The organism is Mucilaginibacter celer (assembly GCF_003576455.2).
Taxonomy (GTDB): domain Bacteria; phylum Bacteroidota; class Bacteroidia; order Sphingobacteriales; family Sphingobacteriaceae; genus Mucilaginibacter; species Mucilaginibacter celer.
In genome coordinates this window covers 634,385-691,377 of sequence record NZ_CP032869.1, presented here as the reverse complement: position 1 = coordinate 691,377, position 56,993 = coordinate 634,385, and the positions used below count along the sequence as shown (strand labels likewise).

Annotated in this window: 61 protein-coding genes (1 of these 61 cut by a window edge); 42 read left to right on the top strand and 19 right to left on the bottom strand. The window is 47.7% G+C overall.

Annotated elements, in window-relative coordinates:
• Positions 1-34 precede the first annotated feature (34 nt).
• The gene (locus HYN43_RS02900; RefSeq protein WP_119408024.1) at positions 35-529 is read right to left on the bottom strand and encodes a DUF302 domain-containing protein; all 495 of its coding nucleotides are present in this window, start codon (positions 527-529) and stop codon (positions 35-37) included.
• Positions 530-1,409: 880 nt separating this feature from the next.
• On the opposite strand from HYN43_RS02900, the gene HYN43_RS02890 reads away from it, so the two are divergent.
• From HYN43_RS02890 to HYN43_RS02845, 10 genes are all read left to right on the top strand, one after another.
• Positions 1,410-2,021 (top strand): TetR/AcrR family transcriptional regulator, encoded by a 612-nt coding sequence (locus HYN43_RS02890; protein ID WP_119408022.1) that lies wholly within the window; start codon positions 1,410-1,412, stop codon positions 2,019-2,021.
• Between the two features lie 255 nt (positions 2,022-2,276).
• Positions 2,277-3,152, top strand: coding sequence for an NmrA family NAD(P)-binding protein (locus HYN43_RS02885; RefSeq protein WP_119408021.1), 876 nt, complete (start codon positions 2,277-2,279; stop codon positions 3,150-3,152).
• An 83-nt stretch (positions 3,153-3,235) separates the two neighbouring features.
• Positions 3,236-3,727 (top strand): DinB family protein, encoded by a 492-nt coding sequence (locus tag HYN43_RS02880; protein ID WP_119408020.1) that lies wholly within the window; start codon positions 3,236-3,238, stop codon positions 3,725-3,727.
• 80 nt (positions 3,728-3,807) lie between these two features.
• Complete coding sequence (locus tag HYN43_RS02875; protein WP_119408019.1) at positions 3,808-4,683, top strand: NmrA family NAD(P)-binding protein; 876 nt, start codon at positions 3,808-3,810, stop codon at positions 4,681-4,683.
• A 95-nt stretch (positions 4,684-4,778) separates the two neighbouring features.
• Complete coding sequence (locus HYN43_RS02870; RefSeq protein ID WP_119408018.1) at positions 4,779-5,639, top strand: DUF6624 domain-containing protein; 861 nt, start codon at positions 4,779-4,781, stop codon at positions 5,637-5,639.
• 174 nt (positions 5,640-5,813) lie between these two features.
• Complete coding sequence (locus tag HYN43_RS02865) at positions 5,814-6,350, top strand: carboxymuconolactone decarboxylase family protein (protein WP_119408017.1); 537 nt, start codon at positions 5,814-5,816, stop codon at positions 6,348-6,350.
• Positions 6,351-6,398: 48 nt separating this feature from the next.
• A complete protein-coding gene (locus HYN43_RS02860) occupies positions 6,399-7,217 on the top strand; it encodes an alpha/beta fold hydrolase (protein WP_119408016.1) in 819 nt (272 codons plus the stop codon).
• Positions 7,218-7,434: 217 nt separating this feature from the next.
• Complete coding sequence (locus HYN43_RS02855; RefSeq protein ID WP_119408015.1) at positions 7,435-7,650, top strand: hypothetical protein; 216 nt, start codon at positions 7,435-7,437, stop codon at positions 7,648-7,650.
• A 9-nt stretch (positions 7,651-7,659) separates the two neighbouring features.
• The gene (locus HYN43_RS02850) at positions 7,660-8,331 is read left to right on the top strand and encodes a TetR/AcrR family transcriptional regulator (RefSeq protein ID WP_119408014.1); all 672 of its coding nucleotides are present in this window, start codon (positions 7,660-7,662) and stop codon (positions 8,329-8,331) included.
• A gap of 20 nt (positions 8,332-8,351) precedes the next feature.
• Entirely contained in the window at positions 8,352-9,158 is an 807-nt protein-coding gene (locus tag HYN43_RS02845) for a class I SAM-dependent methyltransferase (RefSeq protein ID WP_119408013.1), read from the top strand.
• Positions 9,159-9,218: 60 nt separating this feature from the next.
• On the opposite strand, the gene HYN43_RS02840 is transcribed toward HYN43_RS02845, so the two are convergent.
• The gene (locus HYN43_RS02840) at positions 9,219-10,100 is read right to left on the bottom strand and encodes an NmrA family NAD(P)-binding protein (protein ID WP_245447134.1); all 882 of its coding nucleotides are present in this window, start codon (positions 10,098-10,100) and stop codon (positions 9,219-9,221) included.
• 372 nt (positions 10,101-10,472) lie between these two features.
• On the opposite strand from HYN43_RS02840, the gene HYN43_RS02835 reads away from it, so the two are divergent.
• The 3 genes from HYN43_RS02835 (at position 10,473) to lpdA (ending at position 13,047) form a co-directional block, all read left to right on the top strand.
• The gene (locus HYN43_RS02835; protein ID WP_162996278.1) at positions 10,473-10,886 is read left to right on the top strand and encodes a winged helix-turn-helix transcriptional regulator; all 414 of its coding nucleotides are present in this window, start codon (positions 10,473-10,475) and stop codon (positions 10,884-10,886) included.
• A 178-nt stretch (positions 10,887-11,064) separates the two neighbouring features.
• Positions 11,065-11,502, top strand: a complete 438-nt coding sequence (locus HYN43_RS02830; protein WP_119409232.1) for a DUF983 domain-containing protein — start codon at positions 11,065-11,067, stop codon at positions 11,500-11,502.
• 138 nt (positions 11,503-11,640) lie between these two features.
• Positions 11,641-13,047 carry a dihydrolipoyl dehydrogenase gene (gene lpdA, locus HYN43_RS02825; protein WP_119408011.1) on the top strand — a complete coding sequence of 469 codons (1,407 nt, stop codon included), beginning with the start codon at positions 11,641-11,643 and terminating at the stop codon, positions 13,045-13,047.
• Positions 13,048-13,101: 54 nt separating this feature from the next.
• On the opposite strand, the gene HYN43_RS02820 is transcribed toward lpdA, so the two are convergent.
• Positions 13,102-13,542, bottom strand: a complete 441-nt coding sequence (locus HYN43_RS02820) for a winged helix-turn-helix transcriptional regulator (RefSeq protein WP_119408010.1) — start codon at positions 13,540-13,542, stop codon at positions 13,102-13,104.
• Between the two features lie 300 nt (positions 13,543-13,842).
• Here HYN43_RS02820 and HYN43_RS02815 point away from each other — a divergent pair, with 300 nt between their 5' ends.
• Positions 13,843-14,577 carry an SDR family NAD(P)-dependent oxidoreductase gene (locus HYN43_RS02815; RefSeq protein WP_119408009.1) on the top strand — a complete coding sequence of 245 codons (735 nt, stop codon included), beginning with the start codon at positions 13,843-13,845 and terminating at the stop codon, positions 14,575-14,577.
• A gap of 164 nt (positions 14,578-14,741) precedes the next feature.
• On the opposite strand, the gene HYN43_RS02810 is transcribed toward HYN43_RS02815, so the two are convergent.
• Positions 14,742-15,320: a GNAT family N-acetyltransferase gene (locus HYN43_RS02810; protein ID WP_119408008.1), complete on the bottom strand. Its 579-nt coding sequence runs from the start codon at positions 15,318-15,320 to the stop codon at positions 14,742-14,744.
• A 151-nt stretch (positions 15,321-15,471) separates the two neighbouring features.
• Here HYN43_RS02810 and HYN43_RS02805 point away from each other — a divergent pair, with 151 nt between their 5' ends.
• Entirely contained in the window at positions 15,472-16,410 is a 939-nt protein-coding gene (locus HYN43_RS02805; protein ID WP_119408007.1) for a D-2-hydroxyacid dehydrogenase family protein, read from the top strand.
• A 61-nt stretch (positions 16,411-16,471) separates the two neighbouring features.
• Here HYN43_RS02805 and HYN43_RS02800 read toward each other — a convergent pair whose 3' ends face one another.
• Positions 16,472-16,744, bottom strand: a complete 273-nt coding sequence (locus tag HYN43_RS02800; RefSeq protein ID WP_162996277.1) for a hypothetical protein — start codon at positions 16,742-16,744, stop codon at positions 16,472-16,474.
• A 174-nt stretch (positions 16,745-16,918) separates the two neighbouring features.
• On the opposite strand from HYN43_RS02800, the gene HYN43_RS02795 reads away from it, so the two are divergent.
• The 16 genes from HYN43_RS02795 to HYN43_RS02720 all read left to right on the top strand — a co-directional run bounded on the left by HYN43_RS02795 (position 16,919) and on the right by HYN43_RS02720 (position 29,976).
• Positions 16,919-17,152 carry a helix-turn-helix domain-containing protein gene (locus HYN43_RS02795; protein WP_119408005.1) on the top strand — a complete coding sequence of 78 codons (234 nt, stop codon included), beginning with the start codon at positions 16,919-16,921 and terminating at the stop codon, positions 17,150-17,152.
• 316 nt (positions 17,153-17,468) lie between these two features.
• A complete protein-coding gene (locus HYN43_RS02790) occupies positions 17,469-18,047 on the top strand; it encodes a hypothetical protein (RefSeq protein ID WP_162996276.1) in 579 nt (192 codons plus the stop codon).
• Positions 18,044-18,388 carry a DUF4134 domain-containing protein gene (locus HYN43_RS02785; protein WP_119408003.1) on the top strand — a complete coding sequence of 115 codons (345 nt, stop codon included), beginning with the start codon at positions 18,044-18,046 and terminating at the stop codon, positions 18,386-18,388. Before HYN43_RS02790 ends, HYN43_RS02785 begins: the two co-directional genes overlap by 4 nt.
• A gap of 45 nt (positions 18,389-18,433) precedes the next feature.
• Positions 18,434-18,748, top strand: a complete 315-nt coding sequence (locus tag HYN43_RS02780; protein WP_119408002.1) for a DUF4133 domain-containing protein — start codon at positions 18,434-18,436, stop codon at positions 18,746-18,748.
• A gap of 2 nt (positions 18,749-18,750) precedes the next feature.
• Positions 18,751-21,225 carry a TraG family conjugative transposon ATPase gene (locus tag HYN43_RS02775; protein WP_119408001.1) on the top strand — a complete coding sequence of 825 codons (2,475 nt, stop codon included), beginning with the start codon at positions 18,751-18,753 and terminating at the stop codon, positions 21,223-21,225.
• Positions 21,222-21,596 (top strand): hypothetical protein, encoded by a 375-nt coding sequence (locus HYN43_RS02770; RefSeq protein WP_119408000.1) that lies wholly within the window; start codon positions 21,222-21,224, stop codon positions 21,594-21,596. The genes HYN43_RS02775 and HYN43_RS02770 overlap by 4 nt, the downstream gene beginning before the upstream one ends.
• A 39-nt stretch (positions 21,597-21,635) precedes the next feature.
• Positions 21,636-22,319 (top strand): conjugal transfer protein TraI, encoded by a 684-nt coding sequence (locus HYN43_RS02765; protein ID WP_119407999.1) that lies wholly within the window; start codon positions 21,636-21,638, stop codon positions 22,317-22,319.
• A complete protein-coding gene (locus HYN43_RS02760) occupies positions 22,306-22,998 on the top strand; it encodes a hypothetical protein (protein WP_119407998.1) in 693 nt (230 codons plus the stop codon). Before HYN43_RS02765 ends, HYN43_RS02760 begins: the two co-directional genes overlap by 14 nt.
• 7 nt (positions 22,999-23,005) lie before the next feature.
• Positions 23,006-23,653, top strand: a complete 648-nt coding sequence (locus HYN43_RS02755) for a TerB family tellurite resistance protein (protein WP_245447132.1) — start codon at positions 23,006-23,008, stop codon at positions 23,651-23,653.
• Between the two features lie 10 nt (positions 23,654-23,663).
• A complete protein-coding gene (gene traJ, locus HYN43_RS02750; RefSeq protein WP_119407997.1) occupies positions 23,664-24,860 on the top strand; it encodes a conjugative transposon protein TraJ in 1,197 nt (398 codons plus the stop codon).
• A 30-nt stretch (positions 24,861-24,890) separates the two neighbouring features.
• Positions 24,891-25,511: a conjugative transposon protein TraK gene (gene traK / locus HYN43_RS02745; protein WP_119407996.1), complete on the top strand. Its 621-nt coding sequence runs from the start codon at positions 24,891-24,893 to the stop codon at positions 25,509-25,511.
• 1 nt (position 25,512) lies between these two features.
• Positions 25,513-25,851, top strand: a complete 339-nt coding sequence (locus tag HYN43_RS02740; RefSeq protein ID WP_119407995.1) for a hypothetical protein — start codon at positions 25,513-25,515, stop codon at positions 25,849-25,851.
• A gap of 5 nt (positions 25,852-25,856) precedes the next feature.
• The gene (gene traM / locus HYN43_RS02735) at positions 25,857-26,972 is read left to right on the top strand and encodes a conjugative transposon protein TraM (RefSeq protein WP_119407994.1); all 1,116 of its coding nucleotides are present in this window, start codon (positions 25,857-25,859) and stop codon (positions 26,970-26,972) included.
• A 5-nt stretch (positions 26,973-26,977) separates the two neighbouring features.
• Complete coding sequence (locus HYN43_RS02730) at positions 26,978-28,048, top strand: hypothetical protein (protein ID WP_119407993.1); 1,071 nt, start codon at positions 26,978-26,980, stop codon at positions 28,046-28,048.
• A gap of 9 nt (positions 28,049-28,057) precedes the next feature.
• Positions 28,058-29,662, top strand: coding sequence for an SUI1 family translation initiation factor (locus tag HYN43_RS02725; RefSeq protein WP_119407992.1), 1,605 nt, complete (start codon positions 28,058-28,060; stop codon positions 29,660-29,662).
• Positions 29,663-29,709: 47 nt separating this feature from the next.
• The gene (locus HYN43_RS02720) at positions 29,710-29,976 is read left to right on the top strand and encodes a GIY-YIG nuclease family protein (protein WP_162996275.1); all 267 of its coding nucleotides are present in this window, start codon (positions 29,710-29,712) and stop codon (positions 29,974-29,976) included.
• A gap of 310 nt (positions 29,977-30,286) precedes the next feature.
• Here HYN43_RS02720 and HYN43_RS02710 read toward each other — a convergent pair whose 3' ends face one another.
• Genes HYN43_RS02710 through HYN43_RS02690 form a run of 5 tightly spaced genes read right to left on the bottom strand, consistent with a single transcriptional unit; the run spans position 30,287 to position 35,460 of the window.
• Entirely contained in the window at positions 30,287-31,411 is a 1,125-nt protein-coding gene (locus HYN43_RS02710) for a hypothetical protein (protein ID WP_119407990.1), read from the bottom strand.
• The gene (locus HYN43_RS02705; protein ID WP_119407989.1) at positions 31,411-31,860 is read right to left on the bottom strand and encodes a hypothetical protein; all 450 of its coding nucleotides are present in this window, start codon (positions 31,858-31,860) and stop codon (positions 31,411-31,413) included. Before HYN43_RS02705 ends, HYN43_RS02710 begins: the two co-directional genes overlap by 1 nt.
• 7 nt (positions 31,861-31,867) lie before the next feature.
• A complete protein-coding gene (locus HYN43_RS02700) occupies positions 31,868-34,177 on the bottom strand; it encodes an argonaute/piwi family protein (protein WP_119407988.1) in 2,310 nt (769 codons plus the stop codon).
• Positions 34,178-34,180: 3 nt separating this feature from the next.
• Positions 34,181-35,119, bottom strand: coding sequence for a RecB family exonuclease (locus HYN43_RS02695; RefSeq protein ID WP_119407987.1), 939 nt, complete (start codon positions 35,117-35,119; stop codon positions 34,181-34,183).
• The gene (locus HYN43_RS02690) at positions 35,119-35,460 is read right to left on the bottom strand and encodes a helix-turn-helix domain-containing protein (protein WP_119409230.1); all 342 of its coding nucleotides are present in this window, start codon (positions 35,458-35,460) and stop codon (positions 35,119-35,121) included. Before HYN43_RS02690 ends, HYN43_RS02695 begins: the two co-directional genes overlap by 1 nt.
• A gap of 92 nt (positions 35,461-35,552) precedes the next feature.
• Here HYN43_RS02690 and HYN43_RS02685 point away from each other — a divergent pair, with 92 nt between their 5' ends.
• From HYN43_RS02685 to HYN43_RS02645, 9 genes are all read left to right on the top strand, one after another.
• Entirely contained in the window at positions 35,553-36,884 is a 1,332-nt protein-coding gene (locus HYN43_RS02685; protein WP_119407986.1) for a putative sensor domain DACNV-containing protein, read from the top strand.
• Between the two features lie 12 nt (positions 36,885-36,896).
• Complete coding sequence (locus HYN43_RS02680) at positions 36,897-37,937, top strand: HNH endonuclease domain-containing protein (RefSeq protein WP_119407985.1); 1,041 nt, start codon at positions 36,897-36,899, stop codon at positions 37,935-37,937.
• On the top strand, positions 37,937-39,601 hold the full coding sequence (locus HYN43_RS02675) for a DUF6035 family protein (protein WP_119407984.1): 1,665 nt from the start codon (positions 37,937-37,939) through the stop codon (positions 39,599-39,601). Before HYN43_RS02680 ends, HYN43_RS02675 begins: the two co-directional genes overlap by 1 nt.
• A 33-nt stretch (positions 39,602-39,634) precedes the next feature.
• On the top strand, positions 39,635-41,497 hold the full coding sequence (locus HYN43_RS02670) for an SIR2 family NAD-dependent protein deacylase (protein WP_119407983.1): 1,863 nt from the start codon (positions 39,635-39,637) through the stop codon (positions 41,495-41,497).
• Positions 41,494-42,354 carry a hypothetical protein gene (locus HYN43_RS02665; RefSeq protein WP_119407982.1) on the top strand — a complete coding sequence of 287 codons (861 nt, stop codon included), beginning with the start codon at positions 41,494-41,496 and terminating at the stop codon, positions 42,352-42,354. The genes HYN43_RS02670 and HYN43_RS02665 overlap by 4 nt, the downstream gene beginning before the upstream one ends.
• Positions 42,351-42,992 (top strand): hypothetical protein, encoded by a 642-nt coding sequence (locus HYN43_RS02660; protein ID WP_119407981.1) that lies wholly within the window; start codon positions 42,351-42,353, stop codon positions 42,990-42,992. Before HYN43_RS02665 ends, HYN43_RS02660 begins: the two co-directional genes overlap by 4 nt.
• 13 nt (positions 42,993-43,005) lie before the next feature.
• On the top strand, positions 43,006-44,022 hold the full coding sequence (locus tag HYN43_RS02655) for a hypothetical protein (protein WP_119407980.1): 1,017 nt from the start codon (positions 43,006-43,008) through the stop codon (positions 44,020-44,022).
• 177 nt (positions 44,023-44,199) lie between these two features.
• Positions 44,200-44,478 (top strand): hypothetical protein, encoded by a 279-nt coding sequence (locus HYN43_RS02650; protein WP_119407979.1) that lies wholly within the window; start codon positions 44,200-44,202, stop codon positions 44,476-44,478.
• Between the two features lie 47 nt (positions 44,479-44,525).
• Complete coding sequence (locus HYN43_RS02645; protein WP_119407978.1) at positions 44,526-45,323, top strand: abortive infection system antitoxin AbiGi family protein; 798 nt, start codon at positions 44,526-44,528, stop codon at positions 45,321-45,323.
• Between the two features lie 16 nt (positions 45,324-45,339).
• On the opposite strand, the gene HYN43_RS30125 is transcribed toward HYN43_RS02645, so the two are convergent.
• Positions 45,340-45,606, bottom strand: a complete 267-nt coding sequence (locus HYN43_RS30125) for a hypothetical protein (protein ID WP_162996274.1) — start codon at positions 45,604-45,606, stop codon at positions 45,340-45,342.
• A 232-nt stretch (positions 45,607-45,838) separates the two neighbouring features.
• On the bottom strand, positions 45,839-46,084 hold the full coding sequence (locus HYN43_RS02635) for a helix-turn-helix domain-containing protein (protein ID WP_119407976.1): 246 nt from the start codon (positions 46,082-46,084) through the stop codon (positions 45,839-45,841).
• Positions 46,085-46,301: 217 nt separating this feature from the next.
• Here HYN43_RS02635 and HYN43_RS02630 point away from each other — a divergent pair, with 217 nt between their 5' ends.
• On the top strand, positions 46,302-47,030 hold the full coding sequence (locus tag HYN43_RS02630) for an RNA polymerase sigma-70 factor (protein WP_245447130.1): 729 nt from the start codon (positions 46,302-46,304) through the stop codon (positions 47,028-47,030).
• 79 nt (positions 47,031-47,109) lie between these two features.
• Here HYN43_RS02630 and HYN43_RS02625 read toward each other — a convergent pair whose 3' ends face one another.
• From HYN43_RS02625 to HYN43_RS02600, 6 genes are all read right to left on the bottom strand, one after another.
• The gene (locus HYN43_RS02625) at positions 47,110-47,775 is read right to left on the bottom strand and encodes a hypothetical protein (RefSeq protein ID WP_119407975.1); all 666 of its coding nucleotides are present in this window, start codon (positions 47,773-47,775) and stop codon (positions 47,110-47,112) included.
• Between the two features lie 47 nt (positions 47,776-47,822).
• A complete protein-coding gene (locus HYN43_RS02620) occupies positions 47,823-48,404 on the bottom strand; it encodes a hypothetical protein (RefSeq protein WP_119407974.1) in 582 nt (193 codons plus the stop codon).
• A complete protein-coding gene (locus tag HYN43_RS02615; RefSeq protein WP_119407973.1) occupies positions 48,382-51,867 on the bottom strand; it encodes a DEAD/DEAH box helicase in 3,486 nt (1,161 codons plus the stop codon). Before HYN43_RS02615 ends, HYN43_RS02620 begins: the two co-directional genes overlap by 23 nt.
• Positions 51,868-51,934: 67 nt before the next feature.
• Positions 51,935-52,363 (bottom strand): hypothetical protein, encoded by a 429-nt coding sequence (locus HYN43_RS02610; RefSeq protein ID WP_119407972.1) that lies wholly within the window; start codon positions 52,361-52,363, stop codon positions 51,935-51,937.
• A 6-nt stretch (positions 52,364-52,369) separates the two neighbouring features.
• Positions 52,370-54,694, bottom strand: a complete 2,325-nt coding sequence (locus tag HYN43_RS02605; protein WP_119407971.1) for a GmrSD restriction endonuclease domain-containing protein — start codon at positions 54,692-54,694, stop codon at positions 52,370-52,372.
• 8 nt (positions 54,695-54,702) lie between these two features.
• Positions 54,703-56,430: a DUF262 domain-containing protein gene (locus HYN43_RS02600; protein ID WP_119407970.1), complete on the bottom strand. Its 1,728-nt coding sequence runs from the start codon at positions 56,428-56,430 to the stop codon at positions 54,703-54,705.
• A 318-nt stretch (positions 56,431-56,748) separates the two neighbouring features.
• Here HYN43_RS02600 and HYN43_RS30120 point away from each other — a divergent pair, with 318 nt between their 5' ends.
• A complete protein-coding gene (locus HYN43_RS30120) occupies positions 56,749-56,895 on the top strand; it encodes a hypothetical protein (RefSeq protein WP_162996273.1) in 147 nt (48 codons plus the stop codon).
• 44 nt (positions 56,896-56,939) lie between these two features.
• Here HYN43_RS30120 and HYN43_RS02595 read toward each other — a convergent pair whose 3' ends face one another.
• On the bottom strand, positions 56,940-56,993 hold the 3' portion of the coding sequence (locus HYN43_RS02595; protein WP_119407969.1) for a TIGR04141 family sporadically distributed protein. The gene runs 1,566 nt beyond the window's last position; only the last 54 of its 1,620 coding nucleotides appear in the window; the start codon falls outside the window, past its right edge; it ends in the stop codon at positions 56,940-56,942.

Sequence of the window (56,993 nt, the reverse complement as noted above, 5' to 3'; positions counted from 1 at the left end):
TTTGTTTATACTAAATGTTATTTAAGTGGCTGAATTAACAGAAATCGGTATTCCCCAGGTCAGCGGCCAGGATAAGGTCATACAGTTTTTTGTCCAGGGCAAGGCCTACCGCCCCTATTTCACTGCCGAATTGCCCGAAAAAAGAGGAAGGCTCATCATATTCCACGGTTACCGGCTTACCTTTTTCCTGATAGACCATGACCCTGACCGGTGCATACAGGCCGGCGGCGGGATTTGTCCTGGTCATGGACCCGGCGATCAAAGGGTTTCCGATGCCGTATACAAAGGCTTTTGTTTCTATGCCGTAAAGCTTCAAAAGCTGCCCGTGGTCCAGCCGGGAAAAGATCATTAAGCCTTCACGGCCGGCCATAGCTTCCATTTTGGCCCGTGCCCCTTTTGGATCATGGCTGATCTCCAGTAATACCGGTTCGTCGAACTTACCGGCAGCACTTTCCAGGTTGTTGACAAACTCATCAAAAGTCGACATGAGTTCAAGTACGATATGCCTGACTGAATTTACGCTTTCCATAAGAGATGATCTAAACTGTGAATGTTATTTTACTCGGATAAGTCACCATTAAAGTGCCACATCCTAAACAACTAATTCATAAACATTTAAACAACCTCTCCTTTATTTTCTTTACTTTATTTCGCATTTGAACCGTTTTTAATACTTCATATGGTAGCACGTCAGGCTTGCAGCTTAGTGATCCGAAGACGGGATCACCAATGGCTTCCTGGTATCACGCTTCGCGACAAAAATCCACCGCCGCATACACCTTTTCAGGAAGTCAGTGCTGCCTTTTTGTAATAAGGCCATACTTTTAAGAAGGTAAAAGCGGCCGACCCGGCCTGGATCAGCGCCAGGATATAAGCCCTGGTACTCAGGGCCAGCACGGTACCGGCACCCGTACCGGCAAAACAAAGCAGCAGGATCAGGCTGTAACCTGCGGCTTCCCGGCCTTTTCCGCTGAGGTACAGGCCCGCGATCCCCCGTCGCCAGGAAAAGGTTATAAAAACCCTGGTTCACAAAAAGGTTCTTCAGGGCCAGGGCCTGGGTGGCGTAATCCAGGTTGACGGGGTTATGGAGTAATTGAATGAGCGGCTGGTAAACCATAGGGTTCATCTATAACAGGGTTTCCAGAAAAAAAACATCAGGTGGACGACAATGACGAAGATCACTGAAATTTTAACGGCTGCTTTCATAACTCTGTTTTTGGATCAAAGGGTCTGTCAATTAATTCTTCTTTTTACATTAAATACCGGCTGCCCCCCTTTCGCAGCTCAAAAATGACCTTCCGGACCTCAGTGTCTGGAATAAGTCATAAATTAGCCAATCGGGAGCATATCTCGGCAAAAGTATTGCTTTTTCGAACAGTGTTCAATTATCTTTGCAAAGAAATTTACAGATGTCGATTACAGAAAGGAAAATAAAGGAAAAAGAAGAAATGCGGAAGCTGATACTGAACGGTGCCCGTAAAGTGTTTCTTGAAAACGGCTACGAATCCGCCAGCATCAGGAATATCGCGGAGGAGATCAGTTACAGCCCCAGCAGCATCTATTTTTATTTCAGGGAGAAAGGGGAGATTTTTCATGAACTGCATGAGGAGGGGTTTCGGTTGCTGCTGAATAACATGAAGGTCCTGGAACACGTCAATGACCCTTTCGAGCGCCTGAAGGCCATGGGCGGCGTCTATATAGACTTTGCCATCCATAATAAAGACTTTTATAACCTGATGTTCATCGTTGACGCCCCTTTGAAAAAGAAAGAGGAAGACGAACCCTGGAGAATGGGCGTCAAAACATTGGATTTCCTGATCCACGTGGTCAGGGAGTGTATCGCCGCAGGAAAGTTCCAAGGCCTGAATGCCGAAAACCTTTCCTTCACCATTCTGTCCGCCCTGCACGGTATGTGCGCCTTATTCTGTAAAGACAGGACGAGCACCTTTACTGACCGTACTTCCGAACAGCTGATCAGGGATGGGTACCAGACTTTCATGGCGATGATGGACAGGTTATAAAAAAATTTGACATTATTTCGAACACTGTTCTAATTTAAAACAGTGATAAATTTTAAAAACTATGAACATGCCGGGGCAGCTTCAGGCGAATCGTTCCTATGATATATCGAATGATTCCGGTTGAATTATGAGATAAAGTAAATTACAAATACAGACAAAAACACAAATAACTAACAATCAATAATTTACATACAGGCACCATCTTGGAGAACCGATTCAGGAAGTGTCGTAACAAATTAAACAAACAGAAAAATCATGAAAAACAAAGTTTTGGTTACCGGCGGAACCGGTAACACCGGCGGTCACGTCATTGAAAACTTATTAAGCCAGGGCATTCCTGTAAGGGCCCTTGTCCGCAAAATTGATGAACGTTCCGATGCACTGGCAGCCCGGGGTGTTGAAATCGTTGAGGGCGATCTGACCGACCTGGACGCCGTAACTGCTGCCTTGAAAGATATCAAAAGCGCCTTTTTTGTTTACACGATCAAGGAAGCGGGAATTCTGGACGCTACTGCCTACTTCGCGCAGGCGGCGTACGAAACCGGCGTGGAAGCGATCGTGAACCTGTCGCAGTTCGGGGCTAACCGCCATGTTAAAAGTCACGGTGCGCAAAACCACTGGATCGCCGAGCGCCTGTTCGACCGCGCCCCGGTACCGGTAACACACCTTCGTCCGACCCTGTTCGCGGAATGGTTCATGTACCAGGCCATGGTCATCAGGTCTGAAAGCAAATATTACCTCCCTTTCGGCGACGCTAAATTTGCACCGATCGCAACGGAGGATATCGCCCGTGTAGCAGCGGCTATACTTGCTGATCCTGCGCCGCATGCCGGAAAAAGTTACGACCTGTTCGGCCCCAAAATACTGAGCATGGCGGAGATCGCCGAGATATTTACCAGTGTGCTGGAAAGACCGGTGACCTATGTACCGATAGATACAGAAACCTTTATAGGTATCCTGAAGAAATTCCTGAATGCAGGGCCTTACTTTATCCAGCATGTAACCTCCCTGGGTCAGGACCTGGCTGACGGGCGCGAGGCCGGTATGAACGACCTGGTAGAGCAGCTGACCGGCCAGAAACCGCTTCAGATGGCAGACTATATTCTCAAGAACAAAGCAGCGTTCGCGTAAAACAAGTCAGCGAACTATCAGCTTTCCGGGCGGAATCATGCGCCCGGAAACAATCACCCGTATCTATAAAACTACCGGACACTATGTTACCCTATCTCAATAAGCTCGAAGAAGACCGGAAGCTGCTGCTGCAGGTAACGGAATCCCTGACGGAGGAACAGTATAATTTCATTCCCGAGGGTTTCAGTAACAACATCATCTGGAATCTCGGACACATCCTTGTGGTCAGTGAAAATATCCTGTTCAAAGACTCTGCTTTCCAGCGCCCTGTACAGGAAGTGATCCGGCAACAGTTTCAGCGGGGCTCCAGGCCTGAAACGAACATCGACGACGACGAAATATTTCTGATCCGCTATGCGCTGATGCAAACGGTCCGCTTCTATAAAAAAGCTGCAGGTATCGGGGATCAGAACGGGGAAACTAAAATCCAGCAGGGCAATTTCGTTCAGATGATCAGCGGGGAGCGGATGGAATTCCTTTTATTTCACGAGAAGATCCATTATTACAGGATCGGTAAACTGATGGAAATGGTCAAGGAAATATCATCTGCCACTCAAAATTTAAATAATCAATAAGCCGGTTTAAGGCTCAAGAAATGCCGGATATTCCGGGTCAGACCGGCCGGCGCTATACAACAACGTAAATATCAGAAATCATGGAAAAAAAAGTGCTGATCACCGGCGCAACCGGTGTAACGGGCAAACATGCCATAGCAAATCTCTTAAAAATGAACATCCCGGTGAGGGCCCTGGTCCATCGCCTGGACGAGCGTTCAGAAGCCCTGGCCGCGCAGGGGGTAGAGGTTGTCGAAGGCGATCTGTCAGATTTTAACCGTATCGGGGAGGTATTGCAGGATATCCGCGCGGCTTATTACCTCTTTCCTATCCAGGTTCCGGGAATCATCGAATCAACCGCCTACTTTGCACAGGCCGCGCTGGAAAACGGCGTTGAAGCTATCGTTAATATGTCCCAGGTGCCTGCACGCCGCACATCGGTCAGCCACGGCTCGCAGAACCATTGGGTGGCTGAACGGGTATTCGACAAATTCGGTGTACCGGTGACCCACCTGAAACCAACCTTTTTCGCGGAATGGCTGTTATATTCCATCCGTTCGATAAAAACCCAGGATGCCCTGATCTATCCGTTCGGGGACGTCGCTTACGCACCGATCACCGGCGAAGACCAGGGCCGTGTAATTGCTTCGATACTGTCCAACCCGGCTCCGCATGCAGGAAAGACCTACCCGCTGTTCGGGCTGGAGGAATTGACCCAGTACCAGATCGCGGATATGGTGTCTGAAGTGATCGGGCGCAAGATCACTTACCAACCGGTAGAAATCCCGGATTTCGAACCGATTCTGCGGACCGCTATGAGGGGTAATGATTACTTCACACAGCATATCCTTGCCGTTGCTCAGGATTGCCGTGACGGTTATTTTTCCGGTACCAATAATTATGTGGAAGAGATCACCGGCCAGAAACCGATGAGTATGATGGATTTTATCGTAAAATACAAAACCGCTTTACTATAGATCAAACAGCAGGTGATGAGGGACAGGAGCCGCATCATTAAAACGGGGCGGGGCATGGATATGCTCTGCCCCTGCTGCTTTTAAACCTTAACCCGATGAACTGTAAATTATTCATTACCGCCCTGTTAGGTATCTTGTCCGTGGTTACCGCCGGTGCACAGGTCAGACCTGCCTGCGATGCGCTGTTCCTTAAGGCAGACACCCTGATCAGCCGGAAACAATACCAGGCAGCCGCCAGGCTCTGTTTCCAGGCCTTTGACGAATCCCCGGTTTGCAGAAGCAATGCGAACCTGCTCAAAACAGCGAAGATCTGTATGCGGGCAGGGCTTCCCGACAGCATGTTCAGCTGCCTGACCCTGATCGTCACCCGTAAAGCCCATAGCGATTATGTGTACATCCTCTCCGACCCCGATTACCTGAAATTCAAACATGACGCACGCTGGATCCGGCTGAAATCCGCGCTTGACAGCTATTTGGGCGCAAACGCGAAAGAACTGGATTCGCTCCACCAGGAGCGCTTAAAAATGGATACCCGGCTGATGCTGCTGGCAAAAAAATTTGGATCCCGTTCGAAAAGATACCTGGCTTACCGGGATACCACGCATGAGCGGGACAGCGTGAATTCGATCAAGCTGCTTTCGATGATCAGGAGCTGGGGCTGGATGAGCGCCGATCAGATCGATGAGCGGGGCGTCGATTCCATGATCTACCTGTTCTGGAAATTAAGTTTCAGCGACCAGAAACGGTATTTCCCCATGATCTCCGCCGCCTTTAGGAAGGGAACATTTGACGCGAAACGATTTGCCGATATCGCTGACAGAATCGCGTTAAAAGATAAGGGCAGACAGATCTACGGTACCCAGCTGGGGACGGACAACCTGCCCTTACCTGTTGAAAACGCGGACAGCCTGAATTTCAGAAGGCGGGAGATCGGGCTGCCACCGGTCCATAAATAAACCGGCCGGGCTAGCGGCAGGACCAGCAGCCGTTTCGCTATTTCGGATTAAGCCCGCCGATTTACGAGATAACATAACGCTCCAAAAACAACACAACCGCAACATACTGTAAAACAAGCATATAAGCAATGGCATTATTCTGGCTTTCCTGTTCGCAACAAAGATCAACGCCCTATGACATCATTTGAAGTACCGGTTTACAGCGAAACGCCCGAAGCGCTGAAAGAGGTCTACGATAAATTTCAAAAAACCATCGGGTTTGTCCCGAACCTCTATGCGACCATCGGCTATTCTCCAAACGCGCTAAACGCCTATGCTGAATTCGCTGCCAGGCAAAGCAAAGGGACCTTTCATGCGAAGGACCGCGAAGCCATTTACCTGATCGTTTCTCAACTGAACGGCTGTCATTACTGCCTGGCCTCCCATACGGAATCAGCCATAGCGCACGGCTGGCCGGAAGAAGAAACACTGGAGATCAGGAAAGGAACGCATCCCGAGTTAAAATGGCAGGTTTTATACCGGGTTATAAAATCCGTGATCGAAAATAAAGGCGCGGTGGACCGCGGGCTGCTCGAAGCTTTTTCCAGCCTGGGTTACGGTAATGCCGCCCTGATGGACCTGATCTCCCTGATCATGGTCATGAGCCTGACCAACTACGTTTATCGCCTGACGCAGATTCCTATTGACTACCCGCTTGCCAAAGAGATCTGAACAGATCCGTTTTAAAAAACACCATTAATCTATCAATATTTTAAAACCATGAAAATTACAGTTAAAGACGGCACAGAGATCTACTACAAGGACTGGGGAACCGGGCAACCACTTTTTTTCCACCACGGCTGGCCCTTATCCTCGGACGACTGGGATACGCAACTGATGTTCTTTGTTGAAAAGGGCTTCCGCGTCATTGCCCACGACCGGAGGGGCCACGGCAGGTCTACCCAAACCTGGGAAGGCAACGATATGGACACCTATGCAGCCGATGTTGCCGAACTGACTTCCTTCCTCGACCTGAAAAACGCGATCCATATCGGCCATTCCACCGGCGGAGGTGAAGCGATACGGTATGCTGCAAAATACGGAAAAGACCGGGTGGCTAAGATCGTGCTGATCAGCTCGGTAACGCCATTGATGGTAGCCAGTGAAACTAACCCTGTTGGTGCCCCTATGGCGATATTCGACGACATCCGGCTGAATACCGCGACCCACCGCCAGCAATATTTCCAGGATTTCACATTCCCCTTCTTTGGCTATAACCGCGAGGGCGCAAAGATCTCCCAGGGGGTCAGGGATAACTGGTGGCGCCAGGCCATGATGGGCGGTATCAAAGCCCAGTACGATTGCATCAGTGCATTCTCTGAAACCGATTTTACCGAAGACCTGAAAAGCGTCGACCTGCCGGTACTGGTGATGCATGGTGAGGATGACCAGATCGTCCCCTTCCCTATTTCAGCTGAAAAAGTCATCAAACTACTGAAAAACGGCACGCTGATCACATATCCCGGTTTTCCGCACGGTATGCCGACCACGGAGGCAGCGACGATCAATGCCGACCTGTTAACTTTCATTAATTCGTAGTCGATACCGGAAGTCCCCGGGCCTCTTTCCGGATCTGTGAAATGCCTTGTCGCAACAGACAGGGCATTTTAATTCATCTGTTACCGGCACTGAAGCGAATTATCGTTGAAATGTCACAAAAGCAATTCAAAAATAAAACTACTCTTTTTTTAAAACTACTTTTTATTTAACTTTGGTTAATTATTAGAAACAGCGTTTCATCTGAAAAAGGACAAATATGAACAGCGAAAAAAACGAATATGTTGCTGAAAGTACAGAGAAGGAAAACATCGCGCTGTATGCAGCCGGAGCGGAAAAACACATCAGCATTGAAGCAGAAGACTGGCAGACGCAGGTAGAACGATACCAGACTGTAAAGCAGTCGGGCAGATCCGAAAAAACAGGCTGTGCACTGCCTGTTGCCGAAGCCGCGATGCTTGATTTCAGCGCTTGATCAAGTGTTATGAAAGCAACAGCCCCGATATCGACGAAGAAAAGAAGCCCGGACAGCCAGGTTAAGCAGGACGGGATGCGGAGAAAGATCTTCGAAGCGACCCTGAACATCTGCCTCCGGGAAGGCTGGGAAGCGGTGAGTATGCGCAGGATCGCACAGGTCATCGATGCAGCGGCTCCGCTGATCTACCAGTATTTTTTGAACAAAGAAGCGCTGCGGGCCGAATTAACGAAAACAGGTTTTCGCAGGTTGCTGTTCAGCATGCGTTCCGTACCGAATCCCGCTTTACCCCCGGAGCGGCAATATCTTGCCATGTGGCTGGCCTACTGGGATTTTGCCAAAGAGAACCAGCCATTATACCAGCTTATGCTGGGTGTTGCGCTTGATACCAACTCTGTTGAATCTTATCCTGAAGAAATCAACCCGGTCCTGAGATTGGTCAGCACTTTTACCGGAAACCAGCCGGCGGACCGGTATATAGACGAGGATAGCATCATCCGGAACGCGTACGCCGCCTGGGCCTTTATCCATGGCCTGGTGACACTACGCATTACCAGGAACCCACTTACTGAAAAAGAATACCTGCTGATCATCACGGAGCACATTGGCCTGATCTCCGGCACAGGCGTTTTGACGGATAATCGGGATCCGGCTACACCGGCATATCAACATATCAATTAAATTATTTAAATATTAAGCTCATGAAAGACGACGTCACCACATTCAAAGGATCGGTTCCCCAAAACTACGAGGACTACCTCGGACCGTTCCTGTTTGAAGATTTTGCAAAAGACCTGGCCGGAAGGGTAAGCGGCGAAAAAGTTCAGCAGGTACTGGAATTAGCCAGCGGAACCGGCAGGCTGACGCGGCATTTACTGGAACAATTGCCGGCCTCTGCTCAGATCACCGCGAGCGATCTCAACCCGGATATGCTGGAAATTGCCAGATCCAAAGTAAGCGGCCCCAACCTCAGCTTGCAAACGGCCGACATGCTGAATATTCCCTTTCCAGATGAGTCATTCGACCTGGTCGTCTGCCAGTTTGGGATCATGCTGGTCCCCGGCCAGGAGAAGGCTTTGCAGGAAATATACCGGGTGCTGAAAAAGGGAGGCAAACTGGTTTACAGCGTCTGGGGTGACCTGGATCAGAACGGTATCTGGAAGATAGGTGCCGAAACCATCAGATCATTCCTGGGTATCGACCCGATCAGGCAAAACCCCGGTCCGTTCTCCATGCAGCATGACGCTGAGGTATTGGACCTGATGAAAAACACCGGGTTTACGAACAACCAGGTTGACAGCGTCCGGGTAACCGGCGAGACCGGCAGCGCGGCGCTTGCGGCGAAAGGATTTATACATGGATTACCCGTTTTCATGATCATCAAACAACGCGACCCCGCGCTGCTTCCGCAGATCGAAGCAGCGCTGGCCGAAGAACTTGTCAGGGAACTCGGCGACGCGCCCCTGCGCTCTCCCTTACTTACGCTGGTGTTCGAAGGAACAAAATAAAGAAAAAGCAAACGCCGGGCAGTGCGGAACTGCCCGGCGTTAAGCCATTCCCGGGGCCTGTTACCCGAATAACCCGGGTCGCTCCGAGATAAATTCAGCAAAAGACCTGGGTTTGGTACCGGTGATCTCTTCCACGTTATTGTTCATTCCCTCAAGCCGGCCGGACCTGAACATATAGGCGATACCGATAAAATGCTGGATATTGAAAGGCCTGTTAAACGGCGAGTCGCTTTCGCTGACGATCTGCCCGAAAGCTTCAGGTTCCACTTCAATATAAGAGATCGTTCTGCCGACCTGGTCTGACAGGATTTTGGCCACCTCATACTGGGTCAGCTCCTGCGGCCCGAACAAAGGATAAATCTTACCCGCATGCGATGCCGGGTCCAGTAAAATTGCAGCAGCCACCCTTGCGATATCCTCACTGCTGATGGAGGCGTATTTCGCTTTACCGAAAGGCGTTACGATACGGCTGTTGTCCCTGATATCCTCCGCAAAATAGACCAGCCATTCCATAAAAAGGGTCGGTTGCAAATGGGTCACCGGGACACCGGACCTGTCCAGCATTCTTTCCGCGACCCAGTGGTTTTGCGCCGAATGGCTTGGCGCGTCCCGAAGCGAAGTCCGTTGCGAAACGTTGACGACCAGCTTCAGCTGTTCTTCCCTGGCCGCCTGGGCAAAATAAGCGGTCGCTTCCAAAAGCCCCGGGGCAAGAGGATACACAAAATAAGCGGTGTTCATGCCTTTTAATGCAGCGCTCACCGAATTAAAGTCATTGAGGTCGCCAACGACAATCTCCGCGCCGGAATTTTTCAAGGCATCGGAACGCTGGTCCTCCTGCCTGACCATTGCCCGGACGTTAGCGCCCGCTTTTAATAACTGGCTGACCACATGGGTCCCCGTGTCGCCTGCGGCACCGGTGACCAAAATATTGTTTTTCATCATACTGGTTTAAAATTGAACGATTGATTCCTGAAACCACCCCGTATTACCCAAGCTTCAGGCCACAACACAAAGCACTACCTGATAATCAGTTACAAAAAGGCACCAACATCCCCGATACTTTATTTCGGATTTCCACGCCCGGCACAACGAAAAATACAGCAGAAGGCCGGATCATTTTGAATCTAAAACAACAAAACAGATAAAAAGCTCAAAAAGAACACGTTGACTCTATCTCCTGATTGTAAAATATCAATAAAAACAACAATTTTTAACCCCATTAAGGACAAAACAAAGTACCTTTACTGATTGCAAATTAAAAGCAGTTCAAATAAAAAATCAGTTTTATTGATCATTGAAATAAGGAATAAAAAAATGGAAAATTACAGGTCATTTTCTCCGGTTAACCTCGCTGTCGAGGCCCTTGGAGATAAGTGGAGCCTGCTGATATTGAGAGACATGATATTTGAGGGTAAACGGTATTTCCGCGAGCTGCTCGTTTCAGAAGAAAAAATAGTTTCCAGTACACTGGCCAGCAGGCTGGCGACGCTGGAAAAAGACGGTCTCATCATGAAGCAGGCTGATCCCGCGTCAAAACAGAAAACCAGGTACAGTCTGACTCAAAAAAGCGTCGATCTGCTGCCGTTCATTGTTGAATCCATCGCATGGAGCTTAAGATACGAACCCGTGGATACCAGGCGGTACCAGCCGGCAGTCGAAATTGCGCTCGATAACGATGCCTATGAGCAGCTGCGCAGGCAACTGATCGCCGGCCATCTTGCGGGCTGAATGTCGGGCGATTCTCGTTGCACGGCCGTATATTAACGAAATATCGCGGCAAACCTCCCGGAACATAGCTATAATTACCTGTAGGACAATACGATATATTACGGCACTGATTTGGAAGGATGCGGAGCAAAGTGATGACGCCCGCATGGCTAACATTCATCACCCGATGCTTAAAACTATGAATGAAAAATTGTTAAAATTACCGGTGTGGCCGGCGTTCATTCAGGCCCGGTGCCCCAGGTGCCGCCGCGGCAGCATGTTTGCCAATGAAATGTACGGTTTTCACGGACAGCATATGAATAAGACGTGTCCGCATTGCGACCTGACCTTCGAAGTCGAACCCGGCTATTTCTATGTCTCCATGCTGCTGAGCTATGCCTTCAATGTGGCTGAAATGGTTACGCTTGCCGTAGCCATCTCCGTCCTGACAGGAAGTGAAAACCCCTGGCTTTACACGGCGGTCATTTTAACCGCAGCCATCCTGCTGTCGCCTTTTAACTTCCGTTACTCGAGGGTGGTGCTGCTTTACTGGATGACACCGGGGATCAGATACAACCCTGACCTTAGCGGTCCTGAACAAACCAGCGAAAACACGGATGAAAAAGCAGCCGGTTAAAACGGCTTGTGCGACGGAAAGTGCGATGCATAAACCTCATTAAGCCACACAGCAATTTCATCCCCCCAATCTTCAAACATGGAATTTTGTCACAGGATACCGTTCGGTATATTTTTTGAATAAACAATAAAAAAAGCTATGGAAAATCAATATGATATTATCGTGATCGGATCAGGCCCGGGCGGTTACACCGGGGCGATACGCGCGGCTCAGCTTGGCTACAAGGTGGCTATCATTGAAAAATACAGCACCTTAGGCGGAACCTGTACCAATGTGGGCTGTATCCCCGCGAAGGCGCTGCTGGACAGTACGGAACACTTTCACAAGGCCAAAGAAGAATTCGGTCTTCATGGCATCGAGCTGGACAACGGTTTACGCCTGAACTTCGGTCAGTTTATCGCACGTAAGGACGGCGTGGTGAAATCAAACACCTCCGGCTTAAATTACCTGATGAAAAAAAACAAGATCGATGTGCACACCGGGCTCGGCAGCTTTATCGATAACACCCGCCTCCGGGTGAGCAACGGAGGAACTGAGATCATACTCACCGGTAAATATTTTATGATCGCAACGGGCTCAAAACCCTCATCAATTCCCGGGGTGACCATTGATAAGAAACGCATCATTTCTTCTACGGAAGCGCTCTCCCTGCCCGGTCAGCCCAAATCGATGGTCATCATCGGCGGCGGCGTTATCGGCGTGGAAATGGCCTCGGTCTTTGCACGGATCGGTACCGAAGTCACCATTATCGAATATACCGATACCCTGATCCCGACGATGGACCGGGAACTGGGTAAAGCCCTTTTCAAAACGCTGGGCAAGCTCGGTATCAAAACACTGCTCGGCAGCAAGGTTAAATCAGCAGACAACATGGGAGAACAGGCCGTCGTCAAATTCGATGATCATTCCGGCAAAGAACAGGAGATCACCGCGGATTACTGCCTGGTGGCCGTTGGCAGGCGCGCCTATACCGATGGCCTGAACCTCAAAGCTGTCGGGGTGGAAACGGAGAAGAACGGAAAGGTAAAAGTAGATAGCCAGCTGCGGACCAATGTCGACAATATATATGCCATCGGCGACGTGATCGCAGGTCCCATGCTGGCCCATAAAGCGGAAGACGAAGCTGTATTCGTGGCGGAAGTGATCAATGGTCAAAAACCTCATATCAACTATAACCTGATCCCTTCGGTAGTGTATACCTGGCCTGAGGTCGCATCGGTCGGCGCAACAGAAGAAGAGCTGAAAGCCAGTGGCGTTCCTTATAGTTCGGGCAGTTTTCCTTACTCCGCGAGCGGCCGTGCCAGGGCAGCCAACGATACGGACGGGTTCGTGAAGGTACTCGTATCACCGCGCTACGGCGAAGTGCTGGGCGTGCATATTTTCGGCCCGAGAGCTGCGGACGTGATCGCGCAGTCCGTGGTCGGCATGGAATACGAAGTGACCGCAGAAGATATGTACCGCATCAGCTACGCCCATCCTACTTATTCGGAAGCCCTTAAGGATGCTTACCTGATCGCCTCCGGCCAGGGCGCGATCAATATTTAAAAACCGGCCGGTAAAACGAAAGCGGGAACCTGATCAGGTTCCCGCTTTCGTTATTTATACTTCATTCAGCTCTTCAACCGTCTTGCCAACGTGCTTCTGCAGCAGCTCCTGCGCCAGTTTTCGCTGCGCCTCCGGACCGGCCAGAACCAGGTCAACAGCAGGTTTGTATTTTTCACGGTCGACAGCCTCATATTTTACGCTCCATTTCATCGCTTCGATGATCATAGGCATCAGGTCAATACCTTTTTCGGTCAGGCTATAGGTGATCTTCTGCTTATGAGTAGGATCCTGAACCCTGGTCATGAGCCCCGCCTGTTCCAGCCCGTTCACGCGATCGGTCAGCACGCTGGAGCCGATGTTTTCTTCCATCTGCAGCAACTGTCTGAAATTGCGTTTGCCCTCAAACATCATATCACGAAGAATAAGAAGGCTCCATCTGTCGCCGAGGATCTCCACAATAAGATTCAGCGGGCAAAATGATCTGTGATTTTCCATATGAATATCCTTTTAATAAACTAATCAAATAATCATCCGATAATAAAAGCAGTCTTATCGGACAACTGGTTACAAATATACACCAAAAGATACTTAACAAAGTAATTTGAGGGTAAAAAGCCGCTTTTTGACGTCACTGCCCCGCTGATTTCCGAAATATCGTAGCGGCCGCAATTTACCGGCCCTGTTAAACAACTGTTAACCAGCGTCGTTCAGAAAGGTATCAATTTTGCAAGGTAGCATACCCGGTGATCCGCATCAGAGTCCTTTGCGCTCATCAGAAACCTTGATTTAGAAAATATGCATATATCCAACTACGTTATCCTGATCAACGGGGGAAGTACCGGGATCGGACTGGCCGCCGCGGAACTGTTGTCCGAAAACAATAAGGTGATCATCCTTGACCATGAACAGCTGCTGCTGGAAAAAGCGGTCAGGTCTTTACAGAACACCACCGGTATCCTGTGCGACATTACCGTAGAAAAAGATGTAACAGCCCTTATGGAAACCATCAAAACCCAATACCCGGATCTCAATATGCTGATCAACGCAACCCGCACCAATGATCCGGACATGATTAACAGCGAAGCAGATATTACGTTCCTACAGCATCTTTCCGATCTACAGGCTTGTTACTACGCCATCGTCCGGTTCTGGGAATTATGTAAACCCGTTCTGATGGCCAATCAGGACCCGGCGCTGGTGAACGTCATTTCCAATGTCGCTTACCGGCCCGCGACGGAACGGAAATGCCCAGAAGACGCGATCAATATCGCCCTGCATGCGCATACCCTGGGTTTGCGGCAGGCGCTGGCGACAAGTCATCTCAAGGTATTTGAAATGCTGGTCCCCCGCCATTACGAGACGCAGGCGGATCAGGGCAGCGCCACCATCACCGAATTCCAGCAGATAGCGGCTAAACGGCTGCTCAATGCCTTTTCGAACGATGAATTTGAGATCCATTTAGGCAGTTCATCCGTTCTCCGTGACCGGTATTACCGCGACGCCGGGTTGGGACTAAATGCATTGAACTGAATGGTTAATCTTATTGGTACCCTCCCTGTAACCTACGGGGCAAAAGCCTTTTCCCGAAACGTTAAATTCCTTACCGGATGCTTAGCTTAATATACGGTTCCGTTTTTACAGTGAGCACTTTCCCGCAGACCTTATGCCATGGAATACCTCTGGTCGTTCCATGTTCAGCCGGCCCTGCGGATGTCCGCCAGGTCGTGACCTGTTTCAGCCAGGTACAGATCCTGCAGAGCGTCGAAAGGAGCCCGGTAAATAAAACCACTGTTTTCCAATACTTTCCGCGCGGCATGGTTCCGGCGGTTGATCACAGCGGCTAACTGCCCGATGTCCTGCTGAGCCAATGCTTTTAAAGCCAGGGGCAAAAGGGAGCTCATCAGGTTTTGACCAGCGGCTTCCCTCCTGAGGTAAAACTCTATAAAATAAGGGTATTGCTCCAGCACATAATGTTTCCTGGACGTGGCCGGCGGAATAATATCGATGACGCCCGTCAGCAGGCCGCTGTTTTTTTCCGTAATTAAATGAGTATAGCTCTTACCGCAATGAAAATTCAGGATGGACATTTTCAACCAGTCTTCCGCATCCGCGACAGATCTGAGCCTTTTCCCGGGCAGGAAACGTAGGGTTTGCTGATCAGAAAGCAACTGGTAAATTTCCCGGGCCAGCGCGTCGTGCCGGTTGAGTTCCCGGGGCCCGAAAGGGTGGACTTGCCAATGTTCGTGCTCCAGGCAGATAGGTTCGATCATCATCGGGGTAAAATATTAATCTTGCAGACGCTGCGCAAAAATATTTTAAAACAATCCGGTTGTGTGGAAAAACCTCACTGAAGTACCCGGCACCACTCATTTAATCTTGAAAATTTTATCAAAAAAATTAAGTTTGCGACAAAATTCCCCTATCATGAAACCTCAGATCGCCGTTTTAGATGATTATCAACAAGTTGCTTTCCAATCCGCCGACTGGTCGGCAGTCCGTGAAAATGCGGAAGTCACCGTCTTCAGTGATCATATCAGCGACCCGGACGAACTCGTTAACAGGCTGGCACCATTTGAGGTCCTGTGTGTCATGCGTGAAAGGACGCCCCTGCCGGAACACGTGTTGAAACGGCTGCCGAAACTCAGGCTGATCATTTCTACGGGCACACGCAATGCCTCTATTGACACCAAAGCTGCGGCCGAACTGGGCATCAGCGTCAGCCATACCGGCTATGTAGAAAGCGGGGCACCGGAACTGACCTGGGCATTGCTGATGGCCCTATTAAGGCACATCCCGGCAGAATCCCGCAATTTCAGGGAAGGCGGATGGCAAACCACCGTCGGCATCGACCTGAAAGGAAAAACACTGGGGATCGTCGGCCTGGGCAGGATCGGCGCTAAAATGGCCAGGTTTGCCAAAGCATTTGAAATGAAAGTGATCGCCTGGAGCGAGAACCTCACCGAGGAGAAGGCCCATCGTGCAGGAGCCGAACTGGTGTCCAAAGAAAGATTATTTAAAGAAGCCGACATCGTGACCTTACACCTGGTCTTAAGCGAGCGCTCGAGGCATACTGTTGCTGAACCGGAGCTGAAGCTGATGAAACCGTCGGCATTCCTGGTCAATACCAGCCGGGGCCCATTGGTAGATGAAAAAGCATTGTTGGCCGTATTACAGTCCGGGGCAATCGCGGGAGCGGCGCTGGACGTGTTCGACACCGAACCTTTGCCTTCCGATCACCCTTTCCGCAGTTTGCCTAATGTTTTGGCGACTTCACATATCGGGTACGTCACGGAAGAGACCTACAAAGTATTTTACCAGGATACGGTGAAGGCAATACAGGACTGGCTCGGTGATCAAAAATAACCGACGGCAACCGGACGGGCAATCATAACAGGGTGGTCATAACCGCGTCCTTAGCAAGGCGCTAAAACGCGAATGTCCCAAGGCATTCTTTAAAGAGCACCAAAGCAAGCGGCCGTACTTCTGCCGGTAAAATAAAACCGGGTTTTATTTTCAACCGGAAACATGGCAGGCCGAAACTGTTGTGGGCAATGACGATATCAAAGCAATCCGCAAGCGTGCCGCACCGGTAGTTGTGCAGAACTGCCCGGTACGCTTCATCATGCATAGACAACCGGGCTGTGAACTGTTGTTTTCTCAAAGTAAATTCGGGTATTCCATCTGGTCGTCTGCTCATGCGTAGCGCTCCTCGTGTATTTAAACGGCATTATTCCAAAAACGTTTAATTATAAAATGAGACAGGCTGTCTTTCAATACAAATACAAGGACCCCATCCAACCCACAAAATACAACTACAGGTTGTAAAAAAAGATTAACCCTATATCTTTGCCGCGAATTAATCCCCCTACCTATGGATGACAAAGCAAAAGCCCGGGAGGCCCGTATACAGTTTGGTCGTAAACTGGTACTCGAGCGGGCATACCGTGTGATGAGCCTGGAACAATTAGCAGAACGTACCGGTATCTCCACCTCCGTGCTCAGCGCCATAGAAGAGGGTACCACTGATTTTCCGATAGACTATATGCTGCTCATTTTTGATGCGCTTGATATTGATGGAAAAGACTTTTTTACAGATTTCAAATAATTTTTTACCCACCCCATTACCGACACGCCGCAGTAACCAGTCTTAAAAATTGAGAAAATTGCCAGGCAGGAACATCAGGAATTGGTCAGGCGCACCATTTACAAAAAAGCGCTGATCCATACCGGCTAATGACATAGCCCCCCCTCCTTCGTAGTCCCCTCCTGACCATATCTGCTACCTAATCTTAGCCCATTTTTCCAACAGCTTAAAAAATAGTCCTACTCCGAGTCGGAGTACCTCGGAGCATTTTGGGAGTCCGCTTTGGGAGTTTTGTATCGCCGCCGCAGCAATGGGGCTGCGGTCAAAACTACCGCTTATGTTTCACCAAATCTCATGGGCAACCTATGGCACCGGCGTATTACTGACGGCCGCCATCTATTATGCCATCATCGGGCTGACTTTCTACAAGACCGGGCTCCGCAACCTTTTCAACAGGCTCCGGGGCAGAACCCGCCCCCATACCAATCTTTCTGCCGGGGACCTTCCTTTGCCGGATTACAGTATCGTGGGCCCGACCCGGACAGACGATGTGGATTATGTCCCCCAGGACGAACTGGTTTTCGGGCCCGCTGAGGGCGCAGACGAAGATCCATCGTCATCATCACCTTCCGGCACTCCCACATCGGACATTGAACTGCCTGAGGCTTATTCCGGGATGATCGCTGAAGTAAAAACATTGGTCAGGGTCGTCAACGAATCCGGGGAACCCAAAGAAAATTTTGAGCTGCTTTTCCGGCTGATCGTCGGAAAATACCCGGAACTGGCCGGTTCTGCTGCGGAACAGCTGGTCAACGACTACCTCCTGAGCGAGGGCGTGGCAGAGCTCCCCTTTCCCCTTAACGAACAGGAACTAAAAACACTATGGTTGAACGAAGATAAACTGCAAACCACATGAAAACGAACATCTTAAAATCCATTTCCCTGCGAAGGACAAAACTTTTCAAAGCAGTAACGGCCCTCATTAGCCTTATTATTCTTACCATCCGGGATGCATCCGCTCAGGATGGTAACGCGGGGATCAACGAGGCTACCACACAAGTGAAAAGCTATTTCGATACCGGCACCAACCTGATGTACGCGATCGGGGCGATCGTAGGTCTTGTGGGGGCGATCAAGGTATTCAAAAAATGGAATGACGGTGAGCACGACACCGGTAAAGTGGCCTCCAGCTGGTTCGGCAGCTGCATTTTTCTGGTCGTGGTCGCTACCGTGCTCAAATCATTTTTCGGGGTCTGAGCCCAGTAATGATACAACAACTGGTCTAAAACAATTCATAAAATTATGGCAATCTATCAGATCAACAAGGGCATTAACCGCCCTATCGAATTCAAAGGGCTGAAAGCCCAGTATATCGGTTACCTCGGCGGGGGCCTGGTTTGCCTGCTGGTACTCTTCGCCGTGCTTTACATTGCCGGTATCCCGGTTTTACTTTGTGTACTGGTCATCGCAGCCCTGGGCAGCGCATTGTTTATGCAGGTTTACCGCCTGAGCCACCGTTACGGGGAGTTCGGGCTCATGAAGCGTGCCGCCAGGCGCTACCTGCCCGGGTATCTGAAATTCCGTTCCAGAAAATTGTTTAATCATTTATCACGTTGATCATGGCCATATTCAGCAGCGCAGAACAGGTTTTCCCGATCTTCAAAGTCGAACACGGCTGCATGGTATCCATGTACGGGGACCTGACCATAGCCTACGAGCTTTCCCTGCCCGAGATCTTCACGCTTTCGGAAGACGATTACGAAACCTACCACCAGGCCTGGATCAAGGCGGTCAGGCTCCTGCCCCGGAACTGTATCCTGCACAAGCAGGACATCTTTGTCCGGAAAACCTATCAAGGCGAGCAGGGCCTTCCCGCAAATTTCCTGACGGAAGCAGCGAACAGGCATTTCAGCGGCCGTTCTTTTCCCGGTCATACCTGCTACCTCATGCTGACCCAAAAGGCAGCGGACCGCAAACAGGCCAGTACGGCTTTTTCGGGGATCATGCGTAAGAACATCTCCCCTAAACAGGTGACCGACGAACGGATGCTTCCGGAATTCCTGGAAAAGGCGGGACAGTTCGAACGGATCCTGTCCGACAGCGGTTTCCTCAGGCTTGAACGGCTCAACGATGAGCAGATCACCGGCACCCGTTTAAAGGCCGGCCTGCTGGAGCAATATTGCTTCCTGACCGGTCCGGACGAAAAGCCCATCATTAAAGATGTGCATCTGAAGGACAGGCTGCAGATCGGTGACCAGCATGCCCTATTGTTTACCCTTGCCGATGCCGAAGACCTGCCGGGCCTATGTGGCAGCAGGATCAATTATGATAAATACGGTACCGATAAAACAAAATTCCCGGTCGGCTTCGCGACACAGCTCAACCTGCTGCTGGACTGCAACCACATCTACAACCAATACCTGTTTACAGGGGATCCGGCGAAAACGCTGAAACAGCTGGAAGCCAGGAAGCTCAGGCTGCAGTCCCTGTCGGCCTACAGCAGGGAAAACGCTATAGGGCGCGATGCTACCGACGCTTTTCTGAACGAAGCTATCGGCCAGCAGCGGCTACCGGTCAGGGCTCATTTCAATGTACTGGCCTGGACGGACAGCAAAGCGGAACTACAGGACATCAAAAACAGGGTGGGATCTTCCATGGCGCAGATCGGTGCGAGCAGCAGGCTGGAATCCGACGGTGCCGCGCAGATCTGGTGGGCAGGGATCCCGGGCAACGCCGCCGACTTCCCGATGAACGACACTTTTGATACTTTCCTGGAGCAGGGCACCTGTTTCCTCAACCTGGAGAGCAATTACCGCAGCGACCCTCCTGATCAGGGTATCCGGTTCTGCGACAGGCTGAGCAGCAAACCGGTCTTTATCGATCTCTTCGACGCGCCGCGAAAGGCAGGTATCACCTCCAACATGGGCATGCTGGTCTGCGGCACCTCGGGCGGCGGAAAGAGCATGACGGTCAACCATATCCTCCGCACGCTTTATGACCAGGGCGCACATTGCGTGACCGTGGATATCGGCGGCAGCTACAAAGGGCTTTGCAGCCTGGTTGGCGGTTATTATTTCACGTATGAAGAAGATCACCCGATCCGGTTCAACCCTTTCCATTTGCCCGAAGGTCAATTGCTCGATACCGAAAAAAAAGAAACCCTGAAAGCCCTGCTGGTCACGCTCTGGAAACAGGAAAATGAAAGCTTCATCCGCAGCGAATATGTCGCGCTTTCGAACGCCCTGCAGGGTTATTACCAATACCTGCAGCAGCACCCTGATATTTTCGCCTGCTTTGACACTTTTTATGATTACCTGGAAAGCGGCTACCGGAAAACGTTGAGGGACCAGAACGTAAAGGACAAGGATTTCGATATCGACAATTTCCTGTACGTATTGCGCCCTTATTACCGGGGCGGCGAATTCGACTACCTGCTGAACGCATCGGAAAACCTCAACTTGCTGGAGCAGCGCTTCGTCGTGATCGAGCTGGATTCGATCAAGGACCATCCCATTCTCTTCCCGGTAGCGACCTTACTGACCATGGAAATGTTCCTCTCCAAAATGCGCAAGCTGAAAGGCATCCGGAAAGTGCTGACCATAGACGAAGCCTGGAAAGCCATTGCCAATTCCGGCATGGCGGGCTTTATCCAGTATGCCTTTAAGACCATGCGGAAGTTCAACGGCATCCCCAACGTGGTCACCCAGGAACTCGACGACCTGATCAGCTCCCCTATTATCAAAGATGCCATTATCAATAACGCGCATATCAAGATCCTGATGGACATGCGCGGTTTCATTAACAAGTTCGACAAGCTCCAGGACGTGCTGGGCATGCCGGATAAAGGAAAAACGCAGGTACTGTCGGTCAATAAAGACAACCGGGAGGTCTACATCGACCTCGGCGGGCAGGTCATGAAAGTTTTTAAAAACGAACTGTCCCCCGAGGAATACTGGGCATATACCACAGAAGGCCGGGAACGGGTGCTGGTGGAGGAATACGCCCAAAAATACGGCAGTGTCGAAAAAGGCATCGAAGCCTTGCTCAAAGACCTAAAAAACAATTCGCTTAACCCAATAACACAACAGCTATGAACAATTTAAAAACAGCAGTCCTTGGCTGCATGGCCCTGACCGTGGCCGCCTGTCAATCCACCAGTGACCATGCTGTTACGGGCGTTTACGCTACCCGCTACGAAAATGAGTACGCCACCGGTAATGACACGATCATAGTCACCGCCTACAACCGATCAGCCCGTACCTACGAGATCGAAAAGCGGACCGGGTACCAGAAGATCCGTCACGGCAAGATCCTCCCAAAGGAATATGTGCACAAAAAATGGATGGCGCAATATGATCCTGAAAATCAGGTGCTCCAGGAAACCGTATTCGGCAGGCAGTTATTTCTGAACCCGGGCAAAAAAGAACTGACGATGGGCGGAACCCATTACCGGCGCGTGGAGTGATCAAGGGCCAGTCATCATTAAAAAAGGAAGGAGTTCATCATGAAAAAAACGGGAATCATCTTGATCGTAACACTCGGCTTTTCACTGCTCTCGCTGCAACCAGAAAAGGCGCAGGCGCAGATTGTCGCCGCGAATATCATCAAACTGACGGTGACCAAAGTCATCAGGGCCATTGACCTGAAAGTGCAGCGGCTGCAGAACAATACGATCTGGCTGCAGAATGCCCAGAAAGTATTGGAAAACCAGCTTTCGAAGCTGAGGCTTTCCGAGATCTCCGGCTGGTCCGGCAGCCAGCAGCAACTGTTCAGCGGTTATTACGACGAGCTCTGGAAGATCAAAGCCGGCATCGCCTATTACCAGCGGATCAAAGACCTGACCGCCACCCAAGTGGCCATGGTTGGAGAATACCAAAAAGCCTGGTCGCTGCTCCGGCAGGACAACCATTTCAATGCCGGTGAGATCAGCCGCATGGAAGCCGTTTACAGTGGCATCCTGTCTGCCAGCCTCAAGAACCTTGATCAGCTGCTGTTGATCATCAGCAGTGACCGTACGCAGATGACGGACGAACAGCGGCTGGAGCTGATCAACCGGGCCGGCGACCGGCTCGATGAGAATTATAACGACCTGCGCAGGTTCAGTTCAGAAAACAAAATGCTCAGCCTGCAGCGCAGCAGGGACCTGGGCGATACTCAAACTATAAAAGCATTGTATGGCATCGATTAAACAGATCAGGCATAAAGCAGGCAGGCTTGGGCAAAGGGCGCGGGCGCTGCTCCTCTTTTCATTCGTTACCGCCATCGCTTCCGGCATGGCGGCTGAAGCGAAAGCACAGAGCTTCGCGGAATGGTTCCGGCAAAACAGCACGCAAAAAAAGTACCTGCTGCAACAGATCGCCGCGCTTCAGGTTTACGCGGGTTACCTGAAACAGGGTTACAGCATCGCCCGCGGCGGGCTGGGCACTATTTCCGGCTCCCTCACTGCTGAAAACCTTTTGCATGGCGGCTATTATAACCGCCTGGCCATTCCGGGACAGGTTGTTAAAGACAACCCGCAGGTTGAAGAGATCCTGGTTTGGCAGCAGGATATCCTCGCATTGCTGACAGGCACCGGACAAGTCCAGGGTTTAACCCCGGCCGAAAAGGATTATTTATCCGGGGTACGCTCAGCCGTCCTGAAAGACTGTGACCTGCAGCTAACAACGCTTCAGACGGTCACCGCGGATGGGCAAGCACAGATGAGCGATGCCGAAAGGCTGGCCGCGATCGCCAGGATCCATTCGGCCATGCAGGACAATTACCATTTCGCCGCCTCCCTTTCCGCCCAGGTCAGATCTTACACATTACAAAAGGCCATGGAACACGACGATGCATCGACAACCAGGGCGCTTTATCATATTAAATGAACCAGTTATGAACAGATCAATAAAAACACTGGCGCTCGCCTTCATCCTGGCAGCAGCCCTGTTAAAACCAGGAACCATAAAAGCCCAGGAGCAGGAAATGCAGCAGTTACTGCTGGATATCGAAAAGCTGACGCAGATGAAAAGTATCCTTTCGGATATGAAAACCGGTTACCAAATCTACCAGCAGGGCTACGGGACGATCTCCGCCCTCTCCAAGGGCAACTTCGACCTCCACAGCCTTTACCTCAGCGGCCTGCTCGCGGTCAGCCCCGCGGTAAGGAATTACGGCCGGGTCGCGGAGATCCTGCTGATGCAGTCCCGACTGGTCAGCGAGTACAAAGAAAAGAGCGGCTTGTTCCGGAAAAGCGGCAGTTTCTCCATCAGCGAGCTCAACTACATGGGCACGGTTTACGCCCGGCTGGTCTCCGAAACCCTGAACGATCTGGAGGAACTGACGAACATCGTCACGGCGGGCAAGCTGCGGATGTCCGACGCCGAGCGTATCCGGGGGATCGACCGGATCTATTCGGCCAGCTCCGACAAGCTCGGGTTTCTCCGCTCCTTTAACGACCAGGGGATCATTCTCTCCCTTCAGCGGACAAAGGAGGCGGGCGACACCCGCTCGCTCAAACAACTTTACGGCCTGAACAACTAACTCCAATCTTATGAAAAACAAACGGACGATTACCGCTTTGACAGCGGTGACAGGGATGATCTTTCCCCTGTGTTCCCACGCGGAAGGGCTCGCGGACGACATTCACGGCCTGCAGGGCACGCTCGACGGCGTTTATCAGGACATGCTGCCGCTCTGCGGCCAGCTGATCGGCATAGGTCAGGGCATCGCGGGATTTGGCGCTTTATGGTACATTGCTGCCCGGGTCTACCGGCAGATCGCCAGCGCGGAACCTATCGACTTTTATCCATTGCTCCGGCCCTTCGCCCTGGGGCTGGCCATTTTGCTTTTCCCCGTGGTGATCGCCGTGATCAACGGCGTGATGCAGCCAACAGTCAGCGCTACCGGCAGCATGGTGCAAAACTCGGACGCGGCCATCGCCCGGCTGCTGAAAGCCAAAGAGGATGCCATCAAAAAGACGAACTCATGGCAGATGTACCAGGGCGAAGATGGCAGCGGCGACCGGCAGAAGTGGTATAAATATACCCATCCCGACGATCAGACCGGTAACAATGAGGGCATGTTCGAGAGTATCGGCAACGATCTCAAATTTACCATGGCCAAGGCCTCCTATAATTTCCGCAACACGATCAAACAGTGGATGTCAGAGATCCTCCAGGTCTGTTACGAGGCAGCTGCGCTCTGCATCAACACCATCCGTACTTTCTTCCTCATCGTGCTGGCCATATTGGGTCCGCTCGTCTTCGGGCTGTCCGTCTTCGATGGTTTCCAGCATGTACTGACCTCCTGGCTGGCTAAATACCTCAACGTATTTCTCTGGCTGCCGGTGGCCAATATATTCGGCGCGATCATCGGCAAAGTGCAGGAAAACATGCTGAAGCTGGATATTTCACAGGTACAGGACACCGGCGATACCTTCTTCAGCTCGACCGATACGGCCTACCTGATCTTCCTGATCATCGGGATCATCGGCTATTTCACGGTGCCCGGCGTGGCCAATTACATCATCAGCCCGGGTGGCAGCCACGGCCTGCTGCATAAGGTCAACACCATGGTCATCAACGCCGGAAATACAACGATCCAGGCCGGTTCGGCTACCGGGGCAAGGATGCAGCAGGGCGCGACCAACCTTGTTAACGCCCCCGGCGATTTTATGAAAGGTTACAACAGCCCAGGACAAGAAGGACAAAAGGGTAATTACGAAGAGAAAAAGCTGTCGGGCCGCTAAGTTATTTATTGACCATCAAACCGAAAGACTATGTTCACCCATCTCAAAAATATCGACACCGCATTCAAACACATCAGGCAGTTCAGTATCTGGCTGACCGTCGCCAACCTGTTGTCAATTCTGTTCTTTATATACAAAAGTGGCCTGGCCGGCGCGGAAGCCCGCAACCGGGTGTATATCCTCCATAACGGAAGGCTGCTGGAAGCAGGCGCATCAGAGCGCAGGGCCAACCTCCCTGTGGAACTGCGGGACCATATCAAGAACTTCCATGAGGCCTTTTTCGACCTAAGCCCCGACGATAAAGCCATCCAGACCAATGTGACCCGGTCGCTCTACCTGGCTGACGAATCGGCCAAGCGGGAATATGACAACCTCCGGGAATCCGGCTACTACAATAACCTGATCTCCGCGAATATCTCGCAGGAACTGACGGTTGACAGCACCAGACTGGAGGGCAACAACTGGCCTTTTTCCTTTACCTGTTATGCCACGGAGAAACTGGTGAGGTCCAGCGGCACGGCCTATCGCCGGCTGGTCACCCGCGGACAGGTACGGAATATCAGCATCCAGACGGACAACAATCCTCATGGCTTTCTCATTCAGAACTGGGAAATATTATCCAACCGGGACACAACCCTTCAAACACACTGATATGTTCAACTTCAAAAAGGATATACAAACCGAAACGGTCACCGGGGGCATCGCCGCAGGGATCGCTGAACAGATCCTCAGCCAGCAGCGCCGGATCGCTGCAAAATTGAACTGGTGGGCCGGCCGTTACCGGGCTGACAAACAGAAAAAGTTATTATGGCTGTTCTGCACCCTGTTCATGCTCGCCCTGACCACCAGCCTGCTCCTCACCATCCGGATGATCAAGCTGCCAAAACAGGATGGTCACTACCTGCCCGGACACATCGGCCGGGCTTCAGACATCCCGGGAGCAGTTGCGCCCCACAGGCCATTAACCGATTCATCGACTTTTAAAAAATAAACGTTATGGAAAATCAAACCAAGCAGACCAGCCAATCCCCTACCCCTGCCGGGTTGCTGAAAAAAAGAAAGTTTTATCTGGCGGTTCCTGTACTGATCCTGCCTTTCCTCACCATGGCCTTCTGGGCGCTTGGCGGCGGAAAAGATACAGGCAGATCCGCGGCGGCACCGTCCAAAGGGCTCAACATGGCCCTGCCATCGGCCCAGTTCAAGGACAAACCCGAAAAAGACAAGATGGCTATTTACCGCTCCGCGGCAAAGGACACATCTTCCGGTGGAAACCGGGTCAGTAAAAGTTTCATCCAGGCGATGGGATTTACCCCAGAGACAGCCGGAACAACGGACAAGGCAAAAACGGCCGCTATCGGCCAGTTTGCATACTCCACCAGCGCCGACCTGCAATCTGACCGGATAACCGCCAAACTTGCCCAGATCAACCGGCAGCTCAGTCAACCTTTCCAGCAAAGCAATTATTCCCCGGCGGCACCTGATCCCCAGGTGAGCAGGCTGGACAAAATGATGAAGCAGTTGAATACGCCTCCCGCCGAAGACCCGGAAATGAAACAACTGGATCAGATGCTCAGCAAGATCCAGGCGATCCAGAACCCGGAGCCTGCTAAGCCGGCCGCAACACCAAAAGAAGAAAATGATTCCGCGTTCAGCGCGATCCCCGCGGTGATCGACGGGAGACAGAAGGTCATCAACGGCGGCACGGTGCGGCTGAAGCTGACCGATACGGTCACGCTGAAAGGGATCTTATTACGTAGCGGCCAGTTGCTTTTCGGGGCCTGCCAGGTCACCAACCAGCGGTTGCTGCTGCATATCCAGAATATACGGATCGGCAAAAGTATCCTGCCGACCGACCTGACCGTTTTCAGCCTGGACGGGATGCCGGGCATACCTGCCCCCGAGGCCGAGCTGGGTGAAGCGGCCGGAAGCGGCGCCGGTAACGCTATTGCCGGTATGCAATTCCTCGGCATGGACCAGTCGCTGGGCACCCAGGCCGCGGCCGGCGGGATCAACGCGGCAAAAGGCCTGTTCAGCAGGAAAGTCAAAAAGATCCGGGTGAAGCTGGACGACAATTTCCCCGTACTACTCCGCGACAACACCCATAAAAAATAAAGCCCATGGAAAGAGCCGTAAACCGCGTCCTTGAAGCCTGGAAGAGCTGGGAGGACAAACAGACGCAGATGGAAAAGGTTGCCGGACCCGGCAAGGAGGAAACTGCCGTGATCCGGCGGTTAAAGCTGGAGCATTTCCAGAAGGCACGGAACCTGTTAGCCGGCACATTACGAAAAGATGAACAGCCTTTCCTGCCGCTGATGAACGCGACCATCAGGAAACTGGAGAAACAGGTCTATCCCAATATCCTGGCCCGGCTGTTCTTCCGGCTGAAAAATTCTTTATTCGATGCTCCCGCGCAGCTCAAAGCCCGTGAAACCGAACGCCGGGAGAACATCGAAAGCCTGAAGGCAGAACTGGTCAAATCCGGCTTTAAAGATTTTGCGGTCAGACTGGAAGAACGGCTCGACCCGCAATCGGCCAGGCATAGCATACCACTGAGCAGCCAGCTGGATCAAAACCGCAGCCTGGACGTTAACCTGATCTTTGAAAAAGATGCCAATGACCAGTTTCAATTCAGGGCCATCGCTGCCACCCTCAAAGATCAGCAGGGAAAACAACCGGAACGGGCATTTCAGTTCCATACGGACGAATGGCCCGGCCTGAAAGCCGCCCACGTAAAAAACCTGCTGGAAGGACGCGCGGTCCGGCAGGATTTTACGGATGTCAGCGGCCGGGCGAACAGCCAATGGCTGGAATTACCGGAAACCGGCACCCAGCTTAAAAGATATACCCAGGATTACGGCTACGACCTGGCGAAATTACTGCACGAGCCCCGGTTCGGTCCGCTTCAAAGCCCAAGCGGCATGGATTCCCTTATCTGGAAGCTGGAACAAGGACATCTGGTTCCGGTCAAATGGGTCCATGCCAATGGCCAGGAATTAGTTTACATCAAAGCGGACCCGGCCGGGGGCGGCGTCAGTATGACCGACAGCATGCAGAAAGCGGTGCGGCCGGAACAACTGAACCAAAAACTGGAAAACCGCCAGGAAAAACAACAGGCGGTCATTAAACAGCTCCACCGGCCACAGGAAATCAAACAGCAAAGAAAAAGAAGCCGGGGAATTAACCATTAAATCACCGCCATGGACAGCAGCGTCAATTTTCAGGAATTAAAGGAAGAGCTCAGGGAGCTGGGATTTTCAGACCCGCGGGTGACCAACCGGATAGGTGAAATGATCTTCCAACAGGACCATTACGGCTGGGCGATGAGCGACCTTGAAAAACATGGACAGGAGGAATCATACTTTATCTTCGATTTCGGGCGCGGCGACGACGGGCGGTTTAACCTTCTTTATTACGCGGGCCACCTGTCGGTGAACGGGGACCTCGGCAACGAGCGGTTCCAGCATTTCCTGCCCGATGTCCCAAGGGAGCAGGCACTCCGGCTCCTGGATGAACGCGCCAAATACCCCGAGCTCGATTTTAACAGCTGCTATACGCCGCTCAGCCTGGAAGAAGTCAGAACCAAGCTGGAAGCCTTTAAATTACCGGTCCCCCTGGAAAAAAAGTTCCAACCCATCATAGCTCAACTGACCCAAACAGGTTTCAATGATCCCAATCTTTTCAGGGCTCTGCAACAAAAGATCGAAGAACGGCAGGAGCGTTTTTACCTTGAATCGCTTTCACCAAGCGGCCGGCATGACATCCTTTTTACGCTCAATTTCGCTCCTGATGCCTCCGGCCAGACCCGCCTGGATAATTATCGCGGCTGTTTCGTATCTCCCGATCCAATTGCCCGGCAAAAGACAGGATCGGAACTTTACCATCCCGCTGTCGGCGAGCATTTCGAAGCCTCCGTCAACAAACAACTCGCCATAACACTGTTGGAAACCCGGCCAACCATAAAATCATCCGGTTATTATTACAACACCCCTCCCCTGACCGATAAACAAGTAACACAACTTTTAAATCAAAATAGTATGAACACACAAAATGTAGAGTTTCTGAAGAAAAGCCTGCTGAACCTGGGGTTCGGCGACAAGGTCAACGACCTATTGGAGAAAAAGATCGAAGCAAAAGAACCGGAGTTCGCCCTGCTGACCAATATGAGCTATAACCAGAAGGATGTGGCCTATGCCCTGCACTTCAAGGCTGGCAGCGAAGGCGACATGTACTTTTTTAACAAGTTCGACGCCGCCCTGAACAGCAAGCCCGATGAAAAACAAAGTTTCTATATCAATAAAGGCAATGGCATTACGGCCAAAGAAGCCTTTAACCTGATGGAAGGGCGCGCGGTACACAAAACACTTTTCAATAAAGAAGATGAAAAATACCAGGCTTGGCTGAAACTTGACGACGACAACCTGTCCCCCGGCGGCAATAAGCTCTTCAAGCGCTGGAACGAAAACTATGGCTTCGATGTGGAAAAAGTGCTTTCCGGTAAAGGCATCAAAGAAATGGCGACTGCCGAAGGACAGGAAGCCCTGATCAAATCCCTAAAAAAAGGAAATGCGCAGCAAGTCACCGTCGAAAGAGACGGCAAAGAGCAAAAATTCTTTGTGACGGCTTCCCCCCAGTTCAAGACCGTGGATGTCTTCGATGCCAAAATGAAAAAGGTCAAACGTGAAGAGCTCCTACAACCGGAACAAAAACAAAGCAGCAGCCAGAAACAGGATAACCAGCAAAAACAAGACAAGCAGCAAAAGGAGGGGCTGCCCGCAAAAAAGCATAAAGGTGTCAAGGTATAAATTCGTCACAAAAGGCTGAATCATTGATTTATGATTCAGCCTCTTTTTTGGAAATGCGCCCAATTGGGCTGCCTTATATCTCTATTATCAACGTTCACTTTTACGTCGACATCAGCGATAATCTCAAAAAACGGATCAAACAGCACTTTGCCGGCATGGGTTCGGTCTGGTCGAAAAGATATCCGCCGCATGAAGTGCTGGAAGTCATAGTGAACGGTTCTTTATTGGTTATCAAGGTCACGCGGGAATATATGAACCGCTACGGAAAAAATCGGGTACGCGGCGAAAAATACTACGGAATGAAATATCACTAAAAACGTCTACGTCCCTTGGCCCGCATAGCCCGGGAGAATCGCTCAAAATTTTCAGGAGAATAATGACTTTCAGAATTTTCGAAATTATTGGATAGCAGCAGCCCGAACGGAATTTGAAAAAAAGAGTTAATGGTCATTCCGCCCGCGTCGATCGCCGCTATACTGGTGGGCGCTAGAGCCATCATTTTTTTTGGTGAATTTTATCGTAGCTCCCTAAGAAAAGTCGTTTTCAAGGAGCCCGCCTTTTCTGTTAAAAAAACGATACGGTTCGTTCGGTGGATATAATTGTCAGCCAGTTGAACCTCCCTGTTCATGTAGTAGCGTTGATAATGTTGCTAACAGCTTGCGATTCCCAATCTTTGTAGTTTACAGGGTCAAGCTCAAATTGCTGCCAGGCCTGGTGAATAAGTCCGATCCAGCTGGATGGATCAGCTTTATAGTCGGTAAATTTGATCGGATCAGCTTCCGTCATCATATCATCCAGCGCATTGGCAACATCATTTTCCCATTTATTTTCATAGAACCCGTAATAATCTTCCGGTGCGTCTAATACCGCAGCAATGGTTTTCCATTCTTTTTCAAGCTCATCTGCTTCCTGGTTAAGGCCTAATTCCCGGCATCTGCGCACGATAAAAAGAATCCGTAAGCGGGTCACGGGATGACTGCTGTTAAATAAATCTTTTTCGGGCCGGTAAAAAGCGGAACGGCCTTGCATGCGCAGGTAAAAACTGAAAGCGCGTGCATAGGTGGCCCCGCCGATCTCTATACCGACAGCATCGCAAAAAAGCTCTTGCAGCCAATCATACCAGGTTTCGACCATTTGCCGGGCTTGTTTGGCATCTGCTTCATAATCGTCGTCATTCTTACGGACTACAGGCATCAAATAACCATTCAATTTCTTTTGGAATTCGCGAACGAGGTCGTCCATCTCAGCGCGGTGGTGCTGATATAAATAATGTCCCAGTTCATGGAAAAAGAGTGGAAGATATAATAAACTCTGCTGGGCAGCAACCGGCAGGTAGTAACTTACTGGAAAATCAACGGTTGGAAAAATGGCGAAATCACCGTCTAGTACAAAAAATGGTTTTTGCGCGGTTTGTGCATGTGCGCTATGAAGCCAGTGCAGCAGTTTCAACGTCAAGGCGTCATTCCGGTGTGTACGGTACAAACCTGGTAAATAGCGGCTATCGAGGACGCGAAACGTTTGCTGCAGGCTCGAAAATTCGTTAAAAATATCGACGTATATGCTTTCCTCCTCCAAATCTGTCAGGAAGGCCAGTCTTTGCAGTTCAGCCCGAATTTCAGTGTAATACAACGACAGCCAGGATTGAAAAAGACCTAATTCCGCCGGAACGCTTTTCGCCGATACGATTGCGATGGTCGCATCGAGTTCCCGCGAGAAGTCGCTGATAGAATGTGTAAGTATACGTTTCATTATAATTCGCCGATCAGTTCGCGGGTATCAGAAGATAGATGATCTTCTAAAAGTGAACGAAACTCAGTTAATGATTCGATGAGTTTAGCCATATCATCACCCGTCGGTGCGTCCAGCATGGCCAGTACGAGGTTAGGGTCTTTCCTGAATAAAGCCGACCGGTAACGGCTGCTGCGGTTTTTTGCTTCGGCAAATTTGTGCACTAAATTACGATAACGGCCGTCAACTCCGGTGAGGGCACTTGCATCCTGTTCATTGGTACTCACCAGCGTACTCAGTTTGCTCAAAAAAGCTTTAACGGTTGACTTGGCAAGTTGTATATCTTCTGCCGGCTGCTGATCGTTAATGCCTTTTTGAGTAAGTTTTAAATGGATCAATAACTTATTGAGCCTTTCCAGGATACTTTGTCCCCGTTCAAAACTTTGTATAGCTAATTGCTTGGTTTCCATAAGATGTTTATTTGATGCGTTGTACTTCCTGTCCGGCTTTATCTTGTAATTCATCGTCGGCACGCTTGGCGCAGTAGGTCAGTCTTTGGGCTACTCCCGGGCTGGCATAATTCATTTGCGAAGTGACGAAGATATCCTGAAGTACTTTTTTAAGGTCGGCTTTCGTGTATTTATTTTTGATCAATAAAGGTGAAGCAGTACCTTGATGGAGCGTACCGTGTCCAGTCGTTGCCAGTACCACCGTGGTACGGTCGATACTGAACCAGCTGCCTTCAAGCGCATTCTGAATTTCGCCGCTCTCGAGTTCCCAAATACGTACTTCCTTAAGAGTCGATTTACGGTATTCCACGAAATCAAATCGGAATGCCTGGGGAAAAACGGCTTCTGCTTGAAGTTCGGCGATCGCTTCTTGGATCGCACTGAACTCACGGTCGCAATCTTTGCCGTCTCTTAAAACCAGCAGGGATTGTAAGCCATTTTGTTTGATCGTATCCTTGTGAAGCTGAAAGAGCTCTTTAAAATACTTTTTCAAAAATACCGGATTAATCGTTTCTTGCTGCTTTGGATCTGTTTTTCTTTTGACTTGTGCGGTCGAGTTCGGTACGCTCATCTGCTGTCCGAAAATCAGTAAAGAAAGCGCCAAATGCGTATGCCTGCTGCTTACATCGATCATCAGGTGCATGTCGTAATTCAGCTTAGTGTCCGGTACATAAGGCAGACAGCCGAGCTGCTCCAGTACATCATAAGTGATCAAATCAACATACGCGTTCCAGTTTCTTTCACCGTTCTTATTCCGGCCATCCTTAAACGCGCTATACCCTCTGTATTTACGGCGCAGTTCCTGCTCCGTTAATCTTTTGACTTTCCAATCGGGTAAACCATGTCGGATTAGGTAATAGTTTGCTGATTCATTGTTATCAAAGGTAAAAACGGCCATGCCTGCTTTTCTGTAATTTCGTTTCAGTTCTACCGTAGCCTGCTCCAGGTTGGTGTATTGGTCGACCAGCGGCTGTACTTTGATACCGGTAAGTTTAGCGACCTTTTCGCAGACATCATCCGATAATTTCTCGCTGGCCTTTGCATCAACGCTTTGTGTAAATAAAAAATGAATATCCCTGGCCATTCCCGGCGGCACATAAAAACAGCCACATTCCTCCAGCATCCGTTTGCGATTCCTGAAATGATCTTTGTAATGGCGAGTAGTTTGTTCAGCGGGTGCCGGCAGCAAACGGTTATCACCAAATCGCAAACCAGGCAGCTGCAATGTGCCACAGTTGTCCGGTTTAGGTGCAAAAAATCCCGGTTTCACGCTGGCAAAATAAGCGCCGAAAGGTTTACTCCCTAGTTCCGACCAAAGTTTGGTCAGCAATTCCTCTCTTAAGGCTGGCTCGATCTTATCCACCTGGCTCATGTCATGATCCAAAGCTTCGTTAGTAACCCGAAGATACAGACGGTTGGCCGGTACGGGTACCGGCGCGCTATCTTCAGTCCCTGGAAAGGAAACCATCGCAACCCGGTCGTTTTGGCCTACGTCAAAGCCGGGGTATTTCTTTTGGTAATAATCCCAGGCGTTTTGGTAAGTCAGTCCGTCGATCTTTAGTTTGCGGGTGGTCGCCAAGGTAACATCGCCCATATATTTGGTAAAATAACATTTGACACGGCCATTCGGGCCTTCGTAATACAGCGTACCTTTATTCTCACCATACCGGCCGGACAAGGTATAAAAACGGTTGGTCATTTTGGACGAAAAATAATCATCCACGGTCATGCTGGTAAAGAAGGCCGTACCCACATTGATCGCAATACCGAGGCCTTCATTTTCAAGCAGGACTTCCGCAACTTCATATTTGCGGTAAGCTTCGATGTCAGCAACGTGTTCAGAGCCAGTCAAAAAATCATTCTTCAAAAACGGGACCTGTTCATAAAAGATACGCGGGCTGTCCAACCGCCAAAAATTCGCATTAGCCGAAAGATTTAACAGTAATCCTTTTTTATAAAGATCGGCCATGAGTTGCGCATGATTCGCATCGTTGAGTGACAAGGCGATGTTTCCATTTAGCGGTTTGAGTTCGATCACCCAATTATCGACTTCGAATTCCTTACGCGGTATGCGATCATGGCATTCTGTTAAAATACCTTTGACCTGTCCGTGCTGCATATAGGGTACTGCGGCGATACGAAAGGTTTTGCCGATATAGGTACAAAGACGCTGGGCCTTTTCTTTGGTCAGTTCATCCGTATCTATTTCATATTGCTTGACGATCAGCCTTAAATTTGCACTGTGACAGACCACTTTGATATTCGTTCCTTTACTCATAACTCAATTTTTACTGCATATTTCTTGAAAAGCGCATTGCGCGCATACTTTTGGCTGGCTGCAGGCGCTGAAGGCTTCCCGGTTCGCGGCATCACCAAATCCTTCCATTTCTGTTAATAGTTCAATATCCTGCAAGATCCGGGCTTTGGCACGGCGCAGTTCCTGGGCGGAAAACAACAAGGGTTCAGCAATGCCTTCGGTTAAAAAGGCTTTAAATAAGCTGATCGACTCCAAGGGAACTCCTAGTTCTTCATGGGCCCATAGTGCGTAAGTCAGCAACTGCAGACTGCTTTCTTCCGAATCATTTTCTCCTGTTTTCCAATCGACGATCACCCAATTATCTGCTGAAGGATATATTAAGTCTATAGCGCCTTCTACCAGAATGCCTTCATAGTCCAGACTAATCTTGCGTTCGATCAGGCTGTTTTCATGCAGTGCCCCATTCCGAAAACCCTGAAAGTCAGGTAAATTATAAAACTGCGTTAAGCTCAAGCGCATTTTTTCCCGCAAGGTATCTTTCAAAATCACAGCCGTAACCGTTCCATAAAACAACTCCTGTATGATCGCCGGAGCGCGGTGATCGTATTCCCGGGTTACGCCCGCAGTAATATCGGCACTGTGTTGTATAGCATTGTCCAGCAACATATTCGCAAAACTGATCACCTGTGATAATTTCCAGTTTTGTCCATCTTTGGCGTTCATCAGGTAAGCCCGGATCGCCTTGTGAACAATTTCCCCGGCGACCAGATGTCCTGCTGATAGCTGTTTTAGAAATTGTATCCGTTCTTTTTGGGGTTCCGAGGCAGCTTTTCGTTTGCTGCCACCGAAATAGTGATAGTAGCCCAGGCGCGGACATGCCGCAAAGGTACCCAGCCTGGAGAAAGACCAGCGCATCTTTAGCGCTTTCACAGTCACATTACCAAAAAGATCGATCTGGTCCATTATCTTAACTTTTTTAAATTGGTGATCATCCGGTCCCACTCATGGTCGGTGAGCCGCATATCTTTAATTTCATTCATAAACTTGATTGCCGATGGACTGGAGGTGATCGCATCACTCAGTTCACCGGTCAGCTTACCCGATTTTGACAACAATAATTCGGTTGAGACCTGCAGTACTTCGCATATCTTTTGAATCGTATCGGCCGATGGCGGTGACATGCGGTCATTCTCTACTTTGCTGATATAGGAAAAATCAATCCCTACCTTGTCTGCCAACTCACGCTGACTGATACCTTTTTCTCGCCTTATAGCTTTCAATAACTGTCCAAAAGTCTGATCCATAAACAAATATACAAATGTTGAGTTGAATGTCAACATCTATTTTAAAAAAAGTTTTTTTCTTTACTTTGTGCTGAACCTTAATCCTTCAAAGTTTGAAAAAAGCTACGCCAGCCGATCTTGGCAGATTCACCTCCCAAACCATCAATCATTCGAAACATATTTATTTCCCGCCACCAGAAAGCGTCATTATTGAATTAATGGAAACCTTATATTTTGCCAGTATGCAAAGCGAAGAGGGAGAACTGATCAAAGTCAATGTTACTTTTCTAGATCCGGAGGCTCCCAAAGGAGATTCCCGGGTTAAGGAGCCATTGGACAACTGGAAGTTAAGCCGGTTTGAGAAACCCATCCCCATGGAGATCAAGAATGTGGTGAAATTATCCAAAGCAGCCGATCCCTGGAGTAGTTCACTGGCCGTATATTTTGATGCGGAAGAAAAGCCTTGGATCATGGGTCTGGTTGACCAGGCTGTTCACATTCAGCGTTTTTTTAATCATGAGGACCGCAATAAACCTGCTTTACCGGGCGTATTTCAAGTGCAGGTCACCGGTGTAGGTATCATGTCCGTAATTTTCGACTATGAATTAATCGCAACTATCCGGCAAAATGTCCTGGTCACCCGGTTTTCCGATGTGTTGAAGTATGGGCAAATATCACGAGCCATCCTGGCTGACACGATGCCATTGAAAAAAAGACTCGCGAAATATATGCGGAAAAACTTTAATCGTACCAATTTCAAGGAATGGGAAAGAGAGATCGAAAATACGTGGCGAGATACCATTTCACGGATATTGATACAAATCCGCAACTATCATCATGGCGGTGCGGTCTTGATCACTGATCAAACGGACGGCTTAGATGTTAAATATAAAATGCCTTATCCGCGGCTTGCCCAAGCTATACGGCACGCGCTGGAATGGTCGATGGGGTCCGCAATGTATAATCAGGATTTTTTACAATATCCGGACGAACCCATCGATCAGGATACGTTTTTTGAAAGCGAGCTGACTAAACACCAACTCAATACGGCCGGCAACGAATTAAAAGGTGCTATCCGGTTTTTAGCATCGCAAAGCTGTGTAGACGGGCTGGTTTTGTTAAATCATCAACTGGAAGGCATCGGTTTTGGCGTGGTGATCTCCGAGATTGCCTTGCCGGACTTCGTCTACCATTCCGAAAACAATGAAGCCAAACCTGGTAAACTGATACCCCGCGCACCAGATACGCTGGGCACCCGCCATCGTTCCATGATGTCCTTTTGCTGGAAGGATCCGCAGGCGATCGGTTTCGTTGTTTCCCAAGATGGGGATATCCGTGCATTCAAAAGAGTGGATGATCAGCTCGTTATGTGGGAAAACATCAAAACGCAAAAGTACCTAAAAAGCAAAAACATTCTGAATGATAAAATTCCTGTAATTTTATAGTTTACTTAAATTATGGACTTACCTTATCAGGAAGATTTGCCGGTGCATTTGCTGGCGGGGTGCTTTAATAATACTTCGGCGACGTATAAGTTTTATTGGTTTTTGGCTGTGCTGGGGCGTATGGAACAGGGTGAGGTTATTATTCAGAAGCGTGATCTGTTCGCGGAGATGGTGGCTCATGCCTGGTATACCGTGAATTATTTCAGGGTGTCGTTCGGGAAGCAGGATAAGTTGCAGGAGGCGGTACAATCTGTTAAGGCCCTGGAAAACCTCACTATCGACGCAGATCGCAATTATATTTTCAAAACTTTATCGGGTTCGGCGAACCGGTCGACACTGAAGGAGCTGCGCTATTTTAATGGTGAGGTGCCGCATCGTTTTTTGAGCCCCTGGTTCCGGGCGGCGGATGTGCAGGCAGCTTATGCGGCTTCACAGCGGTTCGAGCGTGATTGTTTATATGCGCTGTACGCGGATCATATCGAGATCAATCCGGTTTGGGTGGATTACCTGAGGCGTCATGCGGGTATTTTGCGGAGCTTTTGTTATTGGAACCTGGCGGTGTATCTACAGGCGAAGAACCCGAACGTGCCGGATATTCCGAGTAAGCTGATCAAGCTGCCGGTACGGAAGGCGCTGACGGAGCAGCGGAAGTTCTGGGACATCGTGCTTGCTGAACTGGGTGGTGTGAATTGTATCTATACCAACAGGAAGCTCGCGGTCGGGGATTATGCGGTCGAACATTTTTTGCCTTATGCGTTCGTATCGCATGACCTGATGTGGAACTTGATTCCGGCCGACCGGTCTTTCAATAGTTGGAAAAGCGATAAGCTGCCGCCTCTGGAAACTTATTTTGAGCCATATTTCAATTTGCAGCAAACCGCTTTAGAAGTGATCCGTTTCAAAGTACCGAAACATAAACTTTTGGAAGACTACCTGACTATAGTCCCGGATGTCGCATTATTTGACCGGCAAAGGGTTTATGAACAATTGCAGCCGATGGCGACGATCGCCAGGAACAACGGCTTTGAATTACTAACAGCAACTGCTTTCTGATGGCTTATCAACGTTCGATAGATTTAGCCTATGACCGGGACACCGGTGAATGTTACGATGCCGCAACAGCATTTCGGGTTGCTAAGGAGGCTTATGAGCTTCGCAAGCGCTATAACTCCGGAGAGTTGAAGCTGGGGTGTTATGGCTGTGACCAGCCTTTACTCATATCCGATAGTAAAAACGACCATGTGCATTTCAAGCATTTTCCCAATGCCGAGGATTGTCCATTGAAGGATGGGAAAATGAGCGAGGAAGAGGTGCAGGATCTTACCAGTATCATCCGGGCGCACGAACGGCCAAGACATATTTTCCTGAAAAACCGGATCGCTGAATTATTAAGGCAAACTAATGGTGTCGATGCAGACTCGGTAATTGCGGATACGCGCTTCTTTTTTAATGACCTGGAGAAGCGACGGCCGGATGTTTATGGTGTTTACCAAGGCAAGGAAATGGCCTTTGAGATACAGCTTTCCCAATTATCGCAAAAGTATCTTTTGGGCCGGCACAATTTTTACAAAAGCTCGGGTATCTATTTGGTCTGGATCCTGGATGACTTCGATGTGTATGGCCAGTCGACCATGGAGCGGGATATCAAATATCTGACCCCCTCTCAAAATTTTTTCAAGTTGGATGAAACAGCGACGGAGTTCAGGTTGACGTGTACCTATAAATCACCGTTCATATCAGAGAAAGACCGGGTCATCGCGCCCTGGAAAACAAAATCCTTGAGTTTGGCACAGGTGCAGTTTGATCCTGTACAATTTCAAATATATTACTTGAATTATAAGGAAAAACTAAAAGAAACCGAGCGGCTGTTGGAAGAACAGCTCGAAGCCCAAAAGCAAAGGGACCTGGACGCATGGAATGAGGATAGGCGACGACAGGCCGTGAAGGATGTCGACGAGGTGATGCGAAAAATGAAATTCTACAAAAGCAGTAACTGGAACTTTTACAAGTTTGATGAAGAATTAAATAAGTTATCCCAGGTCGGCTTAGAGGTTTTAAACGCCCGGCTTCGTTTTGCTGATCAACGGGTACAGGGCAAAAGTTTAATCAATCATTATGTCGCGAATGCCGTAGCGGGGCAACATTCTTTTATCCATTATTTATTACGTGATGACCGCATCACTTACGACTGCAATATCAGCGATGATGACGGGACCACTACCCTACAGCACATTTTTAACAATGAGCATTTACGCTATCGCCAGCCTTTGATCAAAAGTTTGTTCAAGCGGGCTTACCAACTGACGGAGGCCGATGTACAGGCGCTGCAAACACTGAACCTGGATGAAAAAGAAAAGGATCAGGAACTACAGATCATGAAATGGTGCTACCAGCTTAAAAATAAAGCCCTGGTGGATGCTATTTACCAGCACATGACTCTTCTATTTGTGATAGAAACCGCCAAAAGGCAACAAATGATCGGGTCTAACTACCGGGACTGGATCAGCTTTGGCGTCCAGGCCGTCCTCAAACACAAGCAATTTTATGTGTACGTCGAAAGAGCTTTCAAACGATACGGTCTTTGGGAAATTATCGAAGCGCACGATAAACACCAAAGTTTTCAAAAGCAAATTGCGAAACTGCAAGCTAACCCGCCAGAGCAGGATGTTACGCTGGTCTATCCCTTGATGTATGAATTATATCATGACATTGCCTGATAATTTTAGCTAATAAATTTAGTATATTTAATCATGGCTTTAGAAAGATTATTTGAACTGATTAGGAAAGAAGACGTGGTTTTGTTTTGCGGTGCCGGAATGTCCATGTATGCGGGCTATCCCTCCGGATACCAACTTTCGCAATTGATCTACGCACAATTGACGGATGCCGAGTCTCAAGAGATCGGAAAAGGATTAACATTGCCGGACCTCACCGAGGAACTCGTGAATTTGCGCATGAGCCGTAATTCATTGATCACCCTGTTAAAAGGCATTTATGATAAAGCCCCGGCTGATCTCAGCCTTCATGCCAAATTAGCCGGTATCCCACATATTCAAACCATCATTACCACCAATTATGACCGACTTTTTGAACTGGCTTACTGCGAAAACTGCAATTTGATCAGATCTTCGGTTGACTTACCCTACATCAGGAAAGATCAGCCGGAGATTTTCAAGATACATGGTGACCTATCTGCACCGGACAGTGTTCTGATCACCAAAACCGATTATACGCGCTTTTTCGATTCGCAAAAAGAGGATGTACCTTGGATAGTTGTTAAGGAACTCCTGGCTACCCACCATGTTTTATTTATCGGGTATAATTTGGACGATGTGAACATGGAATCCATTTTTAGAAAAATGAAGGAAAATCTGGGTGATAACCATAAGGAACTTTTTCTGTTGGCTCCCTCGTTGAAGCTACCAAAAGTGCAACGATTGATCAAAGACGGCATTCATTATATCGATAGCACGGCGGGAAAATTTATCGATGGCTTATTGGCTAACATTAAAGATCATATCTATCAGGACTTTCAGCAAAAACGGTGCGCCCCGGACACCTTTCGCGTTTTTCTGCAAAAGAACGGTCTCGCGCCGACCCTGAAAACAGAAGAAGATCAGTTCAAAGTTTCGGCATTAGCAGGTTTGAACAAACCTTTGACGACGCGAATGACATTTGGTGTACCGGCAGACCAGCAGGAATTTACGGAACGCCTGGAAAATGTGCTGCAAAATAAAGAACTGGGGTCAGTCACCCTCGACGCAGAAACCGTGTTGAACCTAAACGTTTATTTTAATGACATCAAGGTCTCCTCACCAATTGGCGGCGGGCCAATGACTTTTAGTTCTGCCCCGCTGCGTACCGCCGTGATCGCGATCGTATTTGAGGATGGCACCGAATATGACAACCTGAAAGTCGAATTATTCAAAACCCAAACCCACCTGATCTTCTCTTTCCCATTTCCGAATGTTGACCTCAAATTCTACACCTCACCCGAAGAAATGGCGAAGCTGGAATATGAACTTAAATTACAGCGTACCGGTGAATACGGTGCGTTAAATGATGAACTCCGGACGATCATCTTTTTAAGAGATATCGGCTCAGGTAAAAAGTTCACCATCTATATACCGGATTCAAAGCCTACTCCATTACAGATGGCCGCTGCTGAACCCTTCCTTGCCCTGGCCAAAAAATACCTGTATTATTATGAACGCTTAAAACGGATCGAAAGACATTTTGCGGTCCGCTTCGAGCACATCGGGGAAATCACCAATGAATCTACCAACACCTTACATTTACTCCTTGCCCATATGGAGGGTAAACCTTACCTGGGCGTATTTGAAGGAACCTGGAACATGCGACCTACGGACCGTGAAAAAGCGCTTGAATTTATAAAACTGGTCAGCCCCAAAAGCGAACTTTTACAAAAAAGGCCGGAACCGGAAAGCTGTCGCTTGCACGGTCAAACCATTAAGCTGGGTTACCGAAGTATCCAGATGCTGGAACCCTATATCGCCAATATCGAGGAAGTAAGGAGCGACCCGAGCGCACTGATACTGCTTGCCAGCAAATCAGAAACCATTGCGATATCATTTTCAGAAACCCCTGCATGAATGCGTCAAAGCAATACCTGACACCTGAACTGATCCAGTGGATAGAACAGCAAGCCAAGGATCCGATCTGGCAGATGGGCGTTCTGGCTTCGTTCAAAAAGCAATGGTATGGCATTATGTCGATCTCGGCTGGCGGGCTGATCCATATTCACGGGAACCTGGACACGGGCTGGGCACATATTATCAGCCGGCATAGTTATTATTCGAATGATCTTTATTTCGGCGAGGGTGCCCTGGGTGAACCGAGCCGATTTCAAAACACCGGTGTACCTATCTTTGACTGGCGGCAAATTGCCGATGATGTGTTCAGGCAGGGTAATATCGATACGAGAGCACATCCGGATGCAGCCATGTTTGTGAAATATACCGGTTCATCGGCCCGCTTTACCAGCTCGAACGGGGAAGCCAAAGATTTCATACTGATCCTGTACCGTAACACCCGGATCGTCCACTCCCTGTTCCCCAAAAAGAGTTTGCAACCCGATACGCCTAAATCCAAACTGCGGGAGTTCAAACGGGCGCTGGATTACATCAGCGCTGAAAAGCCGTTATTTGGCGACACCTTAACGATCAGAATCCCATATGTTAACGAAGAACTTACCGAACGTTACGTGATCGTGGTACACATTGACCTGAACACGATGCATAGCCTGGCCCACCTGCAGGTCAACTGGCCAAACGGGCAAGCCCGGTTCAGTATCCACACCTTACTCCGCTTTGATGTAAGGCTGGAGAGGGCAGACGTTGAGGCCAATAATATCGAGTTCACGCGCTTTATCAATAGCTTTACCAAATACGCTGATTTCGCTCATATTGAAGCGGTTATGGACAGGACAGAAAAGAATTTATATAAATGAGACCCTATTATTATTTCGTCGAAAATGAAGGCTACGTACGTGTCGTGGCCGATGAACAGCAACGCATCTTGCCATTGGTCGTTTTAAAAACAAAGCTTGCGCAGAACTTTTCAGCTTATGGCCTCATCAAGAAAGATCTTGGCGTAGTTAAAGATACGCTAACCCTGTTGGAGGCTGGTGTCGAAAACAAAACGATCAAACAAAGTCTGTCCTTTTTTGCCGTGGTCACTTATGCCAAGTGTTATGCACAAGCTGCCGGCCGGGGTGTCAGCCTTAATATCGATGCGATCAAAGATCTGCCCAAGGAGGTTCGTGAAGAACATGACAGATTGATCTTGCAACGCAACCAATATGTTGCTCACGGTGGCGGCGAGGGCTGGGAACAAAACGCGATCGCTGTTTCACTGGATCTGAAGAATAAAATTTATCAACAGATCTACCCGAATATCGTCTTCCTCATTGATATTGATTCGCAACTTCAAAATTTTCGTTTACTGGTCACGTTTGTTGACGAATATGTCACCAATCAACTTAAAAAAAGCTTTGCCAGGTTACGGGACGAAACTGCGGCCACAGATTTTGAAGAACTGGCAGCGGCGGCTTTCATGCCTTCGCCGGATGAATTGCAAAGGTTCTAATTATATTTGAGAGATGAGCGAAATTGATCTGGACCAGTATCTTGGCACACCTGACGGGCATTTTAATGCGAATGCCCAAAGCTGGTATTTTGAATTTACCGGTATTAAGCGACCAGATTGTGATATGTCGTTTGAAGTATTTATTGCTGCGGTGCATGAATTATATCTATTTGTATTGGCGCACCGGGATAAGCCTTTCGCTTGTTTGAATATGGTCAAGGAACTACCTGTTCGCCTTGGTCTTACCGGAAAGGATACACTTGTCCTGGTCAATCATTTGTTAGGTGTATTAAGCCACCATGATGAATTGAATAGTTTTATGCGGCCGTTCATGCAGGTCGTTGATCATCGCCATAATTTAAGTCCGTACACGGAGGACCCGGACGTGATCAATCATCGATGGGAGTTCAGTTTTGAAGAAACCAAGGCCAAAATGGATGCCATGGCCACCACCAAAGAAAAAATGGTGTATATCATTAACCTGATCACTGATTTCAAGCAAAAAGCGTCCGCCATGGATGAACTCACCTTGCACTATTACCTGGATACCGGATTTTTACAAAAATGCATTGACGAAGTAAAGCGCATTCAGCTGATCGATCAATTAGATAAAAAAGAAATCACGCTGCCTGTGCCGGTTAGGAAGGGATATAGTCATTCTGAACAAACGGTAATCGCCACCAAATATTTATATTTTTTTAGCGGCTATAATTTCAGCGGGCACAAGATCATGTCAGCTGATAACTACGAATTATTACTACGATACGTTGCTGCATTTCTGAAAGATGAAAGCGTGTCAGCCGATATAAAGCCACTTGTCCAATTGAATATATCTAACGAGTTCATACGCTACACCTTTTACCTGATACATAAAGAACTGTTCGGCACCCGGCAAATCAGACCCTCCATGATCCGTTTCATCCACACCGTATTCAGCCAGTTCTCCGGTACCGAGTTAACAACCACTAAAACAAAATTCTCTGTTAAACCCAAACTCTACGACAGTGATGCACAATACAGGGACAGGTAATATTGGTAACCTGCCATTACCCATTTCTTACCAATCTGTTACCGCGGTCATTTGTGGTCATGAAAAAGATCACTAAAACCCAGGAGCAAAAAATATTTAAATGGATCAACCTGATTATTGGCTTGGTAGAAATTCTATTGAAGTTAATAGCGTTCCTAAAGTAATATATATTGGGTGATGGACTTGCCTTATCAGAAAGAGCTACAGGTATTTTTATTGGCGGGGTCTCTTAATAATATTTCTGCTACTTACAAGTTTTATTGGTTTTTGGCCTTATTGGGGCGTGTGGAGATAGGCAAAACCACGATTCAAAAACGCGACCTGTTCGCAGAAATGATCGCACATCCCTGGTACACGGTCAATTACTTGAAAATTTCGTTTAAGTTTTTGGAAGGTTATTTGACGATTGTGCCAAATGTTTCTCTTTTCGAGCATCACAGGGTATTCGAAATATAACCGAAGGCAATCATTGCAAGAAATAATAAATTTGAATTTTTTAATATATGTACACAGAGTTAAAGAAGACTAACACACTTTTTCATTCGATTAGAGAGTACTCGAATCTAAAAAATATAATTTCAGACAAGGGGTTTAGAGCTAGTTATGCAGATGAATCAATCGCGGGGTATAACGTTAAAATACTGATGATTAGTTTCAGTAATGTAGCCCTTCTGGAATCGCAAAGCCAGGTCAATTATGGTAACTATACCATTGGATTGACATTAAAATGGGGCATAAAAAATGGGTTGGAGCCGGTGATGTACACTTATAATGAGAGTTATATGGGCGCGACGTTTTTTGAAAACTATTTCGTCGCTGCGAAGGATAGCGCCATACTCAAAGTGTTACAGGATAAAGGCAAAACAGACTCCGCAAATTTCGGTCTAGTCTTAGACTTGGATCAAATCAGTGAGAACAGCTACAATATGTTGATGCACCTAAAGCCCTATGTCGTCACGAATAAATCCGGTAAGGAGTTTATTGCCTACAATGATCGGGAGTGGCGATATCTGTGCAAAATCGAAAACTCGCATAGCGCTATATTTGAAAAAAGCTATGTTCATGGCGCATATAATCCCCTATACATGGAAGCTCAAAGTTTCCCAAAACCTTACACCCCAAACCCTGTCCTTTTATTTGAGCTTGATGATATTAAATATGTAGTGGTCGAGCATAAATCGCAGAAACGTGAAATTTTTGAACTATTACAAGAATCTTTTGGAAAAGATGAAGTGATGAAAAAGAATATTGACGGTGACTTAGATATTTTGTCAAGGGACACTATGTGGAATAATTTATAATCATCAGAGCATTGGGTTATAAAAGATCATTGGAGAGCATCGAGGTCTCCCAATCAAAATACCGGTAAGTCACAGAAATTTCGAATCGCAAGCGAAGGTAGGCTAAATAATGCAGCGCATCGGCTTCAGGCTGACGGTCACCGACGATGATGAGTTGTTTGGCTCTCTCTTTGCCGGGATAATAAGCGTATTCCATCACTTGCCCCAATGCATCTCGGATATTGCGTTTAGGACTGGCAGTTTTGATCTCGAAGTAATGCCATGCGCTGATCGTTTTAATCATAAACCCATGAAAGCAGCGATAGGTATCTTAGATTACATAATCAAAAACATTGTGAATGGTGCGACCACTGAGCTTCGAAAAAGGTCCAAAAGGATAGTTTTATGAGTTTTTGCCATTGATAGTTTTGTAACTCATCAATGATGTAATGAATAACGTTGAGCATCAAATTGAAATGTACGCGACGCAGCGAGCACTTGTAAAGGAAGCTTGGCAAAAGGCGCGCCCTATATTCTCATTCTTTCGAGGTCGATCTAGGCAGAACGACATCGACACACACATATTCTAACAGTTCCACTGGTTTTATATCTAAAGCTAGCGCAATAAGGTACAATTCATTAACCCTCAAATGGGACGCGGGATTTATCGACAATTGGCTCAAACGAAAAGTACTGATACCGGTCATCTTAGCAAGGACAGATTTATTTACAGCTTTTTTAGCTAAAAATAGTCCTAAACGTGTTAATGATCCCTTCGCCAAAATTGTCTTTTTCCTAAAAATATTGGGATTATTTTTGAATAGAGGAAAAATTTGAATTTGATTGTATTATCTCTATATTTATAGAATAATTCTCTATAAATATATTTTGATTGTTTTTTTTATTCATCAAAACAATGCTTAGAGAGTAATAAAAGTATTTTTGCGACCATATCGGCTCGCACTTTGAGTCTTGCTTGTGGAAACCTGAGAAATTTCAATGGAACAAGACGATAAGTGGTCTGCGCCCACGCTAAAGGCGTGGCGCCCGCTTATTCGTTCCAAGGCTTCTCAGGGCCTCACAAGCGATAGGTGGGTTCCGCGCCTTTGGCGTTTCCGCTTAGACTCCATTCAAAGAAACCTTGAAATGGCAGTTTATTCCCATACTCCCGACGCCGAACTGCTCCAACTCCTCAAACAGTCGGATCATTCCGCCTACACCGAGATATACCACCGGTATTTCCACCTGATGTACGTTCACGCTTACAAAAAACTGCGTAACGAAGCACAGGCCGAAGACATCGTGCAGGAATTGTTCGCTACGCTTTGGTTTAAGAGAGATTTTATAGTCATCAATCAAAACCTTTCAGCCTACCTTTATTCGGCCATTCGAAACCGGGTCTTCGATCTTTTCGCCCACGAAAAAGTCGAATCCAAGTATCTTGGCTCCCTCCAGGAGTATATATTTTCCGGCCAATCTGTACCTACGGATTCCCGCATCCGCGAAAAACAGCTACAGGACCATATTGATAAGGAGATCTCAGCCCTGCCCCCTAAAATGCGGCGGATATTTGAAATGAGCAGGAAAGAAGGCCTTAACCATAAAGAAATTGCGAAGGAACTCTCCACTTCAGAGAACAATGTGGCCACCCAGGTTACCAGCGCACTCCGTATACTAAGAACTAAGCTAGGTCTGCTTATCTATGTATTTTTGCTATTCAGATTATAAAACTCAGTAATAAATTTGCAAAAAACTTTAACATCTACCGGAAAGCCCGGTTGATTTTCTGAGGGAAAGCAGAGGAACACTAATTATTGAATTCCTCTTCTGTTATCCCATCCGTGGTAAATGAGTTCTGAATTTCGTTGGCAACCACATCCAGACTTAGTTCAAAACTCGGTATGATATAGCCGTCAATCGTGGTCCGCCTGTTAAAATCGAGCCTTTCCTCGCCTCTTTTATACATCGACTGATGCATAAACTTTCCCAAGCACTGATCATTAACCGTCTTAGAGATCCAGTCCTTCCCATAAGCTATTTTCACATAGTACTCATCTTCCGGTAAGTTACGGATAGTATAAGTGCTACCGCTGTTTATAAATACATATCGGACACAAGTATTCGTATTTAACGACATCACTTTAATCGCGACATCCGTCCCGCTTCCGACATGCACAATTAACGAATTATCGAGGTCCCCTGCACTGGGATGGTAGTTGTAACAGTCAGGCATGATACCATTTCTAAATGCCTGCTGTTCCCAGCCATCGTCCTTGAGTTGTTCTTCCGGAGTTTTCACAGGTTCGGGATTAACGGCTTGAGATTGCTGGGTTGCGGTCTGGGCTGATCTGAAGGTCGTATCCAACTCACCGGCTTTAGGCGTATTGCTGGTCGCGCTATGGTTATTGTCATGGTCGCACGATGTAAAACCAAGGACGAGAATTATGGCTGTTAAAGCCAGGATCTTGTTCATGAAACAAACGGTATTAATAGATAATAAAACTTACATGGATCGAAAAGCTAAGCAGGTATTTTGAGTATTATTAGCAAAATAACCACAGAGATAAGCCCCATAACAGCCCAAACAGAATACTTGATAACATTCTGCCCAGCTATTAATTTCCTGATCTGTTCTTCCGACTGGCTTTGGATCAGCTTTTTTAATTCCTGAGTATTCCTGGCAAACTCAAGCTCAAATATTTCTTTGATCCGGGAGCGCTCATGTTCGATCAGTTGTTTAATCTGAGATTTATTATCATCCAGTTTGATCTTGACTGTTGACTCCAGATCTGTATAAAAACTCTTATTGTCTTTACGAATGAGTTCGATCTTTTCGGTAAACAGCTTATTGAATTCCTGTCTGCCTTTTTTCTGCACCTCGATCAGATCAGCGATATGTTCATTGAGCTTCTCATGCTGCCTGGCAAAAAGCGCATTGATCTCCCCTAATTCCTGGCTATTGGCATCAAACTGTTTGGCGATCTGCCCATAATTAATGGTCAGTTCCTTTATTTTCTGATAAGCCAGGGACACATCTTTAAGCTTTCCGACTTCTTTGGTGAATTCGCTGATGGTGTCATCAAATTTCTGCAAGTTGCTCATGTAAGGTTGTATTCAGTTTTCTTATCTTTCGTAACAGTTGTTCGTATCTTTCAGTCAGCAGATAAGGCAAGTCAAAGTATTCCGCAAAAAACTCCAACCGCTCAGGATAAAATTTAGTCAAAGACCCACATAACTCCACCTGATTAACCTCATCCATATTCCGGCCAATATCCAGGATTTTGGCAAGAATGTTTTCCTGCTCGTCCAGCCGAAAGTTTTCTTGGATAAAGGCTACGGCGCTTTCAAAGCGCACGCCTCCGTCAGTGTCTTGGTACTCGTTCAGGAACAGGCGGACGATCCCGCTTAAAAAATTCAGCCCAGCGTTGTTCCTGTAACTTTCCAGAAAGCGGCTGATCCCGTCCCGCAGGTTCCCGAATTTTTCCAGCCGCATGACGCGATCTTTGATCCCGGGTAAATATATCGTTTCGAGCACCTCATTTTGGCTTCCGCGGACCACAATGCTGAGTGCTGCAAACCATTGGTCAAAATCAAGTGGATTCTCCGAAATATGCTGAAGGATAAATGTTACTTCGGAAAAGATAAAATAACTGTCGATCCTTCTTTTAAAAGATTCATTGTTTTCAAAGCTATTGCACCAATCCATGAGGGTTTTCAGGGATTGCTTCCGGTTATAGGAAATATTTTCAAAAACCCAACGTAACAGGAACCACAACGACTGTTCTAAAATACTGGCCTTCTGAACACCCCTGATCTCCCTTGGTACGTCTAGGGACGGTTCATATTTATTAATATATCCCGCCACATAATGGAGAAGCGTATCATCACTAAAAACATTAAAGTCGACCTCGAACTGGTTGATAAAGTTAGTCGTCCAATCCGCAACGATCCCTAATAAACTAAGTCTGTAGATCGCTTTTTGCAGTGCCTCGCTACGGATATGTAGGTTATCCCAGGCATCGTCCCAAAAAATCATTTTTTTCATCCCCGGCTTGTAATACCTGTCAAGCACTTCAAGAGTGATCCTGAAGTCCACGGTGATGTCATTTTGCCCCTGAATAAATAAAAAAACCTGCTTAAGAATATCTTTACCGGCAAAGCCAGCCTCCTCTGTAATCGCCTTCATCTCAGAGAACTTGGTATCCTTGTCAAAAAGCTGTTGGACGCGTTCGTCATCATGCGTTTCTTTCGAATACAGCACAAAACATTTTCCATTTAGCCCGGCATTCTCCGTTCTTCTTTTATCCCAGCGGCCTGCTCTCCCGGCCTCCTGGTAAAGGGCTTCCACGGATCCCGGCAGGCCATAATGAATAGTGTAATGGATATTGGATTTATCAATGCCCATCCCAAACGCTTTGGTAGCTACCATGAGCGGAAAGACATTCTTCTTGAAGTCGCCCTGGACCTTCGCGCGGTGGGTTTTGAAATCCTCCGTACTCATGACGGGGATCTTCCGTCCGGTCTTGTATCCCTTGTTATCGTACTCATCCACTTTAGGGACGTCCCCCGCGAACCAGTTACTTTTATGAGGATACAGCGTATTTAAGAAATTGGAGATCTGATAACACCCGGATGCCCCGTTTACGTTAGGTGTAAAGACGATTCCGGCCTTGTCTGTGGTTTCGGTCAAATGTTCACCGTCCACCAACTCTTTCAGTAAATCCTGCAGGTGTTTGCTTTTATTGCCAAAATCATCCATCACCTCGAAGACCAGTTCTTTCCTGCTGTAGTCCAGCAGCGATTTGATATTCTCATCTGCCAGCCGTTGTTTCTGCCTTGAAAATTCGATCTTGATATCCTTCAATACGTTTACTGAAGCCGTCGCGGTCAATCCGATAAATTTAATGGTCCCTTCCCCCGATTCATCCCTGGGACTTAGCTTATCTATGGTCCTGGCCAGGTTCAGATAGGAGGTCCTGAAATCATGCCCCCATTCAGAGAGGCAGTGCACCTCATCCACCACGGCATAGGCTATGGAAAAATTGGCATTAATGCTCCTTATCTTATCCCTGAATGACGGTATCTGAAATTTTTCAGGAGAGATCCATACAAAAAGGAACCTGCCTTTTTCAAAATCCAGTTCGATCGCCCTGCGGGCATCAGCAGGCAAATCACTGTTGATATGCGCGACATTCGTGATGAGCATAGCCGATAAATTTTCGAACTGGTCAGCCATCAGCGATTTGATCGGGCAAACCACAAAATTAACGGCAGGCTGGAGTATACACGGCAACTGATAGCACAGGGATTTACCGCCGCCTGTCGGCAGCAGGCCGATCGTGTCCCTGCGATTTAGCGCATTTTGAATGATCGGGAATTGACCCTCCCGGAAGGATTGTTTGCCAAAAATATTAAACAGAAAAAACTCCAGGGTCTTTTTATCTTCGTCGGTTATCCCATAATTGACCGGATCGGTTGTGCTTACCCTGAAATAATTCCTCTCCCTGACTATATCGAAGTAATCCGTCCTAACGTACAGGATATCAGGGTTATTCAGATTCTCATCCGTGTACTTATTGAAAAGCGAAAAATCAATATTTATCGTTTTTGTTGCAGCCTTAAAATCTGTCTTATTTTTTACGATACCGATCTCCAAATCCGGCGTCTTCAGCTCCTGCTTGTATTTCAGCCGGTATAGCTGACCTATCCAAATGAAAAGATCCCTGACAGCCAGTTCAGCAAAATCATCGATATCCTCCTTTACCAGGATATTGAACCTCCAGGTTTCCGTAAAATCCAGGTAATTATTAATCAGCAATTCCAGTAAAAGCACTTGGAATCGGATTACGGCAGTCGGCAGGAGTTTGGTAAGCCTTTCCTCTTCGGAAATCGTATTGGTTTCATGCTTATGACAAGCCTCCCTAAAATAATTGAGCAGTTTTTCATACCGCCTCAAGCGGTCCAGGATTTCCCCGATCTTAGCGTGATAAGTATGATTCCGGAGCTGATTCGTCGTGACACGGATTGTCTGGATACCTTTCCCGTTTAAGTAATTATCTCGCGTAACGTCTGATACGCGGGTCAGGCTATCTGCTTTGTGTTGCTGTCCGTCTATTTCAATAACAAGTTTCGCCTGTGGAAGATAAAAGTCTACCTGTTGATTGGTAAAATCAGGGTTATGTTCACCTACAAGATCATTGATTCCGATCTCAGGTATGATAAGGGATTTTACAAATGCAAATTCCCCAAAATGGATAGGAATGATCTTTTCAAAAAAATCCTTAGCCGGAAAATAATTACTTTCCTTATCACCCTTGATTGTTTCCTTCCATTCGGGGAGTTCACAACTGGCAAACAGGAACCGGTCCGCGAAGTTTGGCAGGTCATGTATCGCACCAAGTTTACCCTGAAGATATTGAGAAAGAGTTGTCGGGAAGCCGCGTTGGAGGATATTCTTCAACACATATAATAAAGGCAGCAGCTCCGACCTGACAGGCATTTCAACCAGGTTCTGGATAACGAAGTTTGGGTTCGTATAGGTATAGTTCGCTGTATACTTCTTCATTAAAATTGCAATAGTTCAGGTCTGTTATTTCTGCAGATACAAGGGAAAAATTTACGTTATTTACCAATCAGGCAAGTTGTCCTAATTGCCCTGCGGCTTCTGTTTCCAATACCTTTCGTAAAGCCTTACCCATTTCTGCTGCGACCGGACGAAATTCAGCTTCGCTGAAGAAATTCGATTTCGCATTATTGCACCAGTAGCAGCACCATCTGATATTATGCAGTTCATCATATTCCAGAAGTGGGCTCATGCGGTCCAGTTCAAGCCTCCGCCCGCGTTTTCCATTCCGGGTAGCGTAAGGCCTTAACAAAAATAACCGGTAACATTCTTCATTTTTCAATCCGCAGTAGTGACATCCTTGCTCAAATATCTCCAGGTTAAACCAATCCTCAAACATGGTGAAAGTGGTCAGCTTGAATCCCTTTACCAAAACTCCCCGCTTGGTCAGGTATTCTTTTTTACCATCGAATATCTTTTTAAGTTCAGCTCTTGTCATCCGGTATTATTGATACACTGCGTTATAAAAATCGATCCCTGTTTCTATCATATCCCTATCATCAGAAGGAAAAAGTTTAAACTGATTAACGTCACCGATCCGTTTGAGGGAAAACTGCCTTGCCAGATCACTCAGATCCTGCGAACGGCCATCGATCATCCAGTGATCGCCTCGCGGCAGCATGTAGCTCGAATATTTTAACTGAATATAGCTTTCTTCGCTGTCCGCAGCCCAACCGTTATTTTTAGGCTCGGAAACTAATTTGCCGGATGTGATTACTTCGTGTATGATACTATTCACGTGGTAACCCCTCAGTGAGGTGCTGCCCAGGCGTACGATTTCGAAACTATCGGTATCACGGATCGCAAAGATATTGTGTGAGGTCCGGGTGATACCGGGATATTTCAGAAAAAGCTTGATCCATGCAGCACGCTTTGCCTTTAGGCCGGTTTGTGTGATTTCTTCCAGCTTATCTTCGATGGTTTCCTTTCTGCACATTTTAATCAGGTTAAAATAATTATTCAAAACCTTCTTAACACGGTCATCATCCTTGGTCGTCAACACCCGGTGCCATTTATCACCCTTGCCGAAAAAGTACAGCCCGCCAAAATAACTCGGACCAATATAGACGCGGTAGTTACCCACCGCCAGCATACTCCGGATAACCAGGTCATCGGGAATCTTTCCAAAGATCTGATAAAAAGTTTCTGCCACATAAGCAAGGTCGTCTCCTGAAAGCAGCTCTTCAAAATTGATCATATCGCCTTTCAAATAATGATGATCTTCCAGCCGGTGGATGAAAACTTTATTTACCGGCTTGTCTGATATGACTCGGGCCTTGAATATCTCTGCGAGTATGTTGTCCTTCCGGTATTTAAAGCCGTTCTCTTTATCCAGCAGTCCATGGTAAACATCCTCGTCATATACCAGTTCACAGGTTTGCATGATTTCCTGGTAAAAAGACGTACGGAGGTCACTTACAAAAATATCTTTGGTCTTGTTGTTGCCTTTCTGATTGATCTTCCAAATGAAATTCCGGCATATCCGCAGGTAATCCTTCAGGTTGTCTGAGCTATCGAGTGCCGGTTCCTTTTCCCGGAGAAAATAATAGATGATCGCATAGAGCAAGAGCTTATCGGCATGAGCCAGTACCTGTTCAGTATTGATCAGTTTTTCAAATAAATTGACCTGGCTGTCAAAATATGCGACCCTGGCCTCCTTATAGCCAGGTGAGAAAACCGCTTCAAAAAAAGCACCGATATTATCTTTGAATTTACCCGAGCTGCCCTTTGAAAACAGATCCAGTGAACGCATCAGAAAGCTGACATTCGCCTCATCCGCATATATCGTTTCAATTACCTTAAAATCAGTAAAATCGTAAGTTACGCCTTCCAGGCTCATTGTGCGGTAAAACAACATCTCCGAAATGAAATCAAAATAATTCATGATGCAATCGTCCATACCCTTGGCCTTACCATCTTTTACGGAAAAATCCCAAAAGAGGTCGCACCAGCGGCCATCAATATTGCGGGCAAAGTCCTGGTGCATCGATGGATGGATGTCTTCGAGAAATTTGATGAACTGCGCCTTGAAATTTTCATAATCAGTCAACGCCTTCCCGCGCGCATTCATTTTGATGTAAAGGTCGTCTGTCATTTCCAGATGCCGGAGGTTCAGGAACTGGAAAGTAACCAAGGGTTCTTCGGTATCCGAAAGGCGCTTATAAAAACCGGAAGCTTCACCAAAACGCAGATGAATTGCATCCAGCATATTGAGCATCCCTTTAATTGTTGGATCATCGTTCCAGGACAGAAAATACCAGGCGCTGTTGCGGATGGTTTTCGAAAGCCCGTTAAACTTTTGATCATCATGCGGAAGAAGTTCTGCTAACTTCAATTCGTGTATTAATAAAGCGTTACAAAACTCCCGTGAACTGGTCCTCGTTTCGTAAGTAAAACGGGAAAAATCATCATTGAGCAGGATCGATTTAAATTCTCCAAAACAGCCATCCAGATGCGCAAGATACCAATGCAACAAAAACAACGTAGTCAACCGCTGCTGGCCGTCAAGCGGAATAAATTTATCCGATTTTTCAGAAGTCCCGCTTACTGTTCCATAAACAAAATCCAAGTCAATAGGAAGGCGCTTGTCCAGGTGGATAAAAAGCGCATCTAAGAAAGTAGTGCGGATCTTTTCTTTAGAGGTGCGCCCCTGCGCATAATCACGTTGGATGATGGGCACCTCGATAATGTATTTTTTTTCTTTAAAAAGATTGATGAAAACAACTTTTTCACCAGTAGCGGTATTAACCGCAGGTTCTATAATTTCCATGGATCAGTTTACAGGTAATAGTCAAGGACTTCATTCATATTAGCCAAATAGGCACTGGCGTCACTTTTTTGCCAGAACATAACATCATTCAATTCATCAGAATAATACTTCAGGAAAACATTCTTTGTGCAGACAGGTACAAAGAGCCCCCCGATGTCATTTTTAAGGATTTGTTTCCTTTTAACCGGGAATACTGCGTTCTGGTAACTTCTGTTCGTTGATGAATCCAGGAGGGTCAGATTAGCGATGGAATGGGTCAGTGAACTGCCGCTGCTACTTTCCGATTGGTCTCCCTCTTTAAAATATCCGATCACGCGATGATAAAGAGACTCAAATTCTTTATCACTATAGGATTCTTTTTGCAGCAGGTTAATGAGTTGATTGACTATTTCATTGATCTCGGGCGAGCCCTTTTCATAGTGATCGAATACCGTGTTACCGGTAAAATAATCGCGAACGTTTTCCATCCACCGGCGGCTTTTACCAGATGAAGGCATTTCAGATGCAACAGAACTAATGTGCTCAATGTCCCAGCTTTGTTTTTTGAATTCGTCAAACTGGAACCGGACGTTGGACCCTTCATTCTGCAGAATCGTTTCGATGTTATGTAAAAGGAGAACGTTCCTGACCTTACCGGTATGGGAATAAGTGATCTCTTCCAAGTCACCTAAATCGAGCTTTTCCCTGATTTTATCTTTGAGAAAATCCTTGAATGCCGATTTGGTCAATTTGCCGGATTGATCGAACAAATCGGAGATTTTGGAACCGGTAATGATCAAAAAGCCTATATAATGAAAGAGAACACGGTCATTGTACCATTCCTCCAGCGTCATGAAATACCTTTTGACCGTCATCCAGATCGGTCCAATACCCTGGTTCTCAAAATCCTTACTGAATTCGATGAAGGTATGGTAATCATCGTGTTTAGCCATTTTACCTTTAAGCAGGTCAAAAATAAATTCGATCCGTGTATCGTATTTGGTGCTGTTGTCATGAATGAAATACCAAAAAGGATCTTTCTGCAGCGTATTTTCCATGCGGTCCCATTCAGAAGCGATCTCCAGTTGCCTGGCATAAATATGCTGGCGTTCTTTCTCGCTGAAATTATCTTTCCGTAAAAAAAGCGCTTTGATCAGTTCCGCGTTGGTCAGCGGGATCTTGCCCATATTGATCCGTGTAAAAATAGATACCGCTTCCGCAGGATCGATCTCGTACCAGATGAACTTCACATTCTTGCCGACCTCGTCATTACTGAGCAGCGTGTTCAACAAAGCGTAACGAACGCTGCCATCCTGTCCATCGAACCATTTTCCGATGGCGTTATAAGCTTCCCACATATGAAAATAGTCGATATTATCGTTTTTTTCAGCCTCGTTCAACTGCTTGAGAAAAGCTTCACTTCCCGGGCGTGTATCATAGGAAAGGGTGTATTTCGTTTTCCCGAGGAACAACAGGCCATCCTTCAGATAAGTCAGGATTAAATAAATAGTGGTCAGCCGTTGCTGGCCGTCGACCAGAATCCATTTTCCATCGTCTTCGATAACCACTAAAGGCTGGAGGCAATAGTACACTTCCTTGCGGGAGTTTTGATTTTCAGTAAAAAAGGACCAGATGTCATTCAGAAGCGCAGTTACCTCTTTGGGGGTCCAGCGGTATCCGCGCTGGTAATCGGGAACTATAAAAGAATCTTTTAGAAGGTCATTAACCGGCCTAAGCCGAAGGTTACTTTCGCTCATATGAAGTAATTGTGCAAGGTTGTTATTAAGTGTTTAAACATAATAAATCTTAATCTTATTTTCGATTCAGATTAAAAAATAATATTTACCAATAATACATTGGCATCATAGGAAATCAGGTTGCGCTAGTTTAAAAAAGATAATATCTAATAATTTAAAAGATTAACACACACATTTGCACGGCTTGCTCTCCAGTGTCGCAGATCTGTCTTCTATCCTGTCGTATTTGCTAAATCATATTAGTTTTTACATCAGCTTTCCGGGAAACCGTAAATATTTAAAAACCAGCTTAACTATCCTTGTATCAAAAATAATAACATGGAAAAAACAGAAGCTATTAAACCAGGCCCTAAGCCTAAAAAGGATGATGGTACTGACGACAGAAGACGTCATGTTGATCTGCCAAACGCGCCAAAACATCCAACTTTGCCAAAACACAATCCGGCAAAACCCAAAGGCAGGTAAATAATATCGGTTTACCTTGATGACCCGTTAGATGTCCTAACGGGTTATTTTTTTAATGCTGCTTTCCTGGTCTTGGGCTTACAATTACGAATTTGCGC

Coding starts and splice junctions, on each gene's coding strand:
- HYN43_RS02900 (WP_119408024.1), bottom strand. CDS start 529: ATGGAAAGCGTAAATTCAGTCAGGCATATCGTACTTGAACTCATGTCG.
- HYN43_RS02890 (WP_119408022.1), top strand. CDS start 1,410: ATGTCGATTACAGAAAGGAAAATAAAGGAAAAAGAAGAAATGCGGAAG.
- HYN43_RS02885 (WP_119408021.1), top strand. CDS start 2,277: ATGAAAAACAAAGTTTTGGTTACCGGCGGAACCGGTAACACCGGCGGT.
- HYN43_RS02880 (WP_119408020.1), top strand. CDS start 3,236: ATGTTACCCTATCTCAATAAGCTCGAAGAAGACCGGAAGCTGCTGCTG.
- HYN43_RS02875 (WP_119408019.1), top strand. CDS start 3,808: ATGGAAAAAAAAGTGCTGATCACCGGCGCAACCGGTGTAACGGGCAAA.
- HYN43_RS02870 (WP_119408018.1), top strand. CDS start 4,779: ATGAACTGTAAATTATTCATTACCGCCCTGTTAGGTATCTTGTCCGTG.
- HYN43_RS02865 (WP_119408017.1), top strand. CDS start 5,814: ATGACATCATTTGAAGTACCGGTTTACAGCGAAACGCCCGAAGCGCTG.
- HYN43_RS02860 (WP_119408016.1), top strand. CDS start 6,399: ATGAAAATTACAGTTAAAGACGGCACAGAGATCTACTACAAGGACTGG.
- HYN43_RS02855 (WP_119408015.1), top strand. CDS start 7,435: ATGAACAGCGAAAAAAACGAATATGTTGCTGAAAGTACAGAGAAGGAA.
- HYN43_RS02850 (WP_119408014.1), top strand. CDS start 7,660: ATGAAAGCAACAGCCCCGATATCGACGAAGAAAAGAAGCCCGGACAGC.
- HYN43_RS02845 (WP_119408013.1), top strand. CDS start 8,352: ATGAAAGACGACGTCACCACATTCAAAGGATCGGTTCCCCAAAACTAC.
- HYN43_RS02840 (WP_245447134.1), bottom strand. CDS start 10,100: ATGATGAAAAACAATATTTTGGTCACCGGTGCCGCAGGCGACACGGGG.
- HYN43_RS02835 (WP_162996278.1), top strand. CDS start 10,473: ATGGAAAATTACAGGTCATTTTCTCCGGTTAACCTCGCTGTCGAGGCC.
- HYN43_RS02830 (WP_119409232.1), top strand. CDS start 11,065: ATGAATGAAAAATTGTTAAAATTACCGGTGTGGCCGGCGTTCATTCAG.
- lpdA (WP_119408011.1), top strand. CDS start 11,641: ATGGAAAATCAATATGATATTATCGTGATCGGATCAGGCCCGGGCGGT.
- HYN43_RS02820 (WP_119408010.1), bottom strand. CDS start 13,542: ATGGAAAATCACAGATCATTTTGCCCGCTGAATCTTATTGTGGAGATC.
- HYN43_RS02815 (WP_119408009.1), top strand. CDS start 13,843: ATGCATATATCCAACTACGTTATCCTGATCAACGGGGGAAGTACCGGG.
- HYN43_RS02810 (WP_119408008.1), bottom strand. CDS start 15,320: ATGATGATCGAACCTATCTGCCTGGAGCACGAACATTGGCAAGTCCAC.
- HYN43_RS02805 (WP_119408007.1), top strand. CDS start 15,472: ATGAAACCTCAGATCGCCGTTTTAGATGATTATCAACAAGTTGCTTTC.
- HYN43_RS02800 (WP_162996277.1), bottom strand. CDS start 16,744: ATGAGCAGACGACCAGATGGAATACCCGAATTTACTTTGAGAAAACAA.
- HYN43_RS02795 (WP_119408005.1), top strand. CDS start 16,919: ATGGATGACAAAGCAAAAGCCCGGGAGGCCCGTATACAGTTTGGTCGT.
- HYN43_RS02790 (WP_162996276.1), top strand. CDS start 17,469: ATGTTTCACCAAATCTCATGGGCAACCTATGGCACCGGCGTATTACTG.
- HYN43_RS02785 (WP_119408003.1), top strand. CDS start 18,044: ATGAAAACGAACATCTTAAAATCCATTTCCCTGCGAAGGACAAAACTT.
- HYN43_RS02780 (WP_119408002.1), top strand. CDS start 18,434: ATGGCAATCTATCAGATCAACAAGGGCATTAACCGCCCTATCGAATTC.
- HYN43_RS02775 (WP_119408001.1), top strand. CDS start 18,751: ATGGCCATATTCAGCAGCGCAGAACAGGTTTTCCCGATCTTCAAAGTC.
- HYN43_RS02770 (WP_119408000.1), top strand. CDS start 21,222: ATGAACAATTTAAAAACAGCAGTCCTTGGCTGCATGGCCCTGACCGTG.
- HYN43_RS02765 (WP_119407999.1), top strand. CDS start 21,636: ATGAAAAAAACGGGAATCATCTTGATCGTAACACTCGGCTTTTCACTG.
- HYN43_RS02760 (WP_119407998.1), top strand. CDS start 22,306: ATGGCATCGATTAAACAGATCAGGCATAAAGCAGGCAGGCTTGGGCAA.
- HYN43_RS02755 (WP_245447132.1), top strand. CDS start 23,006: ATGAACAGATCAATAAAAACACTGGCGCTCGCCTTCATCCTGGCAGCA.
- traJ (WP_119407997.1), top strand. CDS start 23,664: ATGAAAAACAAACGGACGATTACCGCTTTGACAGCGGTGACAGGGATG.
- traK (WP_119407996.1), top strand. CDS start 24,891: ATGTTCACCCATCTCAAAAATATCGACACCGCATTCAAACACATCAGG.
- HYN43_RS02740 (WP_119407995.1), top strand. CDS start 25,513: ATGTTCAACTTCAAAAAGGATATACAAACCGAAACGGTCACCGGGGGC.
- traM (WP_119407994.1), top strand. CDS start 25,857: ATGGAAAATCAAACCAAGCAGACCAGCCAATCCCCTACCCCTGCCGGG.
- HYN43_RS02730 (WP_119407993.1), top strand. CDS start 26,978: ATGGAAAGAGCCGTAAACCGCGTCCTTGAAGCCTGGAAGAGCTGGGAG.
- HYN43_RS02725 (WP_119407992.1), top strand. CDS start 28,058: ATGGACAGCAGCGTCAATTTTCAGGAATTAAAGGAAGAGCTCAGGGAG.
- HYN43_RS02710 (WP_119407990.1), bottom strand. CDS start 31,411: ATGAAACGTATACTTACACATTCTATCAGCGACTTCTCGCGGGAACTC.
- HYN43_RS02705 (WP_119407989.1), bottom strand. CDS start 31,860: ATGGAAACCAAGCAATTAGCTATACAAAGTTTTGAACGGGGACAAAGT.
- HYN43_RS02700 (WP_119407988.1), bottom strand. CDS start 34,177: ATGAGTAAAGGAACGAATATCAAAGTGGTCTGTCACAGTGCAAATTTA.
- HYN43_RS02695 (WP_119407987.1), bottom strand. CDS start 35,119: ATGGACCAGATCGATCTTTTTGGTAATGTGACTGTGAAAGCGCTAAAG.
- HYN43_RS02690 (WP_119409230.1), bottom strand. CDS start 35,460: ATGGATCAGACTTTTGGACAGTTATTGAAAGCTATAAGGCGAGAAAAA.
- HYN43_RS02680 (WP_119407985.1), top strand. CDS start 36,897: ATGGACTTACCTTATCAGGAAGATTTGCCGGTGCATTTGCTGGCGGGG.
- HYN43_RS02675 (WP_119407984.1), top strand. CDS start 37,937: ATGGCTTATCAACGTTCGATAGATTTAGCCTATGACCGGGACACCGGT.
- HYN43_RS02670 (WP_119407983.1), top strand. CDS start 39,635: ATGGCTTTAGAAAGATTATTTGAACTGATTAGGAAAGAAGACGTGGTT.
- HYN43_RS02665 (WP_119407982.1), top strand. CDS start 41,494: ATGAATGCGTCAAAGCAATACCTGACACCTGAACTGATCCAGTGGATA.
- HYN43_RS02660 (WP_119407981.1), top strand. CDS start 42,351: ATGAGACCCTATTATTATTTCGTCGAAAATGAAGGCTACGTACGTGTC.
- HYN43_RS02655 (WP_119407980.1), top strand. CDS start 43,006: ATGAGCGAAATTGATCTGGACCAGTATCTTGGCACACCTGACGGGCAT.
- HYN43_RS02650 (WP_119407979.1), top strand. CDS start 44,200: ATGGACTTGCCTTATCAGAAAGAGCTACAGGTATTTTTATTGGCGGGG.
- HYN43_RS02645 (WP_119407978.1), top strand. CDS start 44,526: ATGTACACAGAGTTAAAGAAGACTAACACACTTTTTCATTCGATTAGA.
- HYN43_RS30125 (WP_162996274.1), bottom strand. CDS start 45,606: ATGATTAAAACGATCAGCGCATGGCATTACTTCGAGATCAAAACTGCC.
- HYN43_RS02630 (WP_245447130.1), top strand. CDS start 46,302: ATGGAACAAGACGATAAGTGGTCTGCGCCCACGCTAAAGGCGTGGCGC.
- HYN43_RS02625 (WP_119407975.1), bottom strand. CDS start 47,775: ATGAACAAGATCCTGGCTTTAACAGCCATAATTCTCGTCCTTGGTTTT.
- HYN43_RS02620 (WP_119407974.1), bottom strand. CDS start 48,404: ATGAGCAACTTGCAGAAATTTGATGACACCATCAGCGAATTCACCAAA.
- HYN43_RS02615 (WP_119407973.1), bottom strand. CDS start 51,867: ATGAAGAAGTATACAGCGAACTATACCTATACGAACCCAAACTTCGTT.
- HYN43_RS02610 (WP_119407972.1), bottom strand. CDS start 52,363: ATGACAAGAGCTGAACTTAAAAAGATATTCGATGGTAAAAAAGAATAC.
- HYN43_RS02605 (WP_119407971.1), bottom strand. CDS start 54,694: ATGGAAATTATAGAACCTGCGGTTAATACCGCTACTGGTGAAAAAGTT.
- HYN43_RS02600 (WP_119407970.1), bottom strand. CDS start 56,430: ATGAGCGAAAGTAACCTTCGGCTTAGGCCGGTTAATGACCTTCTAAAA.
- HYN43_RS30120 (WP_162996273.1), top strand. CDS start 56,749: ATGGAAAAAACAGAAGCTATTAAACCAGGCCCTAAGCCTAAAAAGGAT.